The sequence below is a fragment of the Pelagibacterium sp. genome (assembly GCF_048264985.1).
Taxonomy (GTDB): Bacteria; Pseudomonadota; Alphaproteobacteria; order Rhizobiales; family Devosiaceae; genus Pelagibacterium.
The window spans coordinates 1-57,671 of the sequence record NZ_JBLXCL010000007.1 but is presented as its reverse complement, the minus strand read 5'-3'; the positions used below and the strand labels follow the sequence as shown (position 1 = coordinate 57,671).

General features: G+C 58.1%; 51 protein-coding genes, 1 tRNA gene and 1 riboswitch (1 of these 53 running past the window's edge). Of the genes, 23 read left to right on the top strand and 29 right to left on the bottom strand.

Annotation, left to right across the window (positions count from 1 at the left end):
• From ACN0TA_RS15360 to serA, 4 genes are all read left to right on the top strand, one after another.
• On the top strand, positions 1-979 hold the 3' portion of the coding sequence (locus tag ACN0TA_RS15360) for a sensor histidine kinase (RefSeq protein WP_417584503.1). Its footprint begins 110 nt before the window's first position; only the last 979 of its 1,089 coding nucleotides appear in the window; its start codon lies off the left edge, out of view; the stop codon is at positions 977-979.
• Between the two features lie 423 nt (positions 980-1,402).
• A complete protein-coding gene (locus ACN0TA_RS15355) occupies positions 1,403-2,593 on the top strand; it encodes a phosphoserine transaminase (RefSeq protein ID WP_417584501.1) in 1,191 nt (396 codons plus the stop codon).
• A gap of 25 nt (positions 2,594-2,618) precedes the next feature.
• A complete protein-coding gene (gene alaE / locus ACN0TA_RS15350) occupies positions 2,619-3,068 on the top strand; it encodes an L-alanine exporter AlaE (protein ID WP_417584499.1) in 450 nt (149 codons plus the stop codon).
• An 82-nt stretch (positions 3,069-3,150) separates the two neighbouring features.
• Positions 3,151-4,740, top strand: coding sequence for a phosphoglycerate dehydrogenase (gene serA, locus ACN0TA_RS15345; protein ID WP_417584497.1), 1,590 nt, complete (start codon positions 3,151-3,153; stop codon positions 4,738-4,740).
• A gap of 50 nt (positions 4,741-4,790) precedes the next feature.
• Here the strand turns inward: serA and ACN0TA_RS15340 are convergent, their stop codons facing one another.
• Entirely contained in the window at positions 4,791-5,765 is a 975-nt protein-coding gene (locus tag ACN0TA_RS15340; RefSeq protein ID WP_417584495.1) for a DMT family transporter, read from the bottom strand.
• Positions 5,766-5,895: 130 nt separating this feature from the next.
• Between ACN0TA_RS15340 and ACN0TA_RS15335 the strand changes: the two genes are divergently transcribed.
• Positions 5,896-7,185: an adenylosuccinate synthase gene (locus tag ACN0TA_RS15335; protein WP_417584493.1), complete on the top strand. Its 1,290-nt coding sequence runs from the start codon at positions 5,896-5,898 to the stop codon at positions 7,183-7,185.
• 58 nt (positions 7,186-7,243) lie between these two features.
• Positions 7,244-9,358 (top strand): hypothetical protein, encoded by a 2,115-nt coding sequence (locus ACN0TA_RS15330; RefSeq protein ID WP_417584491.1) that lies wholly within the window; start codon positions 7,244-7,246, stop codon positions 9,356-9,358.
• Positions 9,359-9,450: 92 nt separating this feature from the next.
• Here ACN0TA_RS15330 and ACN0TA_RS15325 read toward each other — a convergent pair whose 3' ends face one another.
• From ACN0TA_RS15325 to thiB, 3 genes are read right to left on the bottom strand one after another with little or no spacing between them, the layout of a single operon-like run.
• Positions 9,451-10,086, bottom strand: coding sequence for an ATP-binding cassette domain-containing protein (locus ACN0TA_RS15325; protein ID WP_417584489.1), 636 nt, complete (start codon positions 10,084-10,086; stop codon positions 9,451-9,453).
• Positions 10,073-11,671 carry a hypothetical protein gene (locus tag ACN0TA_RS15320; RefSeq protein ID WP_417584487.1) on the bottom strand — a complete coding sequence of 533 codons (1,599 nt, stop codon included), beginning with the start codon at positions 11,669-11,671 and terminating at the stop codon, positions 10,073-10,075. The genes ACN0TA_RS15325 and ACN0TA_RS15320 overlap by 14 nt, the downstream gene beginning before the upstream one ends.
• 6 nt (positions 11,672-11,677) lie before the next feature.
• On the bottom strand, positions 11,678-12,697 hold the full coding sequence (gene thiB, locus ACN0TA_RS15315; protein WP_417584485.1) for a thiamine ABC transporter substrate binding subunit: 1,020 nt from the start codon (positions 12,695-12,697) through the stop codon (positions 11,678-11,680).
• Positions 12,698-12,793: 96 nt separating this feature from the next.
• Positions 12,794-12,892, bottom strand: a riboswitch (TPP riboswitch).
• Between the two features lie 59 nt (positions 12,893-12,951).
• On the opposite strand from thiB, the gene ACN0TA_RS15310 reads away from it, so the two are divergent.
• Positions 12,952-13,596: a thiamine diphosphokinase gene (locus tag ACN0TA_RS15310; RefSeq protein ID WP_417584483.1), complete on the top strand. Its 645-nt coding sequence runs from the start codon at positions 12,952-12,954 to the stop codon at positions 13,594-13,596.
• An 8-nt stretch (positions 13,597-13,604) separates the two neighbouring features.
• On the opposite strand, the gene rpoH is transcribed toward ACN0TA_RS15310, so the two are convergent.
• Positions 13,605-14,477 (bottom strand): RNA polymerase sigma factor RpoH, encoded by an 873-nt coding sequence (gene rpoH / locus ACN0TA_RS15305; protein ID WP_417584481.1) that lies wholly within the window; start codon positions 14,475-14,477, stop codon positions 13,605-13,607.
• A gap of 176 nt (positions 14,478-14,653) precedes the next feature.
• A complete protein-coding gene (locus ACN0TA_RS15300; RefSeq protein ID WP_417584479.1) occupies positions 14,654-15,670 on the bottom strand; it encodes an RluA family pseudouridine synthase in 1,017 nt (338 codons plus the stop codon).
• Here ACN0TA_RS15300 and ACN0TA_RS15295 point away from each other — a divergent pair.
• The gene (locus ACN0TA_RS15295; RefSeq protein WP_417584477.1) at positions 15,669-16,019 is read left to right on the top strand and encodes a DUF6476 family protein; all 351 of its coding nucleotides are present in this window, start codon (positions 15,669-15,671) and stop codon (positions 16,017-16,019) included. The two genes, ACN0TA_RS15300 and ACN0TA_RS15295, sit on opposite strands and share 2 nt — an antisense overlap.
• Before the next feature lie 37 nt (positions 16,020-16,056).
• Here the strand turns inward: ACN0TA_RS15295 and ACN0TA_RS15290 are convergent, their stop codons facing one another.
• The 4 genes from ACN0TA_RS15290 to fliI all read right to left on the bottom strand — a co-directional run bounded on the left by ACN0TA_RS15290 (position 16,057) and on the right by fliI (position 19,752).
• Positions 16,057-17,436, bottom strand: a complete 1,380-nt coding sequence (locus ACN0TA_RS15290) for an L-serine ammonia-lyase (RefSeq protein WP_417584475.1) — start codon at positions 17,434-17,436, stop codon at positions 16,057-16,059.
• 312 nt (positions 17,437-17,748) lie between these two features.
• The gene (locus ACN0TA_RS15285) at positions 17,749-17,883 is read right to left on the bottom strand and encodes a hypothetical protein (protein WP_417584473.1); all 135 of its coding nucleotides are present in this window, start codon (positions 17,881-17,883) and stop codon (positions 17,749-17,751) included.
• A 104-nt stretch (positions 17,884-17,987) separates the two neighbouring features.
• Positions 17,988-18,398: a flagellar export protein FliJ gene (gene fliJ / locus ACN0TA_RS15280; protein WP_417584471.1), complete on the bottom strand. Its 411-nt coding sequence runs from the start codon at positions 18,396-18,398 to the stop codon at positions 17,988-17,990.
• A gap of 19 nt (positions 18,399-18,417) precedes the next feature.
• Complete coding sequence (gene fliI, locus ACN0TA_RS15275) at positions 18,418-19,752, bottom strand: flagellar protein export ATPase FliI (protein ID WP_417584469.1); 1,335 nt, start codon at positions 19,750-19,752, stop codon at positions 18,418-18,420.
• A 402-nt stretch (positions 19,753-20,154) separates the two neighbouring features.
• Between fliI and ctrA the strand changes: the two genes are divergently transcribed.
• Complete coding sequence (gene ctrA / locus ACN0TA_RS15270) at positions 20,155-20,856, top strand: response regulator transcription factor CtrA (protein WP_014131573.1); 702 nt, start codon at positions 20,155-20,157, stop codon at positions 20,854-20,856.
• 309 nt (positions 20,857-21,165) lie between these two features.
• Here the strand turns inward: ctrA and ACN0TA_RS15265 are convergent, their stop codons facing one another.
• The 4 genes from ACN0TA_RS15265 to ACN0TA_RS15250 form a co-directional block, all read right to left on the bottom strand.
• On the bottom strand, positions 21,166-21,957 hold the full coding sequence (locus tag ACN0TA_RS15265) for a DUF2189 domain-containing protein (RefSeq protein WP_417584467.1): 792 nt from the start codon (positions 21,955-21,957) through the stop codon (positions 21,166-21,168).
• 171 nt (positions 21,958-22,128) lie between these two features.
• On the bottom strand, positions 22,129-22,488 hold the full coding sequence (locus ACN0TA_RS15260) for a response regulator (RefSeq protein ID WP_417584465.1): 360 nt from the start codon (positions 22,486-22,488) through the stop codon (positions 22,129-22,131).
• Between the two features lie 92 nt (positions 22,489-22,580).
• The gene (gene chpT, locus ACN0TA_RS15255) at positions 22,581-23,240 is read right to left on the bottom strand and encodes a histidine phosphotransferase ChpT (RefSeq protein WP_417584463.1); all 660 of its coding nucleotides are present in this window, start codon (positions 23,238-23,240) and stop codon (positions 22,581-22,583) included.
• Positions 23,241-23,339: 99 nt separating this feature from the next.
• Complete coding sequence (locus tag ACN0TA_RS15250; RefSeq protein ID WP_417584461.1) at positions 23,340-23,843, bottom strand: YHS domain-containing (seleno)protein; 504 nt, start codon at positions 23,841-23,843, stop codon at positions 23,340-23,342.
• Positions 23,844-23,967: 124 nt separating this feature from the next.
• On the opposite strand from ACN0TA_RS15250, the gene ACN0TA_RS15245 reads away from it, so the two are divergent.
• The 4 genes from ACN0TA_RS15245 (at position 23,968) to ACN0TA_RS15230 (ending at position 28,460) form a co-directional block, all read left to right on the top strand.
• The gene (locus ACN0TA_RS15245; protein ID WP_417584459.1) at positions 23,968-24,543 is read left to right on the top strand and encodes a DUF1134 domain-containing protein; all 576 of its coding nucleotides are present in this window, start codon (positions 23,968-23,970) and stop codon (positions 24,541-24,543) included.
• Between the two features lie 153 nt (positions 24,544-24,696).
• Positions 24,697-25,833, top strand: coding sequence for a hypothetical protein (locus ACN0TA_RS15240; RefSeq protein WP_417584457.1), 1,137 nt, complete (start codon positions 24,697-24,699; stop codon positions 25,831-25,833).
• Between the two features lie 157 nt (positions 25,834-25,990).
• Positions 25,991-27,367 (top strand): dicarboxylate/amino acid:cation symporter, encoded by a 1,377-nt coding sequence (locus ACN0TA_RS15235; protein ID WP_417584455.1) that lies wholly within the window; start codon positions 25,991-25,993, stop codon positions 27,365-27,367.
• A gap of 106 nt (positions 27,368-27,473) precedes the next feature.
• Positions 27,474-28,460 carry an iron-siderophore ABC transporter substrate-binding protein gene (locus tag ACN0TA_RS15230; RefSeq protein WP_417584453.1) on the top strand — a complete coding sequence of 329 codons (987 nt, stop codon included), beginning with the start codon at positions 27,474-27,476 and terminating at the stop codon, positions 28,458-28,460.
• 59 nt (positions 28,461-28,519) lie between these two features.
• On the opposite strand, the gene ACN0TA_RS15225 is transcribed toward ACN0TA_RS15230, so the two are convergent.
• From ACN0TA_RS15225 to ACN0TA_RS15180, 10 genes are all read right to left on the bottom strand, one after another.
• Positions 28,520-29,527, bottom strand: coding sequence for a zinc-binding metallopeptidase family protein (locus tag ACN0TA_RS15225; RefSeq protein WP_417584451.1), 1,008 nt, complete (start codon positions 29,525-29,527; stop codon positions 28,520-28,522).
• Positions 29,528-29,595: 68 nt separating this feature from the next.
• Positions 29,596-31,719: a flagellar biosynthesis protein FlhA gene (flhA, locus tag ACN0TA_RS15220; RefSeq protein ID WP_417584449.1), complete on the bottom strand. Its 2,124-nt coding sequence runs from the start codon at positions 31,717-31,719 to the stop codon at positions 29,596-29,598.
• A 113-nt stretch (positions 31,720-31,832) separates the two neighbouring features.
• Positions 31,833-33,266 (bottom strand): sigma-54-dependent transcriptional regulator, encoded by a 1,434-nt coding sequence (locus ACN0TA_RS15215; protein WP_417584447.1) that lies wholly within the window; start codon positions 33,264-33,266, stop codon positions 31,833-31,835.
• Between the two features lie 32 nt (positions 33,267-33,298).
• The gene (gene fliN, locus ACN0TA_RS15210) at positions 33,299-33,586 is read right to left on the bottom strand and encodes a flagellar motor switch protein FliN (protein WP_417584617.1); all 288 of its coding nucleotides are present in this window, start codon (positions 33,584-33,586) and stop codon (positions 33,299-33,301) included.
• Positions 33,587-33,646: 60 nt separating this feature from the next.
• Positions 33,647-34,273 carry a hypothetical protein gene (locus ACN0TA_RS15205; RefSeq protein WP_417584445.1) on the bottom strand — a complete coding sequence of 209 codons (627 nt, stop codon included), beginning with the start codon at positions 34,271-34,273 and terminating at the stop codon, positions 33,647-33,649.
• Positions 34,270-35,343 carry a flagellar motor switch protein FliG gene (gene fliG, locus ACN0TA_RS15200; RefSeq protein ID WP_417584443.1) on the bottom strand — a complete coding sequence of 358 codons (1,074 nt, stop codon included), beginning with the start codon at positions 35,341-35,343 and terminating at the stop codon, positions 34,270-34,272. The genes ACN0TA_RS15205 and fliG overlap by 4 nt, the downstream gene beginning before the upstream one ends.
• 7 nt (positions 35,344-35,350) lie before the next feature.
• Positions 35,351-36,976: a flagellar basal-body MS-ring/collar protein FliF gene (gene fliF, locus ACN0TA_RS15195; RefSeq protein ID WP_417584441.1), complete on the bottom strand. Its 1,626-nt coding sequence runs from the start codon at positions 36,974-36,976 to the stop codon at positions 35,351-35,353.
• A 270-nt stretch (positions 36,977-37,246) separates the two neighbouring features.
• A complete protein-coding gene (locus ACN0TA_RS15190; RefSeq protein ID WP_014131558.1) occupies positions 37,247-37,525 on the bottom strand; it encodes a DUF1153 domain-containing protein in 279 nt (92 codons plus the stop codon).
• A gap of 171 nt (positions 37,526-37,696) precedes the next feature.
• On the bottom strand, positions 37,697-38,404 hold the full coding sequence (locus tag ACN0TA_RS15185; protein WP_417584439.1) for a flagellar hook assembly protein FlgD: 708 nt from the start codon (positions 38,402-38,404) through the stop codon (positions 37,697-37,699).
• 12 nt (positions 38,405-38,416) lie between these two features.
• On the bottom strand, positions 38,417-39,808 hold the full coding sequence (locus ACN0TA_RS15180) for a flagellar hook-length control protein FliK (protein WP_417584437.1): 1,392 nt from the start codon (positions 39,806-39,808) through the stop codon (positions 38,417-38,419).
• Between the two features lie 280 nt (positions 39,809-40,088).
• On the opposite strand from ACN0TA_RS15180, the gene mnmA reads away from it, so the two are divergent.
• Complete coding sequence (gene mnmA, locus ACN0TA_RS15175; protein ID WP_417584435.1) at positions 40,089-41,237, top strand: tRNA 2-thiouridine(34) synthase MnmA; 1,149 nt, start codon at positions 40,089-40,091, stop codon at positions 41,235-41,237.
• 11 nt (positions 41,238-41,248) lie between these two features.
• Here the strand turns inward: mnmA and ACN0TA_RS15170 are convergent, their stop codons facing one another.
• A complete protein-coding gene (locus ACN0TA_RS15170; RefSeq protein ID WP_417584433.1) occupies positions 41,249-41,467 on the bottom strand; it encodes a hypothetical protein in 219 nt (72 codons plus the stop codon).
• Positions 41,468-41,580: 113 nt separating this feature from the next.
• Between ACN0TA_RS15170 and ACN0TA_RS15165 the strand changes: the two genes are divergently transcribed.
• Both ACN0TA_RS15165 and ACN0TA_RS15160 read left to right on the top strand, forming a co-directional pair.
• Positions 41,581-42,126: an RNA polymerase sigma factor gene (locus ACN0TA_RS15165; RefSeq protein WP_417584431.1), complete on the top strand. Its 546-nt coding sequence runs from the start codon at positions 41,581-41,583 to the stop codon at positions 42,124-42,126.
• 2 nt (positions 42,127-42,128) lie between these two features.
• Entirely contained in the window at positions 42,129-44,051 is a 1,923-nt protein-coding gene (locus tag ACN0TA_RS15160) for a vWA domain-containing protein (protein ID WP_417584429.1), read from the top strand.
• Between the two features lie 36 nt (positions 44,052-44,087).
• On the opposite strand, the gene ACN0TA_RS15155 is transcribed toward ACN0TA_RS15160, so the two are convergent.
• Positions 44,088-45,041: a ring-cleaving dioxygenase gene (locus ACN0TA_RS15155; protein WP_417584427.1), complete on the bottom strand. Its 954-nt coding sequence runs from the start codon at positions 45,039-45,041 to the stop codon at positions 44,088-44,090.
• 765 nt (positions 45,042-45,806) lie between these two features.
• Between ACN0TA_RS15155 and ACN0TA_RS15150 the strand changes: the two genes are divergently transcribed.
• The 4 genes from ACN0TA_RS15150 (at position 45,807) to ACN0TA_RS15135 (ending at position 51,134) form a co-directional block, all read left to right on the top strand.
• Positions 45,807-45,883: transfer RNA gene (locus ACN0TA_RS15150), tRNA-Met, on the top strand.
• 264 nt (positions 45,884-46,147) lie between these two features.
• Positions 46,148-47,734: a tyrosine-type recombinase/integrase gene (locus ACN0TA_RS15145; protein WP_417584425.1), complete on the top strand. Its 1,587-nt coding sequence runs from the start codon at positions 46,148-46,150 to the stop codon at positions 47,732-47,734.
• An 884-nt stretch (positions 47,735-48,618) separates the two neighbouring features.
• On the top strand, positions 48,619-49,746 hold the full coding sequence (locus ACN0TA_RS15140) for a DUF3800 domain-containing protein (protein WP_417584423.1): 1,128 nt from the start codon (positions 48,619-48,621) through the stop codon (positions 49,744-49,746).
• Positions 49,743-51,134: a hypothetical protein gene (locus ACN0TA_RS15135; protein ID WP_417584421.1), complete on the top strand. Its 1,392-nt coding sequence runs from the start codon at positions 49,743-49,745 to the stop codon at positions 51,132-51,134. The genes ACN0TA_RS15140 and ACN0TA_RS15135 overlap by 4 nt, the downstream gene beginning before the upstream one ends.
• Positions 51,135-51,417: 283 nt before the next feature.
• Here ACN0TA_RS15135 and ACN0TA_RS15130 read toward each other — a convergent pair whose 3' ends face one another.
• Both ACN0TA_RS15130 and ACN0TA_RS15125 read right to left on the bottom strand, forming a co-directional pair.
• Positions 51,418-51,867 carry a hypothetical protein gene (locus ACN0TA_RS15130; protein WP_417584419.1) on the bottom strand — a complete coding sequence of 150 codons (450 nt, stop codon included), beginning with the start codon at positions 51,865-51,867 and terminating at the stop codon, positions 51,418-51,420.
• A 5-nt stretch (positions 51,868-51,872) separates the two neighbouring features.
• Positions 51,873-53,801: an ATP-dependent helicase gene (locus tag ACN0TA_RS15125; RefSeq protein WP_417584417.1), complete on the bottom strand. Its 1,929-nt coding sequence runs from the start codon at positions 53,799-53,801 to the stop codon at positions 51,873-51,875.
• 302 nt (positions 53,802-54,103) lie between these two features.
• Between ACN0TA_RS15125 and ACN0TA_RS15120 the strand changes: the two genes are divergently transcribed.
• Complete coding sequence (locus ACN0TA_RS15120; protein WP_417584415.1) at positions 54,104-54,709, top strand: hypothetical protein; 606 nt, start codon at positions 54,104-54,106, stop codon at positions 54,707-54,709.
• On the top strand, positions 54,706-55,503 hold the full coding sequence (locus ACN0TA_RS15115) for a TIGR02391 family protein (protein WP_417584413.1): 798 nt from the start codon (positions 54,706-54,708) through the stop codon (positions 55,501-55,503). The genes ACN0TA_RS15120 and ACN0TA_RS15115 overlap by 4 nt, the downstream gene beginning before the upstream one ends.
• A 200-nt stretch (positions 55,504-55,703) precedes the next feature.
• On the opposite strand, the gene ACN0TA_RS15110 is transcribed toward ACN0TA_RS15115, so the two are convergent.
• On the bottom strand, positions 55,704-56,483 hold the full coding sequence (locus ACN0TA_RS15110) for a hypothetical protein (protein ID WP_417584411.1): 780 nt from the start codon (positions 56,481-56,483) through the stop codon (positions 55,704-55,706).
• 377 nt (positions 56,484-56,860) lie between these two features.
• Between ACN0TA_RS15110 and ACN0TA_RS15105 the strand changes: the two genes are divergently transcribed.
• Positions 56,861-57,454, top strand: coding sequence for a hypothetical protein (locus tag ACN0TA_RS15105; RefSeq protein ID WP_417584409.1), 594 nt, complete (start codon positions 56,861-56,863; stop codon positions 57,452-57,454).
• Positions 57,455-57,671: the final 217 nt, after the last annotated feature.

Below are 57,671 nucleotides of genomic sequence, written 5' to 3'. Positions count from 1 at the left end.
GTCGGCTGTTTGCGGTACGGCGATATCGGTGGTCAATCTGATCGATGTCGATCGGCAATGGTTTAAGGCCGAGGCCGGCCTGGGCGTGCGTGAAACCCCGCTGGCCACCTCGATCTGCTCACACGCCATTTTGGAAAACGAGTTCGTCGAAATCCACGATACGCTGGCTGATCCACGGATGCAGGACAATCCGTTGTGTACAGGCGAGCAAGGACTGCGGTTTTATGCCGGTGCATTGCTTATGACCCAGGATGGACTGCCACTGGGGACATTGTGCGTGCTCGATTACCGGCCAAAGAGCCTGACCTCGTTGCAACGGGACACCTTGCGGGTCCTGGCGCGGCAGGTCATGGCGCAGCTCGAAATGCGCAAAGCGCTCAAGGCGACAACGCTTTTGCGCCAGGAGGTCGATCATCGGGTTAAAAATTCTCTGCAATCGCTTTCGTCCTATGTCAGGCTGCTATCGCGCGCTGCGCGAAGTGAGGAGACACGCGACGCTCTGACGGCGACCGGCAACCGGATTTCCGCAGTGGCTACGCTACACGAGCAGCTCTATCTTGCCGATGCAGGGCCGACGGTGGCGCTGGACCGTTATGTTGTCAGCCTTTGCGACCATCTTTCTACCGGTGCAGCCGAAGGAATCGTTTTGGACGTCGCCGTCATGCCAGTGACCGTGGGGTCGCGTCAGGCGGTGGCTGTCGGGACGCTGATCAACGAATTCGTCGCCAATTCCTACAAGCACGCCTTTCCTGGTGGCAGAAAGGGCATCGTTTCGATTGGCATGCGAGCGGAAGCAGACGGGCTGGTGCATGTCACCTGCCGTGACAACGGGGTTGGGTTGGTCGATGATGTCGAAACCCGACCGGGCGGATTGGGTATGCAGATCGCAAAGGTGATCTGTGCCGAGTTGCAATGCGATCTGGTGTTCGAGCCAGCCAAACAGGGCGTGGCGCTCAAAATCGCGTTTGCGGCTGAATAGTTCCACGGCACCTGAGGGCATAAGGGTTTGCCCGGCGGCGATATCGTCTCGGTTTGCTGACTTTTAGGGTGGTGCTTCCGAACCGGAGAACCGGTTCTCATTTTCTGGAGGCGCTCCAGAGAGACGGCGTGTGGCGATGAACGCTTCACCAGGGCCTGCCGGATTGATTAGGGCGCTCATTGGGCTCAACGTTTTGACGATGGCGTTATGGGCGTCCTGGTCATTTGTGCTCGCCATCCCCTCCGTGCTCTACCTTTGGAATGCATAGCAAACCCAGCCGCCGCCTGACTGCACGCGTCGTCTGGATTCATGAAATCGGGTCCGTCGTTCTCAGCCCCTTGCCAACCGCCCCCATCATCCTCTATACGGGCTGCGGGCCATCCCTCCCCAACGAGGGACGCCCATCTGTAAGGATGGAGCAACATGACAGATATTTCTGCCGCCACCGAAGTGGCGAAGCCGGCAGTGCGTCCGGACAATCCCAATTTTTCGTCAGGTCCTTGTGCCAAGCGTCCCGGGTGGACGGTTGAGGCGCTTGCCGGTGCGCTGGTGGGGCGATCTCACCGGGCCAAGCCGGCCAAAGCGCGGATCAAGCGCGCCATCGACCTGACGCGCGAGCTTTTGGAAGTCCCTGAAGACTATCTGATCGGCATCGTGCCGGCATCCGATACCGGTGCCGTCGAAATGGCGCTGTGGGGCATGCTGGGCGCGCGCGGCGTCGACATGCTGACCTGGGAATCGTTTGGGGCCGGCTGGGTCACCGACGTTCAAAAGCAACTCAAGCTCGACGATGTGCGGGTTCTCAAGGCCGAATATGGCGAATTGCCCGAGCTGTCCGAAGTCGATTTTTCCCGTGACGTTGTGTTCACCTGGAACGGGACGACTTCTGGCGTGCGCGTTCCTAACGGGGACTGGATCCCGGCGGACCGTGAAGGGCTGACAATTTGCGATGCCACCTCGGCGGCGTTTGCCCAAAACCTCGATTTCTCCAAGCTCGATGTCGTGACGTTTTCCTGGCAGAAGGCGCTGGGCGGGGAAGCGGCGCACGGGATCTTGATCCTTTCGCCGCGCGCCGTTGAGCGGCTGGAGACCTTTACACCGGCCAACCGGCCGATGCCCAAAATCTTTCGGCTGACCAAGGGCGGCAAGCTGATGGGCGACGTCTTTGAAGGCGCAACCATCAACACTGTATCGATGATCTGCATCGAGGACGCTGTGGACGCCATGGAATGGGGCCTCAAGGAAGGCGGGCTCAAAGCTTTACAGGCCCGTGCCGACGCCAATGAAAAGGCGATTGCCGACTGGGTCGCAAAAACCGACTGGGTTGATTTCCTCGCTACCGACCCCAAGGTGCGCTCGAACACGTCCGTGTGCCTGAAAATCGTCGATCCTGAGGTAACGGCGCTGTCCGACGACGCGCAGGCCAAACTCGCCAAGGCGGTTGTCTCCCGGCTCGACAAGGAAGCCGTCGCCTACGACATCGGTGGCTATCGCGATGCGCCTACCGGGTTCCGCATCTGGTGCGGATCGACTGTGGAAACCAGCGACCTTGCGCAACTCACCCCATGGCTCGATTGGGCATTCGCCGAGGAAAAGAAGGCGGCCCTGGCTTAAGGGCGGATCGGACGGGGGCGGCGACATGGCAGGCGAGAAACTCCGCAGCTTTGTCGCCGATACGCTGGCCTTGGTGATGTTCTTCACCATCGTCAGTGGGCTCAACGAACGGTTCATTGCCGGCATGAGTTGGTCCGAGGTTGCGCTGTCGCGCTCGATCGGTGCGCCGCTCATGGTGATTACGGCCCGGCCCTATGGCTATTGGCGGGACTGGTTTTTGAAACGAACCGGTCCCGGCTCGCACGGCCTCACCCTGATCATGGATTCAATTGCGTTGCTGGCGTTCCAGGTGCCGATCTACGTGATCATCATATTTGCAAGCGGGGCCAGGGGTATGGGGGTCGTCACCGGAACCCTTGGGTTCGCAGGCCTGATGCTGATCCTGGGGAGGCCGTATGGGCTGTGGCTCGAATTCGTCCGTGGACGCTTCGGGCTGGCCGGACCGGGGCAAAAGCCAATGTCGCTGGGCAGCTGAACAGAACATTCCGGACGCTGGACGGCCGGACTTCATTACATTTTTTGGACCCCGCGGGGCCGGACACATAAGGACAAACAATATGGCCAAAGTACTCGTTTCCGACAAGATCAGCCCGGCGGCGATCGAGATTTTCAAAGCCAACGGGGTGGAAGTCGACTATCTTCCCGATGTCGGCAAGGACAAGGAAAAGCTGGCCGAAATCATCGGGCAGTATGACGGTCTTGCCATCCGTTCGGCGACCAAGGTGACCGACAAGATCCTGGCCAATGCCACAAATCTCAAGGTTATCGGACGCGCCGGGATCGGCGTGGACAATGTCGATATTCCTGCTGCTACCGGCAAGGGTGTTATCGTCATGAACACCCCGTTCGGCAATTCGATCACCACTGCCGAGCATGCGATTTCCATGATGCTGGCGCTGGCGCGTCAGATCCCGGAAGCAGATGCGTCGACACGGGCGTCGAAGTGGGAAAAGAACCGCTTCATGGGCGTCGAAGTGACCAACAAGGTGCTGGGTCTGATCGGGGCGGGCAATATCGGCTCGATCGTTGCCGACCGCGCCCAGGGGCTGAAAATGAAGGTTATCGCTTTCGATCCGTTTCTCACCCCAGAGCGCGCAGTGGATCTGGGTGTTGAAAAGGTCGAGCTGGACGATCTGCTGGCACGGGCCGATTTCATCACGCTCCATACCCCGTTGATCGATGCGACACGCAACATTATTTCAGCGGAAGCCATCGCCAAGATGAAGGACGGCGTGCGGATCATCAACTGCGCGCGTGGCGGGCTGATCGATGAAGCGGCGCTCAAAGACGCGCTCGAAGCTGGAAAAGTTGCCGGCGCGGCGCTCGACGTGTTTCTCGAAGAGCCGGCCAAGGAAAACCCGCTGTTTGGCGTCGCCAATGTGATCTGCACTCCACATCTTGGCGCTTCGACGTCCGAGGCGCAGGAAAATGTTGCGCTTCAGGTGGCCGAGCAGATTTCCGCATATCTCAATACCGGCGAAGTCATCAACGCGCTGAATTTCCCATCGATTTCGGCCGAAGAAGCGCCAAAGTTGACGCCGTTCGTGAAACTGGCGGAACTGTTGGGATCGTTTGCCGGGCAATTGACCGAAACAGGCATCAAGGCGATCCGCGTTGAATTCGAAGGCGACGTCTCCGCCCTCAACACAAAGCCGATGGTGGCTGCGCTGCTTAACGGTGTGCTCAAGCCGCTGCTGGGCGAAGTGAACATGGTCTCTGCGCCTGCGCTGGCCAGGGATCGTGGCATTGCAGTTGAAACAGTCAATCGCGAACAGGTTGGCGCTTACGACAACCTCATCCGCCTTACTGTGGTGACCGAGCGCCAGGAACGTAGCGTTGCCGGTACTGTATACGGCACCAAGGCGCCGCGGATTGTCGAGATCAAAGGCATCACGCTCGAAGCCGAAGTGACCCCGCACATGCTCTACATCACCAATGAAGACAAGCCTGGCTTTATCGGGCGGCTTGGCACGCTTTTGGGTCAGCTGGCAATCAACATCGCCAACTTCAACCTCGGCCGGGTCGAGCAGGGCAAGGATGCAATCGCGCTTCTGGCCATCGACAGCGAATTGACCGATGCCCAGCTTGGCGAAATCTCGAACCTCGAGGGCGTTGTGCAGGCCAAGCGGCTTGTGTTCGCCGTCTGAGGCTCGTGCTTTGAAAATTACGAAGGGGCGGCAGTGATGCCGCCCCTTTTTTATTGCGGTTTCAAGATGTCGCGCAGATTGCGACGGGCTGCATATTCGGCAAGCGCGATGCCGGCGACAATTAAGACAGCTGCGATCATATGGTAGACATCAAGGCTCTCGCCGAGCACCAGCAGCGCAAGCAGCGCTCCAAAGACGGGGATTAGATTGATGAACAGACTCGCTCTATTGGGGCCGATCAACTCGACGCCGCGGGCATAGGTCATTTGCGCGACGATGGATGGCAGGATGGCCACATAGATGACAATGGCCCAGCCGCGCCAGCTCATTGCTGCAACCTCGCTGACCAAGCCGACAGGACCCGAGCCGAACAGCGACTGATACAACAGGGCGGCCAGCGCTGCGAAAAAACTTGTGGCCGCGATAAAGCTCAACCATCCGATGCGCGGCTTGTAGCGCAGCATCAGAGAATGCACTGCGTAGAATATTGCAGCGAGCAACATCATGGCATCGCCGATGTTTACGTCCAGCCCGACAAGGCGGAGCACATTGCCGTGGGTCGCGACGTGCATGACGCCATAAATGGTGAGTACGACACCGGCAATGTGGAGCGCCGAGGCGCGGACGCGGAAGATTGCAAAATTGCCGATCATCACAAGCACGGGGATGGCGGCCTGGATCATGGCAACGTTGACTGCCGCCGTGTGGGTCGTGGCCGCGTAGAGCAGTACGTTAAAGCTGGTGAAGCCCAAGGCGCCATAAAGCGCCAGCCAGCCCCATCCACGCCGGATTTCGCGCCACTCGCGCAGCAACCCGTTCCAGGCGAAGGGCAAGACGATGAGAAAGGCAACCAGCCAGCGCATCACCGAGAGGGCGTAGGGATCGAGTTCGCCAATTGCCAGTTTTCCTGCAATGATGTTGGCGCCCCAGAACAGGGCGGACAAGATCAAAAGCAGGTAAGGTTGGCTCATCAGTCGCGCGAGTGGATTGGCCGGGTGCGCTGGCGTTGGTGGGGACTTTGTCATAACGGGCCTTGTACTTTATAGAACCCGGACTTATCAGCGTTTTGACTTGCGGTGAAACAGAGATTTTTCACTTGCGGTTCCCGGTCAGGATGACAGGGGCGTGGCGCTCACGAAAAGGAATATGGCGTAAATGGCGAATGTTGTGGTGGTCGGCTCGCAATGGGGCGACGAAGGCAAGGGCAAGATTGTTGACTGGCTTTCCGAGCGCGCTGACGTTGTTGTGCGCTATCAGGGTGGACACAATGCCGGTCATACACTCGTCATCGACGGCGTCAGCTACAAGCTGTCGCTTCTGCCATCGGGCCTTGTGAGGGGTAAGTTTTCGGTTATCGGCAATGGTGTCGTGGTCGATCCGCATCATTTCGTTGCCGAGGTTGAAAAGATTGCGGCCCAAGGCATATCGGTGACCCCCGAGGTCCTGCGCATCGCCGAAAACGCGCCGCTGATCCTTTCGCTGCACCGCGAACTCGATGCACTGCGCGAGGATTCCAATTCCGGCCTCAAGATCGGTACTACGCGCCGCGGCATCGGGCCGGCTTATGAAGACAAGGTTGGCCGCCGGGCCATCCGCGTTTGCGACCTGGCCGAACCTGAGACGCTGATGGACAAGATCGAGCGCCTTCTGACCCATCACAATGCGTTACGGCGCGGTATCGGGGCCGCAGAGGTTTCCGCCCGGGCCATTCACGACGAGTTGATGGCGGTGGCTGACAAGATCCTGCCGTTCATGGACCGCGTCTGGGATCTGCTCGACGAACGCCGCAAGCGCGGAGAGCGCATTTTGTTCGAGGGTGCTCAGGGCGCGTTGCTTGACAATGACCACGGCACCTATCCGTTCGTTACCTCCTCAAACACTGTTGCCGGACAGGCGGCGCCGGGCTCAGGGTTGGGGCCGGCAGCCATCGACTATGTGCTGGGCATTACCAAGGCCTACACCACACGTGTGGGCGAGGGGCCATTCCCGACCGAGCAGGATAACGAGATTGGCCAGTTCCTTGGAGAGAAGGGACATGAGTTCGGCGTCGTCACCGGGCGCAAGCGCCGGTGTGGCTGGTTCGATGCCGTTATTGTACGCCAGACTGTTCGCACTTCGGGCATTCACGGCATTGCGCTGACCAAACTTGACGTACTGGACGGAATGGATGAAATCCGGGTCTGCGTTGGATATGAGCTTGATGGGCAGAAAATTGATTATCTGCCTGCCTCAATGGGGGCACAAAGTCGAGTCAAGCCAATTTATGAATCTATGGATGGCTGGAAAGAAACGACGGCTGGGGCCCGGAGCTGGGCCGAATTGCCCGCTCAGGCTATCAAATATGTGCGCCGTATCGAGGAGCTGATCGGCGCAAGTGTGGCCATGCTTTCGACAAGTCCTGAACGTGAAGACACGATTTTGGTTCAGGACCCGTTTCAAGATTGAACTTTCTTGTTTAGAAACAACGTTGACTAATGCCGGCAACAAGTGATGTTGAGTAGATATGGCCGACTATCGTGAACTCCTGCGCAAGGCGATTGATGCCCTGCCCGACAATACCGGGGCAAATCGCCGGGCGGTTTACGAAAAGGCGCGCAGTGCTTTGGTGGCCCAGTTGCGCGCCATCGATCCGCCTCTTCCAGCGCGAGAGATCACCACTCATCGGCTAAATCTCGAAGACTGTATCCGCGAAGTTGAGCACGAAGCGACCGAACGGCTTTTGGGACGGTTCAAGGCTGTTGAAGAAACAGCACCCGAGCCGGAGCCGGACAATGCGGCGGTTGTTGACGAATCCGTTGATGAACCGGTCGCAGCTTATGACGCGATCGATGATGGTCCTTACGTCGATGAACCCGAACCTCTTGCGGAGCCTGGTCCTGTCGAAGACGAGGCGTTCGTTTCTCAACCCGACGGTGATTTCGCACCGGAGCCTGCGACTCCGGAAGCCGCTGAGCCCGAAGTGGAGGCGACCGAGCGTGAGCGGTCCAGCGACGAGCAGAATGAAGCAAGCGATGACGATGAACTTTCGCATCCGCCGTCTTCGGTGTTTGTGTCGTCTGACGATCATGCGCCCGCGCAACAAGATGACATCAGCGCTGCCAATTTCGAGCCGGACGCCGCCTCCGAACCTGAAACTGATAAGCGGCGGCTAGGCTCGATCGAGGATATAATTGCTTCGGCAGAGCAGGCAGCGAGCGTCTCTGACGCTTATGAGACTGCACCGGAAGTCGAGCCGGATGACGAAGTTGTTGTTCCGTTTGTGGCTGAGCCTGAGAACGATAAATCCTCCGAACCCGAGGAAAAACACTTCATAGTCTCCGAGGTCGACGGGCAACCCCGCAGCGGCATGCCGTTGGTCGATATCCACGGTCGTCCGTTGAGCGAGGCGCACAATGCGCCGGTCGCATCCGAACCCGCCATGTCGAGTGTTCGTGAAGTTGAACTTGAGCCCGGTATTCTGGCAGGGCCCGAGGTGTCGGACGCGCAGGTAGCAATCGACAGGGCCATTGCTGCTCTTGATCGGGAAGCCCGCGGCGAAGCGACAGGTGGCGATGAGCCGGAACAATCAGCTGCAGTCGAAGACCAGCCCACCGCTGCGACCGAAGGTGAAGGCAAAACCCGGCGCGGGTTTGGCGCCTTCACGATTTTCCTTCTGATTTCCGTGCTGCTGCTTGGCGGTGGTGGACTGGCCGGCTATTTCGCCTGGCGCGAGGGTTTCATCGATCTCAACGCAGTCTTTGCGCAGAACCAGACGGCTGAAACGACTGAAGTTGCAGAGACCGAAATACCCGAGGATCTCTCTGCTACCGTACCGTCTTCGGAGGTGCCTGAAGCCGTCAATACGACACCTGACGTGCCAGGCACCGATGGTGAGGTTAACGGCGCGACGATGCCGGGCGAAGAGCTTCCGTTTACCGAAACCGAGACCCCTTCGACCATCCCTGGAGAGCCTGAGGCGACGTTCGAAGACCGACTGCCAGCCGAGGCAGGTACGCCGGCCAGCCCCGATGGGGACAACGAGGACCAACCCGGCATAACCATTACTACCGATGGTCCGCAATCGCTGCTGCTTGAAGAGCAGGCTGGCGGTGCTGCAGGCGCGGTGCCCTATACGGGCAGCGTAGAGTGGTCACGCGGGACCGACGAGCTTGGTAACCCCACGATCAATGCCGAAGTATCTATCCCCGCTCGCAATCTGGACGTCGATGTTCTTTTGCGTCGCAACGCTGATGGCAATTTGCCAGCCAGCCACCTCATGGAAGTCAACTTCACAGTTGCCGAGAGTTTTGTCGGCGGCTCTATTGCCAACCTTCCCGGTGTGCTGCTCAAGAATGAAGAGCTTGTGCAGGGGCAGCCTCTGACCGGCGCGTCGGCGAGGATTGTGGGCAATTCGTTCCTGTTCGCGCTGTCGAGTGCAAGTGATCTCGATGTCGAAAACAATCTCAATCTACTCGAGAACCGCGACTGGATCGATCTAGCCATGGTCTATGGCACCGGCCGGCGCGCCATTCTCACGCTTGAAAAGGGTGAAGACGGCGCAGCTATTTTCGATGAGGTTCTGGCCGCTTGGGCAGAGCTTGACGCCGCGGCGGCGGACGAGGCTGCTGCCGGCGTTTAAGTGCCATGACCGGTCCGATAAATTCGGGCCGGCTCTTTGTCCGTTCTCAAGCACCGGAGAATTGGTTGTCTGTCAGCCGGTTCCGGCGCATTTCAGCGCTTGAGCACAGTGCGTCCACCATCGATCACGTAAGTGCGATCGGCCAGCGCCTCAATGTCCTCGGCTTGATGGGAAACGACGATGGCGTGCCAGTGATTGGTGCGGACCATTTTGCCAACAAGTTCGCGGATAGGCTTCGCTGTTTGGCTGTCCAGGCCGGTGAAAGGTTCGTCCAAAAGCAGAACCGGCCGATTGCGAAGCAGAGTACGAGCCAAAGCGACACGCTGCTTCTGGCCCCCCGACAGCTGAGCGGCGCGCCGTGTCGCCATTTGGGCCAGGCCCATGTCTTGGAGAGCCTTGTCTACCCTTTCGTCGCTGGGCTTGGTCGCGCTGCCAAGCCCAAGAGCGACATTGGCGCCGGTGGACAGATGATCGAACAGATTGTCGGACTGGAAAAGGATCGAGACCGGGCGGTCTTCGGGCGGCATGCCCAGCACCGTGCGGCCGTTGAGCTGTATTTCGCCGGACGTGGGGATAAGGAAGCCGGCTACAAGGTCAAAGAGGGTCGACTTTCCGGCCCCGGATGGCCCCACAAGCCCGGCGATTTCTCCTGGCTTTATGCTCATGTCAAAGACAAAGCCGCTTTGAGCGCCCGGGTATTTGAACGCAAGACTGTCAATTTCGAGCATCGGTCAGCTTTTCAAACAATTTGGGGATGAGGATGAACGCGGCAATGCTCACTATTAGGAGTATAGCCGCAATGGCTTGGGCATCATTGGTTCGATAGGCGCCAAGCGCGCGATACATCAGCCATGGCAGTGTTGAGAACTCAGACGTGCCGAATAGCGATATGACGGCAAGATCGCCGAGCGAAAAGACAAAAGCGACCGCCAACGCATAACCGATCGGGCGTCCAAGCAGCGGCCATTCGATCCGGCTCCATTGCCTGAACGATGTGATCCCGAGTGCGCGGATCACGCGATGATGGCGCAGCGTCAGGGCCTCTAGCGGAGGGGCAAGGGTGGCAAAGACGAAGGGTAGGGCCAAAAGTGCGTTGGCCAGGACCAGAACGACTGGTGCGACCAAACTTGGTGCCAGCCCTGTCTGGCGTGCCAGTAGGAAAAAACCAAGCGAGAGGACGACGGCTGGCACGGCGAGATAGGCAAAGACCGGCAGACCGAGTAGGCCGCGCCATAGCGAGCCCTTTTCCTGCAATGCACGTGACATGCCCAGCGCAAGCCCCAGAGAGACGGCGAGAAGGGCGCTGAGCGTGCCGATGACCAGACTGGTTATCGCAGCGCGCCAGAAGACTGTTTGAGCAAGAACGTTTGAAATCGCATAAAACCCTTCGCCCAATACCGCGATCAAGGGGGCAAGAAATCCTGCAAGCAGGACCGTGAGCACGATTTGCTGGATGGCTCTCAGCCATGGCCGTTCCGGCCAATGGATATGGTTTGGCGAGCCAAACAGACCCGCTGCCGGGGAAAGCGTTGAGGCGGGGATGATAATTGCCGCACAGACGACAAGTTGCACGATGGCGAGGTTTACGGCTGCCCCCAGGTCAAAATCGAGCCGTACAGCCTGATAGATCGCGACCTCAAGAGTTTGGTTGGCGGGACCGCCGCCAAGGGTCAGAACTATGGGAAAACTTGTGAAGCACAAAAGAAAGATCGTGGCCGATATCCCCGGGATAGATGCAGCAAGCGCGGGGAAATCGATGATCGTGAACCGCCGCAAAGGACCAAGCCCAAGGCTGCGTCCGAGCTTGAGCTTTTCGGCGGGTATGGCGGCGAGTCTATCGATGAATATCCGTGCCGAAAACGCTCCGTTGAGGACCACATGTGCAGCAATGATGCCACCGAGCCCGAAGATCGATGACCCGGTTTCCAACCCGAATGGGGCGAGCAGGAAATTGACCCAGCCATTGCGACCCCAGATGGAGAGCAAGCCGGATACGACAACGAGCGAGGGCATGACCAGCGCTGTCGATAACAATCCGATCACGACGCCGCGCCCTGTAAACCGCAGTCTGTCGAGCGTCCATGCCAAAGCCATGCCGGCAAGGATCGACAGAACCGTCGAAAGCGCAGCCTGTCTGGCTGAGGACACCAGGAGAAACCAGATGTCGGTACGCGACGATCCAGTGGTCGGAAAGCGCTGCCCCGCGATCCATAGCGAGAACAAGAGGGTAGCGATCAAAATGGCGACAATTGCAGCGACCGATGCCCCGACATAACGGCGGCCGGGACGCCAGGTGGAGGGTATCCCGGCCAATTTTTCTTACCTCAGCGTGGAGAACGCTTCTTCGATCCAGGCCCGAGTGTTGGCGGTCACCTCGTCGGCGTCAAGCAGAAGCGCTGGCTGGGGATCGATCATTTCGCCAAAGCCGGGGTTGAGCCCGCCCTGAGGTTCGAGAACCGGATACATCCAGTTGGTTTCTGGCAGTGGAGCCTGCCCTTCGGGCGTCACGAGATAAGCAAGAAAATCGCGCGCCAGATCCTGGTTGGGGCTGGATGCGAGAATCCCGGCAACTTCGATCTGGGTGTAGTGGCCGGCATCGAATTTGGCAGCCTGGTATCGATCCTCATCCTCGGCAATGAGATGATAGGCGGGCGACGTTGTGTAAGAGAGGACCATGTCGGCCTCACCCGAAAGGAACAAATCGTAAGACTCCGACCAGCCGGTCGTGACCGTCAGGACATGGGGGGAAAGGCCATCCCAGATTTCGATTGCGTCATCGCCATAGAGCGCCTTGATCCACAGGATCAGGCCGAGCCCCGGTGTGGATGAGCGCGGGTCCTGGATGACGATCTTGAAGTCCTCGGGCAGCGCGATCAGTTCTTCGAAGCTGACGGGGGGCCTTGCAAGCGACTGCGTGTCATACACAAAAGCGAAATAGCCGTAATCGAAGGGGACGAAGACCTTGTCGGTCCATTCAAGCGGAATTTCGAACGTGGGCAGATCAAGCTGATGCTCGGTGAAAAGCCCAGTGGCCATGCCTTCGCCGATTGTTGCGGTATCAAGTCCGAGAATGATGTCGGCCTGGGTCGTATCGCCTTCGAGCTGGGCGCGGCGTAAGGCAGATATTGAATCGTCGGCGGAAATGAAATTGAGCGTGCAGCCGCACTGGGCCTCAAAGCCCTCCTTGAGCGCAGGGCCAGGGCCCCAATCGGCGGCAAACGCATCGTAGGTGTAGACTGTGAGGGTGGAAGTGTCCTGGGCGATGGCCGGGAGCGAAAGCGCTCCGAGCACAACCGCGCACAGGCTCGTCCTTACGGAAGCGATCATGAGTTTCCTCATTTTTTGGGCGTGCAAAATTTACGGTTTTGCTGGCGCCGAGCCAAGATTGCGGTCATGGATGAGGGGAAAGGCTTCAAATGGCAGGGGGATTTCTGGCCCTTGCCATCTCGAACTTCCTCCGCCAGCATGACCTGGTTCAGGTTCAATGGGTTTTTCTCAGCCTATCCTTTCGGACAGACACCCCAGCGAGACGAGGCGACAGTATAGGCGTGCTAGATTCAGTGCAAGGCGGCGCAAGTAGAATCGGGCTGCCGATGGTGTTCGACGGGCCGCTGCTGATCGTGGGCGGTGGCGATGTCGATCCCGAAATGCTTGCCGCACTGGCGGACATGGCTGTTGCACTGGTGGGCGCCGACAGCGGCGGCGATGTTCTCGTTGCGGCGGGGTTGGTGCCGGACGCCGTGATCGGAGATATGGATTCGGTCACCGACACTGCGCGGTTTCCATCAACAACCAGGGTTTTGGACCTGCCCGAGCAGGATACCACCGACTTTGAAAAATGCCTGTACTCAACTCTGGCGCCCGTAACGTTGGCGCTGGGAATGACGGGCGGTCGGTTCGACCATACGCTGGCGGCGCTGCATGCCGTGACAGTGCATGCAAGTGAGCGACGGATCGTTTTGGTCGATGGACATGATCTGGCTGTTGGGGTCGCCGGGTCGATCCGGATCAAGGTCGGTGCAGGGGAAAGAGTGTCGATCTATCCGCTTGGCCGGACCTCGTTTTCCGGCTCCAAGGGACTGCTTTATCGTCTCGACGGGCTTGAGATGGTTCAGGGGCAAACGATTGGCACCTCGAATCGGGCGGTCGAAGATATTGTCGAGATCGAAGTGGCACCAGGGGCGCAAGACCCCTGGCTACTAATTTTGGACAAACGGCTGTTGGACGCTGTGGTCTAGCCGGGTGGCTAGTGCGTTGCAGCAGCGGCGTCCTTGACGGCGTCCTGAACCTTTTCAAAGGCCCGAACTTCGATCTGGCGGATCCGTTCGCGCGAGACGTCGTATTCCTGGGCAAGTTCCTCAAGTGTCGAGGGGCTTTCTTGCAGCCGACGCGCCTTAAAGATCGCCTTCTCGCGATCGTTGAGGACTTCCATGGCACCTTCGAGAAGGCCCATGCGTTCATCATATTCCTGGCTTTGGCCAAGAATTTCTTCTTGATCGGGCACATCGTCGATCAGCCAGTCCTGCCATTGGCTGGTGCCCTCGTCGGCGCGCATAGGCGCATTGAGCGAGGCATCGCCGGTCAGGCGCTGGTTCATCGACACCACATCATCCTCGGTCACCTTGAGGGTGGTTGCGATCTGTTTGATCTGGTCGGGGTGAAGATTGCCGTCATCGAGCGCTGCAATCTGGCCTTTGAGACGGCGCAGGTTGAAGAACAAGCGCTTCTGGGCGGCAGTCGTGCCGATCTTGACCAAAGACCAGGAGCGCAAAACATACTCCTGAATTGATGCTCTGATCCACCACATGGCGTAGGTTGCCAGACGGAATCCTTTATCGGGCTCGAAGCGTTTTACAGCCTGCATGAGACCGACATTGCCTTCCGAGATGACTTCGGAAATCGGCAACCCATAGCCGCGATAACCCATGGCAATCTTGGCCACGAGGCGCAGGTGAGACGTGATGAGCTTTTGGGCCGCCTGGGGATCTGAATGCTCCTTGTAACGCTTGGCGAGCATAAATTCCTCGTCAGGGTGGAGCATTGGAAACTTGCGGATTTCCTGCAAATAGCGATTTAGCCCGCTTTCGGAGCTAAGAACAGGAAGATTGGACTGGGCCATTTCTAGCACCCCTCTCGTAAACCCCCGGATAGCTCCGGCGGGTTGCTCTCGGCATCGACGCCCGTTGCGGCACGTTTGCCGAGATAATCTTTGTGAATATAGGTCTGAATTGGGCGATTACACCCCTGTTCCACGAAAACAAGGTATTCGCGGACTGCATAGTTCTCGACGCGGTTTCATGCAGTCAACGAATAGACGGCAAGTTTTGTTGCGAGGTTGGCAAGCTCTTGGGGCAACGGGCTCTCGAACTGGAGGGTTTGGCCGGTAACGGGATGGGCAAAACCCAGAGTGGATGCATGGAGGGCCTGCCGATCAAGGCTGTTGATAGCAACTTTGACGGCCTCGGGCATCTTGTTGATCTTTGTCGAGAACGCTGATCCGTACACGCCATCCCCAATCAGGGGGTGGCCAACATGTGTCATGTGGACGCGGATTTGATGTGTGCGACCGGTTTCGAGTTTGCATCTGACCTGGGCGACAGACCATTTTTCGTCACTGAACCGGCCTTCCACACGGAAATGTGTAATCGCATCACGTCCCTCCCGCGGCTGAACCGATTGCTTTAGCCGATTGTGAGGATCGCGCCCGATCATCGTTTCGATTGTGCCGACCAGCGGGTTTGGTATGCCCCAAACGAATGCCGTGTAAGCCCGCTCCAATGGCCCAGTGCGGCCATGGTCGGCGAACTGGGCGGCAAGCCCGTTATGGGTTTGCTCGGTCTTGGCGACAACCATGACCCCTGACGTGTCCTTGTCGAGCCTGTGAACAATGCCCGGACGTTTGACTCCGCCAATGCCGCGCAGACTGTCGCCGCAATGGTGGATGAGTGCATTGACCAGCGTTCCATCCTCATTGCCCGGCGCAGGGTGGACGACCAAGCCTGCGGGCTTGTCGATGACGATAAGGTAATCGTCCTCGAACAGGATGTTGAGCGCTATGTCCTGAGGCTGTGGTTCGGCATCAACGGGCTCGGGGGCCGCGAGAGTTATGGACTCGCCGGTCCGGACGCGATACTTGGGCACATCGCTGGTCGTCCCATCCACACTGACCGCGCCCGCAAGAATCAAGTCCTTGATGCGGTTGCGCGAAAACAGAGGAAAACGGGCCGCCAGAAATGCATCGAGCCGCGTCCCGGCCTCGCTCTCGAGGACGATGGCGTTGTGCCTATCCTGTTGGAGCTCATTCGCTGTCATGACCGATCCTCAAGCCAATTTCGTCAAGGACGAGCCCCTTAGCCCTGAGGCCGAGGCGGTAATGGCAAAAGCCCGCCGGCGCGCCGGACTGTCCATGCTCGTCATGATGGTTGGGTTTATGGCCGTTGTGTTGGTCGTTGTCTATCGTCTGGCCACCATGGGTGGCGGTGTCGCCGAGCAATACGCGCTTGAAGCGATTGCTTTACCCGAGGGCGCACAGGTCATATCCACCCAGGTTCAGGATGGTTTGGTGACTGTCTCCTATGACGCCCAGACCGGTCAGGCGATCCGCATTTTCGATGGCGCGAGCGGCCAATTGATGCGGGAAATCGCAGTGACTGCCGAGTAAACCCGTTTCTATGGACGGTTCGGCAATTGTAAAATTGTCAGCAATCTGGCACGGCGACACTTAGCCCGCCAAGAGAGGTTTCCTTGTAGCGCTCGTCCATGTCCTTGCCAGTCTGGCGCATGGTTTCGATACAGGCATCGAGCGGCACGATATGGCTGCCATCGCCCTGCATGGCCAAGGAGGCTGCCGCGACTGCCTTGACCGCACCGAGGCCGTTGCGCTCGATGCAGGGCACCTGAACCAACCCCCTTATGGGATCGCAGGTCATGCCCAGATGATGCTCGAGCGCGATTTCGGCAGCGTTTTCGATCTGGGCGTTGGTTCCGCCAAGTGCCGAACATAGCGCGGCTGCGGCCATGGCCGAAGCCGAGCCAACTTCGCCCTGGCAGCCAACCTCGGCGCCCGAGATTGACGCGTTGTATTTGATGAGCCCGCCAATGGCCGCGCCGACAAGCAGCATTTCAGGGATTTTTTCGCGCGTGGAGCCGGGGACGTGGGCCAGGTAATAGCGCAGAACAGCAGGAAAGACCCCAGCGGCGCCGTTGGTGGGAGCCGTTACCACCTGACCACCTGCCGCGTTCTCTTCATTGACCGCCATGGCGTATGCCGAGAGCCAATCGATTGCCGAATGAAGCGGCATGTCGTTGGCACCGGCCTTGCCGGAAAGATTCTCGAAAATGGCGCGTGCGCGGCGTTTGACCTTGAGGCCGCCTGGTAACTCGCCGGTGGCGGCCAGACCGCGGGTAATGCAAGCATCCATGACATCCCAGATGCCGATGAGACGCTGAGAAAACGCTTTGCCGTCAAGACGCGCGCATTCATTGAGGCGCTTCATTTCGGCAATCGAAAGATTTGCGGCCCTGCCCATAGAAAGCATCTGGTCGGCATTGGCGAACGGGAAGGGGACATCGTCAGCAGGGGTCGCCGGCATGTCTCCAGCTTCGATCTCGGCGAGTGTTTTGACAAAACCGCCACCAATCGAGAAATAGGTTTCTTCAGCAAGAACCGCGTCGTTTGCACCGACAAGCCGGAAACGCATGCCGTTGGGGTGCGTGTCGAGACGGGTCTTGCGATCGATGATAAGGTCGGCTTCAGGATCGAGGCCCACTATCAGCCCGTCGGTGGGTTCAATAGTCTTGCGAACCGCCAGGTCGGCGAGCGCCCTTTCGACCGCAGCGCGATCATAGGTTTCAGGTTCAAATCCCAGGCATCCAGCGAGAACAGCGGCGTTTGTACCATGGCCGACACCTGTGAAGGCCAATGAGCCATAGAGTGTGATTTGGAGGCGCACGCTGCCGTGGGGTTCTGCGGCGCGAACGGTGTCGAGAAACCGTGCAGCGGCCAGCATTGGGCCCATAGTATGGGATGATGATGGGCCGACACTGATTTTGAACACGTCAAATACAGAGACGAACATGCTTGGCCATTCCTCCAAGAGCAGCTTCGCTTTTCCCGAGGCGCTCAAATAGCTTTCAGTGCAAAGTCTTGTCACCATTTGCGAACCGGGAAATTACTTTCCTCTTGTCCGACGGATGCGTCAGATCGAGCGGCTCATTGTTGATTGAGGGAATAGAAAAATATTGCGTTCGTCAAGCTGATCGGGCCCGGTTGTTGCGCCGCTTCTAGCTATGATAGGTCGAATCTAGCGATTTTGACGCCTTCTGGCGCCAAATCGTTTCAAATAGCGAACGAAAATTATCGCCTGATAATTTGTCGAGCCTGACAAGGACTAAGGATGGTCGCGGTAATGATCGGTGACGAAAAACAGTTCAGGGTCGAATTCGATCAGGACGTCGCGCTCATCGATCGAGGGCGGCTGTAGCGCTAGGATGCTGGGCTTGCATTCGCGCAGCAGGAATTTCACGCCGACCTTGTCGAAGGCCGTGCCATAGCTTGTGGATCGAACGAACCCGGGGAAGGTGGACGCAATTGCGAAGACGTCATTGAAATCTATGACGTCAACGCTGGTTAGCGGCGGTAGCGCAGGCGTCCGATTTCATCAAATTCGGCCTGTTCGCGCTTCTGTTGCTCATCTTTTTCGCGCTGATGTTCGCGTGCGTCGAGCAGCTCGACCTTTTTCAGGTCTTCGATCGCTTCAGCCAAATCGTCTTGGGCGGCTTCGAGCTTGCCCTTCATATCGCCAGCCGATGTCAGAAGATTGTCCCGGCGGGTGATGGCGGCCTTGGCGAAGGTCGAATATGCAAAATGGGCAATATCGGAGATGCCGGTCTTTTTGTGCTCGATATCGATCTGTTGGTCGAGCTCGGCAGCCATGCGCTCGAAATCGGCGACCATGGTCTCGATCTGGAGGACCTGGCGACGCTTGTCGTCGACCTGAAACTTCTTGAGTCGGATCAGACTCGCGCTCTTGGACTTCATGACTTGTACTCCTTACTCATCAAGCCGAGTCGCCCGCAACCGCCGTTCCCAGAATCGTTGCCAGCAAATTGTAGCCGTCAGCGATATTGGTCCGCTCTTCCGAACGCTGGCTCAAAAACGCCTCCAGCGCCGGGTTGAGCGCGATGGCGCGGTCAACCTTGGGATCCGATCCTTTCCGGTAAGCCCCCAGCCGGATCAGTTCCTCCATGTCGGCGAAAACCGACATCAATTCGCGCGCCCTGGTCAGAGTCGGCCGGAAATCTTCCGGCACGCATCCTGGCATGGTGCGCGAGACTGAGCGAAGAACATTGACGGCAGGATAGCGTCCCCGTTCGGCAATGGATCGCTCCATCACAATGTGACCATCAAGAATGCCGCGAACGGCGTCCGCAATGGGCTCATTGTGATCGTCACCTTCCACCAAAACGGTAAATAGACCGGTAACAGAGCCCGAATTAACCAGTCCGGGGCCGGCTCTTTCGAGCAAGCGCGGCAACTCGGTGAAGACTGTGGGTGGATACCCCTTTGCCGTGGGTGGTTCGCCCGTTGCCAGGCCGATCTCGCGCTGTGCCATGGCAAAGCGTGTCAGGCTGTCCATCATGCACAGGACGCGTTTGCCCTGATCGCGGAAATATTCGGCAAGAGTGACTGTCAGGTATGCCGCCTGGCGACGCATGAGCGCCGATTCATCGGAGGTGGCAACCACGACGATGGCTTTCTTCATGCCTTCTTCGCCAAGCTGCTCGGTGATGAACTCCTGAACCTCACGGCCACGCTCGCCGATCAGCCCGATGATTGAAATGTCCACATCGGTATTGCGGGCGAGCATGCTCATGAGTACCGACTTGCCGACGCCCGAGCCGGCAAAGATGCCCATGCGCTGACCGTCGCAACATGTGGTAAATGTATTGAGACAGCGAACACCAAGGTCGATGGGCCCGCCGACGCGCGCGCGCTCGTGGGCGGGTAGTGGAAGATTGCGGAGTGGATAGGGAGCAGTGCCGCGCATCAGCGGCTTGCCGCCGTCAATCGGTTTGGCCTCGGCGTTGATAACACGGCCGAGCCAGCCGTGATCAGGGTATACGGCGCCGTCGTGGCCGGCAAAGACCGCCTTGCAGCCCAACCTCACCCCTTCGACGGGGCCAAAGGGGAGGCAAAGCGCAAGGCCATCGCGAAAACCGATGATCTCGCAGGCGAGACTGGAGCCATTCTGGGTCTCGATGGTCACCCGGCCGCCAACCCGCAGTTCACGCACGGGACCTACGACTTCGATCAAAAGCCCCTGAACGGTTTTGACCCGCCCGAAAACTTCAATCTCATCTATAGCTTCAATGTCGGAGATCAGTGACTGCACTGTGGCGTCTCCAGTGGCTATGATTCGCACCCAGAATTGGCCACATTGGTAACTCATCCTTAATGTTATGGCGATATTGGCGAAAGTTGAGCAAATTTTTTCGCGACGCCTCTGCGCGCGACTGCTTTCCCCATTCAGACCCGGTTCAATGAGTCCCAAGAGTCGCTTGAAGGGCTTTCTTAACGTTGTGCATTAAGAAAAATTTCTCTAATTTTTCTTTGAATTTCAACGAGTTAACACCTTGTTCAGTTAATGTAACTCGCATATTGCCCGACTGAATTAAACTTTGTTAACTAATTACCGGTAGCTTCGAGTCGTACCCAGTAGGGTTTGGTTAAGGGCGTCGGGATCGAGCTAGACGCCGGTCCCAGCAGGGACTTTGTTGGATTTAAGGGGATTGGCATGCGTGTGCTCTTGATAGAGGACGACAGCGCGACAGCGCAGAGCATCGAACTGATGCTCAAATCCGAGAGTTTCAATGCGTACACCACCGACCTCGGTGAGGAAGGTGTCGATCTTGGCAAGCTTTATGATTACGACATCATTTTGCTTGACCTCAATCTGCCGGATATGAGCGGGTATGAAGTGCTGCGCACGCTGCGCGTTGCGAAGGTTCAGACCCCCATTCTCATCCTTTCGGGGCTGGCAGGGATCGAAGACAAGGTACGTGGTCTGGGCTTCGGCGCCGACGACTACATGACCAAGCCGTTCCACAAGGACGAGCTGGTTGCCCGAATTCACGCCATCGTACGCCGGTCCAAGGGCCATGCGCAGTCGGTCATCAACACAGGCGATCTCAGTGTCAACCTCGACACCAAGACAGTCGAAGTGGGTGGTCAGCGCGTTCACCTGACGGGCAAGGAATATCAGATGCTCGAGTTGCTCTCGCTTCGCAAGGGCACGACGCTCACCAAGGAAATGTTTCTCAACCATCTCTATGGCGGGATGGATGAGCCTGAACTGAAAATCATCGACGTTTTCATCTGCAAGCTGCGCAAAAAGCTTTCGGTGGCCACTGCAGGCAAGAATTACATTGAAACCGTTTGGGGCCGCGGCTACGTGCTGCGCGAGCCCGATGAAAACGAGCTTGCCGAGAGCGCGTAACCGGCGCTCCAACTCCCCCTTGATCAAGTTTTGGGCCCGTGCGATCCCCTCGCGCGGGTCTTTTATTAGGTGTCGCCGGAGGATTTGATGTTCAAATCGATTGTTGTGGCGGCAGCTTTGGTTGCAGGGACTTGCAGTGTCGGGTTGGCGTAAGAGCCGCGTTGGGCGGAAGGCTTTCCGGCCGCGATGATGGAATACTAAACGCATGTCCAGAACCGCATATCGGCCACAGTCGAAGACGACGTGTTCGTAGGATTTGCTATCTTCGAACTAGCCCAATAGCCCCGCGCAGAGCGCGGGGCGCCGATCCTAAACCACCAGCTTTCGATAAAGGTGCCAAGTTGCGTGTCCCAGCATTGGAAGCGCAATGGCCAAGCCAACGAATAGTGGCAGTGACGCAATAAACAGCACGAAAGCGACGCCGAGTCCGAAGATAGTCATTTGAACCGGGTTTTTGGCAAAAGCCCGTATCGAGATGGCGACTGCATCGCCGGCGCTGCCGCCGCGATCGACAAGCAGCGGGAAGGCAATGGCGGTGGTGGCCAGTACGAAAAACGCAAAGGCCAGTCCCACGAGATTGCCCCAGATCAACAGGCTCCAGCCGCGTGACGTCGTAAATACTTCGCTGAACAGCGCCGTCAGCGTTGCTGGCTGGTTTGTGGCGAAATGGGCTTCATATATGGCGTTGGCGGCGGTCAGCCAGAGTGTGAAGACGACAGCGAGCATTAGGCCCAGTAGGATTATTGCGCCAATGGCCCGATGCTTGAGGATGCCCAATGCGTGACGCGGGCTGTCATCTTCGCCTTGTTCGCGACGACGGCTGAGTTCGTAAAGACCGATGGCTGCAAGAGGGCCGACAAGCGCAAAGCCGGTGGCGAGTGGATAGAGCAGCGGAAACGTGGCACCGCCAGCGCTCCACGCAGCCAGTAGAATGCCGACGGCCGGGTAGATGAGCGCGAGAAACAGATAGTGGGACGGATGGCGCCAGAAATCGGAAACGCCGCGCCCAAGGGCGTCGAAAATGTCTGCCGTCGAGATATTGCGAACTGCAGGTTCGGTGGTGTCGGACTGGGCAAGGGCAGGATTGGAATACACGGGCATGCTTATCTCCTCGGTCCACAAGGAGCGCGGTGCCACACATATCCCCCATTACGCGGGCACGCCGCGCTGTGCAGAGCGCACCCGGTATCGGACGCGCAACACTACTGATCATACAGCAATCAAGGCGATATGGGATTCCCCGTCACACAGTTGTGTGTGGCGGGGCGCCGGCTAGACGAAAGGCTGGAATTTTGATTCCAGCATCTGCTGGTCGAAGGGCTTGAGCATGTGGTCATTGGCGCCTGCCTTGCGCGCCATTGCGATCTGGCCGATGTCGCGTTCGGCAAGGCAATAGACGACCTTGGGCTTGTCGCCGCCATTGTAGCCGCGCAATGTCTTGAGGAACTCAAGCCCGTTCATGATCGGCATCTGCCAATCGAGAAAAATGACGTCGGGCATTTCCCTTGCGCATTTTTCGTAGGCTTCCTGTCCGTCCTCGGCCTCGTCGACAATGAAATCCATGTCTTCGAGAATACGCCGCGCGACTTTGCGGATGACGCTGGAATCGTCAACGATCAGACACGATTTCATGTGGCCAGTCCCTCGCTTTCCCGAACAAATCGCGCCCAGGATCGCGAGGAGTTTACCGCTGCAATGGTTATCGAATGGAAAAAACTACCAAACTAATCGATGTCGTGCGGCAGCGGATCTGCCGTAAAACGTAGGATATCGCCGTCGAGCGCGAGATTGAGCCCCATATGCGAGAGGCGGGCAAGAACCCCTGTGTAAAAGGGCTGAATGCCACGCGCATCGACACTACCTTCTTCGGGTGTTCCGGCCAGAAGACCCTGAACCGCGTTCGGGATAAGTGTTTTGGGGCCGGTTGCGGTTATCGTGAAATTCTCGCTGCCGGCGTCACCTTCGACTTCGACCGTGATCGTACCCCCGCGCGGCACGCCAGCGGCGACGATGAGCAACATGTTAAGCAGCAACTTGGCCTTGTTTTTAGGCAGAAGCATTGGCGTGACCTTCCACTCAAGGTCTGCCTTTTCCCCAGCCATAAAAAGCGATGCAACGCGATCGGCCTCACGGGTGTCGATATCGGTGCCTGCAGTTGAGGAGGCGCCAAAGGCGAGGCGGGCGAATTCAAGCTTCGCACGGGCCTGCCGGGTCGAATTCTCGATCAGCTCTTTTGCGAAGGTCTGCATATCGACCTGGGTGGGGTCGGCAAGGACTTCAAGGCCGTTGCCGATGGCACCTACAGGATTGATGAGATCGTGACAGACACGCGAGCACAGCAATGCGGCAAGGTCCGGCGCGCTCAGTTCGACAATGCTCGTCATGGCCAAATTCTCGCTTTTCGTTGTTCGAATCAATTTCGACAGCACTTTACTGTGCAAGTGGGGCAGGGCAACGCCAAGTTTAGTGGATAAATCCCTGCATTATTCGGTTTGGCCGGCGCGCCGGTCGGGGAGCGCGTCCCAATTGGTAGCCGCGCTTGCCAGTGCTGTGCCAGGCGCCATGTCAAACGCTGCACGGTTTCCTATGGAATAAAACAGCATCAGCCGGCCACCGACCATCCGGAAAATTTGCGGATTGCCGTCCGAAAGATGGCCGCGTGCCATGGCCATCGCGCAATGTCCACCGAAAAGCGGCGCATAGACCTCAGGGTTATTGGCGAAGATATCGCGATTGGCGGCTGAGACAAAATACCAGGTAACACCGTTCCACTCGAGTTCATTGACCGGCGAACCCTGCGTCGCAGTATTTTCCGTAAAATAAGCTACCGGATCAAAGCCCGACAGTGCGACCCCCGTCAGTGCGTTGGTGATAATGGACTTTTCCTGCGCGGGCACCGCCTGGGCGAAGCCGAGCGCGAGAAACAGCAGGCACAAAGTCGCGTAAGACTTTGTAAGGGTTAAGATTTGTTTACCTATTTGCCGCATTATCGCTCTATGAACCGCTATGCTGTTGGGGGCGGGCCGGTCAATCCTAGCGCAGGGCTGTTTGGCCTTGGTTAACCGGTACGCATATCGCGAAATTTTTACGCGCGAAGTGGGAGCACATGCTTTGATTATCAATCGCTTCTTGGCGGCACTGGCCCTTTGTATTGGCCTGGTATTTGGCGCCACGCCGGCCAATGCGCAGCAGGGTTCGTTGTCCGACACCTATTCCAGCGACGAGATTCTCTCCGCCGGCCACCAGTTTTTCGGCTCGGTCGCACAAGGTCTTGCATCGGTCATCGAGCAGGCCTTCGAGCAATACGGCCAGCCAAATGCCTACATTCTGGGGCAGGAAGGCGGCGGTGCGCTCTTTATCGGCGCCAAGTATGGCGACGGGACAATGTATACCCGCAATGCAGGCACGCATCAGGTGTTCTGGCAGGGACCGAGCCTTGGACTTAATATTGGCGCTGACGGCAGCCGGGTCATGATGCTCGTCTATAATCTGCCTTCGGTAGAAGCGATCTATGATCGTTATCCAGGTGTGGAAGGCTCTATTTTCGCCGTGGGCGGGATTGGCATGACCGCGCTCAAGCTCAATGATGTCTACGTCGCCCCGATAAGCTCGGGTGTAGGGCTGCGGGCAGGGGTGGCCGTTGGATATCTCAACTTTACGCGTGAACCGACCTGGAACCCTTTCTGACCTGAAGTGGTTCTGACGCGGCGGGCGCCTTATCCCATAGCTGTGAGATGACGCCTTGGCTTTGATCGGGTAAGGTTACCCGCAATGCAGTGTGGCGCCGGGCTCTGATCGGCGACATACTTACGGGCAGGGCTTCCCGCAGGGGAGAGGCGTATGGTCATAGAGAATGCTATGTATTTCACGCTCGGGTTTCTGGCGGCGGCCTTGTTTGCCATCGCCATTGGCCCAGCGTTCTGGCGTCGTGCGGTCCGGCTGACCAAGCGTCGGATCGAAGCTGCAACCCCGGTTACGCTCGCCGAATTCCGAGCCGACAAGGACAAGCTGCGAGCCGAGTTTGCCATTACCCTGCGCAAGCACCAGCTCAAGATCGACGCTCTGCGTAGTCAGATTTCAGGAAATGTAGTGGCTCTTGATGCAGCCAGGAGCGAGCTTGCCGCGTTGCGTACCGAGCGCGACGATCAGTTTGCTGCCATCGAGTCTCTTCAAACCCGTGAACAGGAGCTGGTGGCGCATATCCGCGATATAGAGCGCGACTCTGCCGCTCTTGCAGCGCGACTGCGTCAGGCCGATGTGGATTATTCCGATATCGACCCGGACCTTATGCCCGATGCCGGCGAGGCGATTACTGGCGAGCAGTTGACCGGAGACTACAGGTCTGACGTCGAAGATTTGCTGACAGCGCTCAATATCGAGCGGCAGCGCAACGGCTACCTTGAGGACCAGACGCGCATGCTCCTGGTGCGGCTCGAAAAGAAAAAGAAGAGCGGGCTCAAGGACGAAGCTATAGCAATGTTGCGCGATACGCTGTCCCAGAACGATCCCGAGAGCGAGGCGCGTTTGGGGCTTCGGCGCGCTGAGGCAAGGATCTCGGGTGCAGAGAACCGTCTCAATGCATTGCTCACGGAATCCAGTGATGAGGAGCAGAATGCAGAGGGCGACGGCTCGCGGCGGCTTTTGGCGGAAGATTTTTCTCAAGCCGAACGGAGCGAATTGCTCAGAACGGCAGTGACCGGGCTTGAGGGGGCCATAATGACTGATTGGGATACCGAACGGTTCGACGCTGCAACATTGCGTGCGCGTCTGGAAGCCATTGCCACCGACGTTTCCGCCCTGGTTTACGCCGGTGATGCCGAAGACGATCAGGCTATGACTGAAAGCCTGTTTGACACCGTTCGCAAGTTTGCCGCCGACAGCCTGGAAATCGAAGAACTCGATTCTCGTGACACCGGATCGTCAGGTGGCGCGGTGTCCGACCGGATGGCTGCAATGCGCGACCGCGCCGCGCAGTAATTATCTTTCCACTGCCCGCCCGAATGTCAGCACGATATTTCAACTTTGGCACACTGACAGCATTTCCAGACCTTGGCGTTCACAGTTGGTGGGCGTAGCTTTTGCCTAATTCTTATGCATCGCGTTTATTTCGCGGTCACTGACGACGAGGCAAGACATGTCATCCGCAACGACTCATGCGGTAGCGCGCAAGCCAAAGGGCCCGCTCTATACCAATTTCGGATTCCAGGTACTTCTGGCTCTGGCGATCGGCCTGCTTCTGGGCCTTATCGCCCGGCAGATGGGACCGACAGAGGGCGGGCCGAACTGGCTGGTCCAGACTCTTTCGACTGTCGGATCGAGCTTTGTTCAGCTCCTGCGCACAATCGTTCCCGTTCTTATCTTTACGGCCATCGTCGCATCCATTGCCAATCTGCGTGAGCTAAACAACGCCGCCAGGTTGGTTTGGCAGACATTGCTTTGGTTTGCGATTACGGCGCTAATCGCCGTGGTCATCGGTATTGCGCTGGGGCTGATCATTCAGCCTGGGCTGAACACGCAGGTAGCGGCGGAAGCTGCGCGCGCGCCGTCGCGTTCGGGTTCATGGCTCGATTTCCTGACCGGACTAATTCCCTCCAACATTATGGGGCTGCAGGCCTCGACCCGCTTGAACGATGGCGGGGCGACGACGAGTTTGAGCTTTAATGTGCTGCAGATTCTGGTGATCTCCATCGCCGTGGGCGTCGCTGCACTCAAGGTTGGCGATGCCGCCAAGCCGTTCCTCGAGTTCAACCGCGCATTTCTAAAGGTCATCCACAAGCTGTTGTGGTGGATCATCAGGTTGACGCCGATCGCTACCGTCGGCCTGTTAGGCAATGCCGTGGCCGTCTATGGCTGGGACACGCTGGCGCAATTGGGCTGGTATGCTGCTGCCATCTATATCGGGTTGGCAATCGTCATGTTCATTGTCTACCCCTCGCTGTTGACGGCCAATGGCCTTAACCCGATCCGGTATTTTCAGGGTGCATGGCCCGCGATCCAGTTTGCCTTCGTTTCGCGCTCGTCGGTTGGCACGTTGCCAATTACCGAGCGGGTAACCGAAAAAAATCTCGGCGTTCCGCGTGAATATGCAAGCTTCGCCGTGCCGTTGGGTGCGACAACCAAGATGGACGGTTGCGCATCGATCTATCCAGCAATCTCGGCGATCTTTGTTGCGCAGTTCTTTGGAATTCAGCTCGGCATACAGGAATATCTGCTGATCGTTTTCGTCTCGGTCATCGGCTCTGCCGCCACGGCTGGACTGACAGGCGCGACCGTCATGTTGACGCTCACATTGTCGACGCTGGGACTGCCGCTCGAAGGCGTGGGACTGTTACTGGCCATCGATCCGATCCTCGATATGGGCCGGACTGCGGTTAACGTGGCGGGGCAGGCATTGGTGCCCACCATAGTTGCCAAGCGGCAGGGCATTCTCGATCAAGGGGTTTATGACGCAGTCGAGGAAATCGAGGCGCTCGATACTGGGCCCACCCCGGCCGCCGTTCCGGCGGAGTAATGAAAAAGGGAGGCTTTGGCCTCCCTTTTTTATGATCTGAGCATCTTGCCTTGCAGTTTTAAAGTGGACTAGAAAAGTCATAATTTACTTTGCAATGAGGAAGATTATGATTTTGCGTGGGATTGGAAGGTTGGCTACAGCGCTGGCCGCAATGGTTTTGTCGGTCTTGGTGTCGGGAAGTCTGCTTGCCCAGGAGGCGTTTCCCGTCTCGATTGATCATGCGTTTGGCGAAACGACCATAGAGGACGAGCCGGAACGCATTGTGACAATCGGCTGGATGAGCCAGGACACAGTGCTGGCGTTGGGCGTTCTGCCCGTCGGTATTCCCTATACGAGCTGGGGCGGGAATACCGAAGGGTATTACCCTTGGGTCAAGGAGGCTGTCGAGGAGTTAGGGCTTGGCGCGCCGGCGCAGCTCAACTTCGACAACGGCATTCCGTTCGAAGAGATCCTTTCGCTCGAACCTGATGTCATCATCGCGCGCTATAGCGGTTTGACCGACGAGGAATACGCTCGGCTGTCAACGATCGCGCCAACCATCGCCTATGCCGATCAGCCATGGTCCGGCAACTGGCGCGATATTACGCGGGTTGTTGGTACGGCGTTGGGGCAGTCGGACCGGGCCGAAAGCCTTGTGGCGGAAACTGAAGCTTATATCGCGCAGCAACGCTCCGCTCATCCCGAATTTGAAGGCAACACCTTCCTGTTTGCGGGCAGTGTCAGCGAAGGTATCGGCCAATTGGCTGTTTATGTCTCTACCGATCCGCGCGTCCAACTGATCGAGGATCTGGGGCTGACATTGGCCGAGGGTGTAAAAGCGCTGCCGATTGACCAGGGGTTCAACATTGCTGTCAGCCTGGAAAATCTAGGCTCTGTGGAAGCCGATATCCTGTTTGCCTGGCACCCGGATGCTGCTGGCGAAACCTATGTGCGAACCCATGATCTGCTGTCGCGGTTCCGCCCGGTTGCTGAAGGGCGCTATGTCCCAATCATCGACCGCAGCTTTGTTATGGCAACCTCCGCACCCTCGCCCCTGTCGATTCCTTGGTCGCTGGAGACTTTGGTGCCGGAAATTGCTGCGGTCCTGCAATAGGGGTGATCGGTTTCAACCGCGCATTTTATTGGGCTGCGCGGTTGAACTCCACATTGGCCTTATTGTTGCTGTGTGCGGTGCGTGAGGGCCGCAATGAAATCGATCTTTTCCACTATCGAATCGGACAGTACGAAGGGATAGGCGTCGGGAAGGCCCATGGAGCGATTGAGTTCATTGAGCATGACGCTAACACCGATCCAGGCTTCGGTTAGCCGATGGGTGTCGGTCGTGCGATAAGGGCCAAAATCGACATCTGCTGACAACTCTCCCGATCCGTCGCGCGCTGGCTCGGTGGTAACGCCAAGGCTTCGCGCCGTTTCGAGAGTATCGGTGATGTGCAAGTAATGCGCCCAGGTTTCGGCGAAATCCTCCCAAGGGTGTGCGCTGGCATAAGACGAGACGAAATGCTGGGCCCAATCGGTCGGCGCGCCATTTGCATAGTGCGCTTTTAGCGCCTGGGCATACTCGGCGGTATCGTCACCGAATACCGCGCGACAGCGCTTGAGCCAGCCTGTGTCGCGCACGAGAATATCCCAGTAGTAATGGGCAGTTTCGTGCCGGAAATGACCCAGCAGTGTACGATAGGGTTCGCCCATCTCCGCCCTGCGTCTTTCGCGCTCGGCGTCGTCGGCTTCAGCCAGGGCAATTGTGATAATGCCATTGGCGTGACCGGTCATGACTGTTTCGCCGCCCGTATCGGCGAGAAAATTGAAGGCTAGCCCGCGTTGGTGGTCTTCGCCCTTGGTGATTAGAGGCAGGTCGAGGCGGATGAGGCTGTAGAACAGCCTTTTTTTTGCGCGCTCAAGCGTCTGCCATTCGGTTAAATTGCGGGTGTTCGAGATGTCGGGGACTGTCTCATTGTGCTGGCAAGCCATGCAGAAACCAGGCTGTTGGGCAATCCAATTGCAGGCCCCATGCTCGGCGTTGGCGCAATAGGGCGTAGCGTCGGACACTGCGATCATACGGTTGGCGGTCGGATCGTAGCCGATTGAGGTCCCGCATTGGCCGCATGCGCTGTTGTCGAAGTAAACGATCTGGCGGCAATTAGGGCAGGTGAACAAGCGCATTGCAGCCTCCGGTGGCGTTTGCTGCTGCAACGCTCATGATTGCGCCCGGTTCCCTTTGCTCCCGATCACTAGATGCTGCCAACTGTGCGCAAACGAATGCGAGGGTGGACTTCGTTCTGGCTCATGACAACGGTTTGCGGACGGAAGCGTTCGATGATTGCCCGCACGTGGGGTCGGATATGTGGCGAGGTGATCAGCACGGGGATTTCGCCCATCTGGGCTGCGTTTTCAAATCCGGTCTGGATGCCGGCAATAAACTGCTGGAGCTTTGAAGGGGCCATTGCCAGGTGACGCTCGTCGCCCTCACCCATCATTGCTTCGGCAAAATCTCGCTCCCAGTTGGGCGAGAGTGTGAGGAGTGGCAGATTGCCATCCATACCGAGATTGGCAGCGCAGATCTGACGGGCCAGACGTGAGCGGACATGCTCGATTATCTGACCTGTGCTGCGCGCCGAACCGGCGATTTCCGCAACGCCTTCGAGTATCGTGGGCAGATCGCGGATGGACACGCGTTCGGCGAGTAGCCCTTGGAGTACCCGCTGGATGCCCGATACCGAGATGAGCGAGGGTACGATATCTTCGACAAGTTTCTGCTGGTCCTTATCAAGACCCGAGAGCAGCGACTGCACATTGGCATAGCTCAGCAAATCTGCAGTGTTGGCCTTGAGGACTTCGGTAAGATGGGTCGAGATCACAGTCGAGGGATCGACAATGGTCAGACCCTGGACTTCGGCCTCGTCGCGCAGGGCGGCATCGATCCATGCTGCGGGCAAGCCAAAAGTCGGCTCAACCGTGTGCTGGCCGGGCAGGGTAATCTTATTGCCATAAGGATCCATGACCATCAGTTGATTGGCATAAACCTCGCCATGGCCAGCTTCGACTTCCTTGATCTTGATCTTGTAGAGGTTCGGTTCGAGCTGCATGTTGTCAAGGATGCGCACTGCGGGCATAACAAAGCCCAACTCGGTGGCAAGCTGGCGGCGAAGGGCCTTTATCTGCTCGGTCAGCCGGTCGGTGCCCGAATCGTCCTCTTTGACGAGGCTGAGCAGCCCATAGCCGAGTTCGAGCTTGAGTTCGTCGATCTTGAGGCTATCGGTGATCGGAGCTTCGGTTGGTGCCGCTGCCGACTGGCGGGCCTGCTCAACGACTTGCTCCTGCTCGGCCACAGACTTTTGGGCCTTGAGTTTCTTGGCCGAGGTCCAGGCAAGGTATCCGACAGCGCTGCCAAGGGTCACGAACGGGATGAGCGGCATGCCCGGAACAAGCGCCATTGCAAACATCACGCCGGCGCTCATGCCCAGCGCCACGGGATAGGATGTGAACTGTGTGCTTAGCGCCTGGTTGGCTGACCCTGAGATGCCGGCTTTTGAGACAAGGATACCGGCCGCAGTGGAAACGATAAGCGCTGGAATCTGACTGACCAGGCCGTCGCCAATGGTCAGCAGGGAATAGTTGGAACTGGCTTCCTGTATGGTCAGCCCCATCTGCATCATGCCGATGATGATACCGGCGATAACGTTGATGAAAGTGATGAGCAGACCAGCGATGGCATCGCCGCGCACGAATTTGGAGGCGCCGTCCATGGCACCAAAGAACGAGCTTTCGTCCTCGAGTGTCTTGCGCCGGTTCTTGGCATCGACCTCATCGATAAGACCGGCGGACAAATCGGCATCAATGGCCATCTGCTTGCCGGGCATAGCGTCGAGATTGAAGCGCGCTGCAACTTCGGCAATACGACCGGAACCCTTGGTGATCACGATGAAATTGACGATCAGCAGGATCGCAAAGACGATGACACCAATAATGAAATTGCCGCGGGTAACGAAATTGCCGAAGGCTTCGATGACATTACCGGCGGCGGCTGTGCCCTCGTGCCCGTCGGCGAGAATAAGACGGGTGGACGCCAGGTTGAGTGCCAACCTGAACATTGCCGAGACCAGAAGAACTGTCGGGAACGCTGAAAATTCAAGCGGGGTCTGAATGAACAACGCAGTCATGAGGATCATGACCGAGAAGACCATCGAGAAGGCCAGAAGAATGTCGAGCAGCACTGCCGGCATGGGCAGAATGAGCACGGCAAGGATAATGACGACGCCAACCGCCAACCCGGCATTGGACTGGCGAACGATCTCGACGATTTCGTTGAGGCGCCCCAGGGGGCCGGCTGAAGCTGTGGCGGGCGTTTGAGTCATCGTCTGGCGGGCAGTTCCCGAAGGGATCGGTGGGTGGGTTGTTGCGGCTGCCCCCACGCTGCGACCCTGCCCATGATGGGGCGGAGCGGCCGGCGAGAGGGGCGCCGCGATCGTCATGCGGCGCTATAGCGTCTATTGGGGACGGCCCGTTCGCCGTCGGGCGCCAGTAGCTGATTGCCGCCGGCTCCGGAGCGTGCGTCGCCAGGCGCAGGGATATCCACGCCTTCATCGGCATATTGATTGAGCTTGTTGCGCAGCGTGCGGATCGAAATGCCCAAAATGTTGGCCGCGTGGGTCCGGTTGCCAAGGCAATGGCCCAGGGTGTCGATAATGAGGTCACGTTCGACGTCGGCGACGGTTCGTCCGACCATTGTACGCGAAGCCGCGTCAGCGGCTTGGGCGGCTTGGGTTGCCAGCGAATGTCCTGCAACAGCCTCTGACAGGCCGGAGCCGTCGGGCATGCGGATTGCATCTGGCTCGATGACATCGCCCGAGGAGAGCAAGACTGCGCGATGGAGCGTGTTCTCCAGCTCGCGGACGTTGCCCTGCCATGGCGCGCGCAGCAATTCATCGCGGGCTGCCTGTGACAGGATGCGCTGAGGCAGGCCGTTAGCCGCCGAATAGCGAGCTACGAAATGTTCGGACAGTGCAACGATATCACCGGGGCGCTGGCGAAGCGGGGGCAGCTTGAGGTTGACCACGTTGAGCCGGAACAGCAAATCCTCGCGGAAACGCCCCTCTTTGACCTCGGTGAGAAGGTCGCGGTTCGATGTGGCCAGGATGCGAATATCGACCGATACGGGCTTGTTGCCACCGACCCTGTCGATAACGCGCTCCTGGATGGCCCGGAGCAGCTTGGCCTGTAGTCGGAAATCCATTTCCGAAATTTCATCGAGCAGCAATGTGCCGCCATTTGCTTCTTCGAACTTGCCGATGCGGCGGGCGACAGCGCCGGTGAAGGCCCCTTTTTCGTGGCCGAACAATTCAGATTCGAGAAGATGCTCCGGGATTGCGGCGCAGTTGATGGAAATGAAGGGCCGGTTGGCGCGCTTTGACCGGGCGTGGAGATATTTGGCCATGATCTCCTTGCCGGTGCCGCTTTCGCCCGTAATCAGAACCGAAGCGTCGGACCCTGCGATCTGGTCGGCCAGTTTGACGACTTTTGCCATGGCGGGGTCGCGATAAAGGAAATCGGAGCTTTCCCGCGCAACGGCGGCGATGACCGCGGCGATGAGCTCGGCATCGGGGGGCAGGGGAATGTATTCCTTGGCGCCTGCCCGGATGGCATTGACGGCAGCAGCGGCATTGGTCTCGGTACCGCATGCGACGACCGGGATCGCGATGCGCTCGGCTTCAAGCGCGGCAATCAGCGCCGGAATATCGATCATCACGTCGACAAGAAGCAGGTCGGCGCCTTTGCCCGCCCGCAACGATGCAAGGGCGATATCGATGGTCCCTGCATGGGCGACCTTGGCACCGCCATCCATTGCCATCTTGGAGGCTTGGCTGAGCTGTCCTTCGAGGGCGCCGATAATCAGTAAGCGCATGGGTTTGGTCTCCTTGCCGGCGGACTAACTGTTTAGCCGGCCTTGATAATTTCTGTCATGGTGACGCCAAGGCGTCCTTCAACGAGCACGATTTCGCCGCGTGCGACGAGACGGTCGTTGACATAGATGTCGATGGCTTCGCCGACCTGTCGGTCAAGCTCGACCACTGTGCCGATGTCCATTTTCAAGAGCTTGGCCACCGGCATTCGGGTTCTGCCCAGTACAACCGAGAGCCGTACGGGCACGTCAAATACTGCCTCGAGGTCAGCGGCAGTCTTTTCGCCATTGCCCGTGTCTTCACTGTCGACCTCGGCCAGCATTTCCTCAAACGAGATGCCGTCGGATACGGTCTGGATGTCGTCGTCGCCATCGGCCATGGATCAGTCTCCCTGCTCGGCGCCGCGCGCCGCCAGGTAGGCGGAGATGCGGGTGTTGATTTCACTGGAAATGGAATTGATGTCGCGTACCAGACCGCCATCGGCCCATTCGAGCCTACCGTCGCCCATGCTGATCTCAGGGTCGCCCATGACGATGAGGCGACCGGCAAAGCCAGACATCTTCATTCGCTCTTCGGCGATTGCCTTGATCGCATCGCAAAGTCCGGGATGGCAGCGGATGACAAGGTGCGGCGCCGCTTCGAGCGATGCCATGCACTCCGAGAGCAGCGCTGCCAGCTCGGTCTGGGGCTCGCGCGCGATAAGGTGCGCGGCGAGCTTGCGACCGACCGACCCTGCCAGCCCAACCGATTGCTCAAGGTGGCGCTTTTCGTAATCCTGGATGGTCTCGACCATCGCTGCGACTTGACCGGCCAACTTTTCGGCGGATTTTGCGAGAGCTGCTGCTGATTGGGATTCGACACTCGACTGTCCGGCTGCGAGCCCCTGGCGGTAGCCTTCTTCGCGCGCCGCGGCGACCATCTGCTCGAACTCATGTTCTGCCATGACCTTATTGGCGGGCGGCTTGTGAGCCAGATCGAGATCGAAAGTAAATTTGTGGGCGACGCTCACAGGATCATCTCCTCATCGGCCTTGCCCTTGTTGATGACGATTTCGCCGCGTGCCGCCAGATCCTTTGCCGTGTTGACCAGGCGCGATTGGGCTTCGTCGACGTCCTTGAGCCGGACAGCGCCCATGGCCTCCATGTCGTCGCGCATCATGCCGGCGGCGCGGGTGGACATGTTGGCAAAGAAGAATTCCCGCGCTGCGTCGGAGGCGCCCTTGAGTGCCAGCGCCATTTCCTTTTTGTCGAAGTTTTGCAGCAAGGTCTGGATGGCAGCGGATTCGAGGCGCGCAAGATCATCGAACGTGAACATGAGCGCCTTGATGCGCTCGGAGCTATCGCGATTGACCTCTTCAAGCGCCGTCATGAAGCGCGCTTCGGTCTGACGGTCGAAGGCGTTGAAGATGTCGGCCATCTGCTCGTGGCTGTCGCGCCGCTGTGTATGGGACAGGGTCGACATGAATTCGGTGCGCAGCGTGGATTCAATTTTTTCGAGGATTTCTTTTTGAACCGGGTCGATCGAGAGCATGCGCTGGACGACGTCGAGCGCCAGTTCCTCGGGCAGAACCGAGAGCACGCGCGAGGCGTGATCGGGAGAAATCTTGGTCAGGACTACGGCGATGGTCTGCGGATATTCGTTCTTGAGATAACTGGCGAGGATGTCTTCCTGAACGTTTGAGAGTTTTTCCCAGATATTGCGGCCGGCAGGACCACGGATCTCTTCCATGATCTGCTCGACGCGATCTTGTGGAAGAAAGGACAGTAGCAGGCGTTCGGTGGTGTCGGAATTGCCCGACATGGTGCCGGTCGAAGACACACCCATGATGAACTCTGCAAGCAGCTCGTCGAGCATTTGCTGCGTGATCGGCCCAAGGCGCACCATGGTCCGCGAAAGCGTCCGGATTTCGATTTCATCGAGTTCTTCTAGGATCGGGCGGCCGAAATCCGGGCCGAGCGCCAAAAGCAGCGCAGCGGCTTTTTCGTCACCGCGCATCTGGCGCTGGGTGGCGTCATCTCCGACCTGAAGTCCCTTTGAGGGCGCGACATTCGGGGTTGCGTTGGGTTCAGTTAGCGCCATGAGTAGTTTACGCCGCCTCGCTCAGCCAGTCGCGAATAATCAACGAGGCCTGTTTGGGGTTTCCTTCGACGAGTTCGCCGACCATTTTAAGCGCCTTGACCTGAGACTCGCCAAGCGATTTGGCGGTTTCCATCCAGGCTTCCGTCGCCGCTTCACGCGCACGAACTTCGGACATGGGGTCTTCTTCGGGCTCCTGATATTCGGCAGGAACGCTTGATGCCTCGGGTAGGGCAAGCGGCTTGGGCTCGGGCGCCAGCACCTTTTTGACCAGAGGACGCATGACGAACAGCATCAGGGCCAAGGCGATCAGAAGGGTGACGGCCATCTCGGCGAACTTCATGAGATCGTCGCGGGTGAATTCGAACAGGCCGGGCTCTTCGGTTCCCGCTTCGATGCCGGGGCGTTCGGCGAACTGCATATTGACGACTTCGATCTGATCGCCACGGTCGGCGTCAAAGCCCATCGCTGTCCGCACCAATGCCGTGATCTGGTCGAGTTCGGCCTGGTCACGGGGTTCGTAGATTGCATTGCCCGCTGCATCGTAAGTGTACACGCCATCGACAACCACGGCGACGGACATGCGCTTGATCGAGCCTGCCTCGGTGACCTGGGTTTCGGTGGTCGAGGAGATTTCGTAGTTGAGCGTTTCCTCAAGCGTATTGGAAGAACTTTGGGCGCCGCCCTGGCCGCCCTGCTCGGATGCGCCTGGAAGTTCGTTTGCGACCGTAACCTGACCGGTGTTTCCCGGCCCATTGGTCTGGTCGCCGGTTTCCACCATCTGAGTGGAGCGCACGACCTGGCCATCGGGATCGAAGGTCTCGGAGGTGCGGGTAGCGCGGTTGAGATCGAGTTCGGCAGATACCTGAACACGGGCTCGGCCCAGACCGACCACCGATGCGAGCAACTCTTCAAGGCGCGAGCGCATACGTGTTTCAACACCCAGTGTCCGCTCTTCCATGGCTTGAGCGGTGATCGAGAGTTCTCCTTCGCCCGACCCCGATGCCAGCAGCGAGCCTGAGCTGTCCACTATCGAAACCGCATTGGGCGAGAGGCCCTCGATGGCAGAAGCCACAAGGTGCTGGACGGCACGGATCTCACCTGACGAGAGCTGACCGCGCACGGTAAGGACGATTGATGCGGACGCTTCCTGAATGTCGCGGCGGAACAGTTCTCGCTCGGGCAGAACCAAATGGACGCGTGCGCTTTGAACCCGGCTCAACCCTCCGATGGTGCGGGCCAGTTCACCTTCCAGGGCGCGAATGTGGTTGATGTTCTGGACAAAGCTTGTTGCACCAAGCGTGGATTGGTTGTCGAAGATTTCGTAACCGACCTGACCACGTGCCGGGAGGCCGTCCTGGGCAAGCGACATGCGGATTGTGGTGATTTCGTCGCGCGGCACGAGGAGCGTGGCGCCTTCATTGCGGATCTCGTAGGGGATGCCCATGCCACCGAGTTCGGCAATGATAGCTGCGGAATCATCGAATTCGAGATTGGTATAGAGGGGCGCCAGCTGGGGGGTGGTGGAGCGCACCATGATGAAGGCAAAAAAGCCCAGTAACATGACGGCGACGACGCCCATGGCGGCGATGCGTGCCACGCCGAGCTTGCCAAGCAGTTCCCCCAATTGATTCACGCAGCACCCTCAGCCTAGTCGTTTTGGTGTTCTTGACGCTCAAACCGAAGCGTCCAGGACGAAGGCGCAATCAAATCACCGAGCCCACTGGGCAAAATATGCCTAGCGTATGGTAAACAAGGTATTAACTATCTCTCGCACAATGCAAAAACGGCAATTTTTGCCGCATTCGTATGTGGGAAAACTTGGGGCAACGCACAAAACCCGCCACGATGATCGTGGCGGGTTTTGATTTTGAAGGCGTGAAAGCCGTGTGCTGAACGCCGGTGTTCAGCCTTCCCGATAATGCTGGATCCAGGTAGTCCGCAGCCCGGCAAGACCATGCTTGTCGATTGCGGCCTGCCAGTTAAGGAATTCGTCGACGCTCAAGGTGTAGCGCTCGCAAGCCTCTTCGAGACTCAAGAGCCCACCACGAACGGCAGCGACGACCTCAGCCTTACGGCGGATGACCCAACGCTTCGTATTCGGAGGCGGCAGGTCGGCAATGGTCAGCGGACTGCCATCGGGACCTATCACGTACTTTACGCGCGGACGCATTTGGACGGTCATTTTACTCTCTACTCAACCTGACCATAACCAGCGCTTACACTAGCGCGCGTGGCTTAAAATTTGGCTAAGCGGAAACTTACAACCGGTTAAGATCGCATGCAGAATGCGATAGCAAAACGCACGCTCTTTGAGGGCGCCATGAATAAATTCAATGGGATAGATCTAAGGGCCTCAGGCCGCTTCCTGCTCGGGGTCCGGTGTCTCTGGATCGGGCGCTGGATTGGAAGTAGTTGCATGGACTGCGGAAATCGACGAGAGCGGAATGCGCAGGTTGCCGATCAGGATGTAAGGTTCGGCGCCGCTGACATCCACGCCATCGACAACACCTTGCATTTCGGTGGTGACAGGAACGTATTTGCCATTCCCGTCGCGTGCGTCGATCGTGATAGTGAAGCGTCCAGATGTGACTTTGGTGCCCGAGGACGTGGTTCCGTCCCAGACAATCTGGTCGGTGCCGGCAGCGAGCGAGAGGTTCTCGGTATAAACGACGTTGCCTTTGGCGTCCTTGATCGTAATGTTTGTGTTTTCCGCCGCAGCGTCGACACGGTAGATCCAGTTTGCCCGCCCATCAATCAGATCGGTGGTCGCGCCTGAAGCACTGACCGTCTTGCCGACATAGCCCACCGCTTGCGCGTTAGTCGAATTCTGTGACGACTGCATCATCGTCTCGAGAAACTCGTTGGTCTTGAGCTGCTGTTCGACCGATGTGAATTGCACCAGTTGCTGGGTGAACTGGTTGGTATCGAGCGGTTCGAGCGGGTTTTGATTTTTCAACTGCGTGGTCAGAAGCTGCAGGAAAGTGTCGAAATTGTCGGCGATGGTCTTGCGGCTGTTGCCAAGACCGGAGGATGACGATGTGCCTGAAACTGCATCAACCATGACGTGCGGTCCTTATACCCAGAGATTGACGGCATCGAGCCGTGCGTAGCCATAAGCTGAGGACGCCCGTTCGGGCAGTCCGTCAGTGGCTGCTGAAGATTGCGCCGATGTGTCGGCAATGCTCATGCGCCAAGGCGTTTGCTCGGTGTCGTTGCCGTCCCTGCCGCCGCTCTGCTGGCCCAGCGAGAATTCCAGCTCTGTCTTGCTGGGATCAAGACCGGCCTCCGACAGGGCGCGCTCAAGGGCGCGCTGGTCACGCTGTAAAAGATCGAGCGTTTCGCTGCGCTCCACGGCCAAGCGTGCGACGACATTGCCCGAATTGTCCATTTCCATGCGCACATCAATACGCCCAAGTTCTGCAGGGTTGAGCCGGATTTCGAACCGACTGACGCCATTCTGGACATGCCGGGAAATCTCGGCAGCCACATGGGGGAGATTGATCTGTGCGTCGGGCCGCTGATAAACCGCGGCTTCTGGACGAGCGAGGGCGGAGGAGCCGGCGGTGACGTTCTGAGGTTGCCCTGCCTGAATGGTCAAGCCGTCAGGCGTTTCAATATTATCCTGCGGCGATGTCGCAGCAGCGCCGCCAGCGGCGCCATTTTGCTGTGGCGCGGACTTGCTGTCATTGCCCGATGCAGGCTTGTCGGCCTGACCCCCTTGCACCAGGGAGCGCTCAGCGCCCGCCTCAGTATCGGTTTGTCGAGCGTTTGCAGCCGTGTTTTCCGCTGTTCCGAGTTTTCCGGTTTCGCCTTCCTGCGCTGCAATCGCGGCTACAGGGTTGAGGCGGGTCTCGCTTTCGGCGTGCTTGACGGCGAGATTGGCTTGCGATTGCTCGTCGGCCAATGCGCTCTGGATCGCTGCTGCGTGACTGTCGAGGTTCCGTGTCAGCGTCGTCAGGCGTGCAGCAAGTTCTGGGGCGTCGTCGCGTAATTTGTCGGCCATGTGCGAGGACAGAGCTGCCAGTGTATCGAGAGCGCCGGCATCTTGGCCAGAATCGACCCCAAGTTCTGCCGCCAGATCTGAAAGGGCAGCCAGCGCAGGTGATCCTTGCGGCGGCAGGGCTGTGCCCTGATCAAGCAAGCCTTCAATTCCGGCGAGTAGTTCATGGAGTTGGTCGAGATCGGTCGCGTCGATCGTCTCGCCGTCCTTTAGCTTTTCGGAAAGCGCAGTCAGCTGCTCTAGCAGTGCTGCCAATTGGTTGCCCAACTCAGCTTCCGCCAAAGGCTCGCCAGTCGGGATAACGGGGGAAGCCGCAGGACCGATCTGGTTGCCGGTGCCGTTTTTTGCTGTCTCATCGCGCGTAATCAGGCTCGAAAAATCGATTGCCGAGCCGGCATCGCTTCCCGGTTTGGCCGGTACGATGGTGGGGGCGAGCTTGTTTCCGATGCTGATCGCGTTGGTCACTGGTCTTGAACTCTTATGCGCACAATTGGTCATTGGGAGCTTTGCAAAAGCAATGCCAGTCTTGTGTTTTTTGATTATCAAATAAATATCAATGACTTAAGTTCTTGACTCGTGCGGTTCGTCTTTTTTCGGGCGGCAGGATTGACCGGGGGAGCGGCAAAAAATGCCGCCCCGCGTTGCGGAGTGCGCCGCAAGGGCGTAAAAGCCGCGATCACTGCCGGATCGATGTGCGATCCGGTTTGTCCGCTGGCCCTTGACCCCAACCGGATGAGAGAAAGAAATGGTAAACTCCCTTGGTTTCGACCGGCCTCCCGGCGAAACGCGCGTCGTCGTCGCAATGTCGGGCGGCGTGGATTCTTCAGTCGTTGCCGGACTTCTTGCCCGTGAGGGCTATGAGGTGATCGGTGTAACCCTGCAGCTTTACGATCATGGTGAAGCCACGTTCCGGAAGGGATCGTGCTGCGCAGGGCAAGATATTCACGATGCACGCCGCGTGTCGGCAACCCTTGGCATCCCCCACTACGTCCTCGACTACGAAGAGCGGTTCCGAAAGGCCGTTATCGAGCCGTTTGCCGAAAGCTATGCGCTTGGTGAAACGCCAATCCCGTGTGTTTCGTGTAACCAGTCGGTCAAATTCGTCGACCTGATGGAGGTGGCTCGTGATCTGGGAGCTGATTGTCTGGCGACTGGTCATTATGTCCGCTCGCGGATGGTGGACGGCAAGCGCCAGCTGTTGCGGCCGCTTGATGGCGATAAAGACCAGACATATTTTCTGTTCGCGACAACATCCGGTCAGCTCGATTTTCTGCGCTTTCCCCTTGGCAACATGACCAAGGACGAAACACGCGATTTAGCGCGGGACATGGGGCTTGTGGTGGCCGAAAAGAGCGACAGCCAGGACATCTGTTTCGTGCCCAAGGGCTCGTATTCCGATGTTATCAAAAAACTGATGCCCGAAGCTGAAAAGCCCGGCGATATCGTCGATGCAAACGGCCGCTTGCTCGGCCAGCACAAGGGCATCATCCACTATACGGTCGGGCAGCGTCGCGGGCTGGGTATTGCTTCGGGGGAGCCGCTGTATGTGCTGCGACTTGATGCAAGGACTCAGCAGGTCGTGGTGGGCCCCAAGTCGGCGCTTACAGCGCGTACTGTGCGCTTGCGCGATATCAATTGGCTCGGGCCACGCCCGCTCGCCGAGATGGCTGACGGCAACGGGCTGGCGCTCGAGGCCAAGGTGCGATCGACGCGTGCGCCCCAAGAGGCGGTGATCAATATTCGTGACGGCGAGGTCTATGTTACATTGATTGCTGGAGAGAGCGGTATTGCCCCCGGACAAGCCTGCGTCCTTTACTCCGACGATGGCGCCGATGCACAGGTGCTTGGCGGCGGGTTCATAGCCGAGGCGGTTCCGGCGACGCTCGTCGCCTGAACCATCGCTGCTTACTGAGCCTGTTCAACTTCATCGGGCGTTTCAGCGGTCTGCTCATCGCCGGGTTCGATCGTGGAAAGATCCTCAACGGCGCTTGCGCCAGCCACATTGCCTTCACCCCACTCATTCATCGTGGCGATGATGGTTGCGCCAATTGTGATAACGGCGAGCGCACCGAAGATCAAAAGGATGATGCGATTGCCCCAATTGGTTTTTTCGGTTTCAGCCATTGTCATCTCCTAGGTGCAGGCGGTGCGTTATCCCTGACATAAGGGCGCGTAAGAAAAAATTCCAAGGATTTTGCCGCGCCAATCGTCACACATGCAATTAGACTTTGCGCACGATGGCTGAAAGGGCAGGGGTGGATCAGGTATTGGGCATCGACGATACCATAACGCGCGCGGCGAAGGGAGATCGCTCGGCCTTTGCCGCGCTGATCGCACAGCACTATGATTTCCTTTATCGCACCGCATACAAATGGTGTGGCAATCGCGAGGATGCCGAAGATGTGGCTCAGGATGTCTGTGTCAAGCTGGCGACTGCGATAGCGGGCTTTGACGGGCGCTCGGCATTTACAAGCTGGCTTTACCGCATTGTGCTCAATGCAGTCCGCGACCGTCAGCGCCAGGGCGCGCGGCGCAGCCGACAGGTCGAGGCACTTGCCCATGTGAGTGACGCACAGATGGCGCCCGAACAGGAGAGCGCGACAACGCAATCGCAAGTCTGGGAGGCAGTCCGCATGCTGCCCGAAAGACAGCGCGACGCCGTGCTGCTTGTCTATGGTGAAGATATGTCTCATGCAGCTGCGGCCGTCATCATGGGCGTCAGGGAAGCTACAGTGTCCTGGTATGTTCATGAGGCCAAGAAGGCCCTGAAAGGGTTGGTTTAGCTATGGACGACAAACTCAAATCCGCATTTGGTGGCACTACGCCGCCACCGTCCAGCCACGCGCGGGAGCAGGCCATAGCCGCTGCCATGTCGGCCTTCGATGCTGCTGAGGAACAGAAAAAAGCACATGCCGTCCAAGGATTCTCCCTGGGGCAGCGTCTCAGGTCCATCGTTTCCAAGATCAAAGGGACATGGACAATGGATATGCGTATACCGCTCGGAGCCACATTTGCCGCGCTTCTGGTATTGCCACTTGGCGTCGCCATGATGAACCAAACTGCGCTTAGCCCTCTCGATAGTTTACGTGGGCAGCCCCAAAACAGTCCGGCCGACCGCGAAATGGCCCAAGCCGAAGCGCCCGAGCCGGCGGCGTCGCTCGAAAGCGCCTCTGAAATGGATTTGAGCGACACATATGTTGCCGAACCAATGCCTTCTCCCGCGCCTGCACCCGTGATGGCCCAGCGTCAGTTCGATAGCGTGGCGCCGAGCGCGCAAGGGAGTGGAATTTCGACGCTGAACGCTGCCGGGGACCAGTTTACAGCGTTCGATGAAGGCGGCGTTCAAATTGTTGCCGATACCCCGGTTTCGACATTTTCGGTCGACGTCGACACTGCAGCTTATGCCTATATGCGTGGATCGCTCGAGTTGGGGCAAATTCCGCCAGCAGATGCGGTTCGTGTCGAAGAGCTGATCAATTATTTCGATTACAGCTATCCCGCGCCGACCGGCGATATCCCATTTGAAACTTCGGTCGCGGTGACGGCATCGCCCTGGAATTCGGAGAGCCGGTTGGTTCATATCGGAATTCAGGGGCAAGCTGTCGACATAACGTCTGTGCCGCCAGCCAATCTGGTTTTGCTGATCGACACGTCGGGTTCGATGGATGAGCCGAACAAGCTGCCGCTGCTCAAGCGTGCGTTCGCCCTGCTGATCAATGAAATGGGACCAGATGACACGATCTCGATCGTTACATACGCAGGTCGTGCGGGCATTGTACTCGAGCCCACGCAGGCGAGTGAAAAAGCGGCAATCCTTCAGGCGCTTGACGGTTTGATGCCAGGCGGCTCCACAGCAGGTGAGCAGGGCATAGAAGCCGCCTATGGCCTGGCTGAAAGAGCATTTATTGAAAACGGGACCAACCGCGTGCTGCTGGCGACAGATGGCGATTTCAACGTCGGCCTGTCCGATCCGGACGGATTGGAGCGCTTCATTGAAACCAAGCGCGACGACGGGGTGTTCCTCTCGGTTCTTGGATTTGGAACCGGCAATTACAACGACGCGATCATGCAATCGCTTGCGCAGGCCGGAAACGGCAATGCAGCCTATGTCGACAGCTATTCAGAAGCGCGCAAGGTTCTGGTCGAGGAGCTGGGGGGCACTCTGATGGCCATTGCCAAGGATGTTAAAATCCAGGTGGAATTCAATCCCGAGACGGTCTCGGAATATCGGCTGATCGGTTATGAAACGCGGGCTCTGGCGCGCGAGGATTTTAACGATGATGCAGTGGATGCAGGCGATATCGGGGCAGGGCATACGGTGACAGCGATTTACGAGGTCACCCCGGTCGGCGCACGCGGGTCCGTTGATCCGTTGCGCTATGGCAACAATGAGTCCGCATCTTCATCGGACGCTGAGAGTAACGAACTTGGCTTTCTCAAGCTGCGCTACAAGGCGCCCGATAGCGATGTGTCCCAGCTGCTTGAATCCCCGATCCTGCCCAATCAGGTCGGCGCAATCGAACAGACAGATATCGACTTCGCGGCTGCGGTGGCGGCATTCGGGCAAAAGCTCAAGGGGTCGACGCATTTGCTCTCAATGAGTTGGGCCGATATCAGAGCGCTCGCCGTCTCGGGGGTTGGAGATGACCCCTTGGGACGGCGGGCCGAATTTGTAAGGCTGGTCGATATTGCAGCGGGCCTTGAGTGAACAACGAAGGGCCCGGATGCGTCCCGGGCCCTTTTTTTAATCGATGACCTTTAGGCCGGCCTCGATCTGGGCTCGTTTAGGCTCCAGAAAGGGAGGCAGCGCGAGGCTCTCCCCTAGTGTCTCAATCGGTTCGTCGACGTCAAAGCCAGGGCCGTCCGTAGCGATTTCGAACAGAATGCCGTTGGGCTCACGAAAGTAGAGCGAGGTAAAATAGTAGCGCTCAACTTCGCCCGAACTGCGTAAGCCGGCCTGTGTGGCGCGTGCGACCCAGTGATCGAACTGGTTTTTGTCCGGGGTGCGGAAGGCAACGTGGTGGACACCTCCGGCCCCGGGGCGGGCAAAAGGCAAATCAGGTTCGACAGCCACGTGAAGCTCAGCTGAGGCACCGCCATCTCCCATGGCAAAGACATGGATTTCGCCTTGGCCCTCGGTTGCAGGATGGGTGCGGATCTTGCGCATGTTCATCACTGTGGTCAGAACCGGCTCAGACCGTTTGAGATCCGGCACGCTCATGGTGATCGGGCCCAGACCTTTGATCTGGCGCTCCAACGGCACCGGGCTCTTGTCCCAAGGGTGCGCGCCACCCGCCCGCGTGTCATTGACAAGACGAAGGCGCTGGCCCTCGCTATCCTCGAAATCGAGCGACATGTGGCCAGCGCGTTCAGCGATGACGGACGTTTTAACACCATTGGCGTCAAGATGGTCTTTCCACCAGGATAGCGCAGCTTCGCCCTCCACGCGGAACGCTGTGCGCACTATAGAGTGCGTACCGCGATGCTCGGGCGCGGTGGGCCAGTCGAAAAATGTGATGTCGGAACCAGGCGAGGCTTTGCCGTCGCCGTAAAACAGATGATACGCACTTGTATCGTCCTGATTGACAGTGCGCTTGACCAGCCGTAGCCCCAAAACCTTCGTGTAAAAGCGCAGGTTTTCGCGTGCATTCGCAGTTACGGCTGTCAAATGATGCAGTCCGGTGAGTTCGAGTGTCATTACTGTCTCCAAAAGCCAGTGATCGTTGCACCTAACATAGAGCGGGACCGGGTTCGTCAAAACGTGCCTAAACTGAATTCATTATTCGCAGGCGCTGAACGATAACTTCTCGGCAGAGTGGGATTGCACCTCATGAACCGAGAACATAGCATGAATAAACGGTTCGGCTCTCATTTACCCGCAAGCTGGCGATCCTCTCGGATGCCGCCAAATATGATGCCTCCTGCGCTTCGAGCGGGATCAAAAAGCGCTCTGCGACCAAGGGCGGTGACATTGGCTCAACCGAGCCGGCGCGAAGCGTTGGGCTCCGGCAAAAAGTGTATGTGACCAGCGCTGTGAAGCACTTTAGATTCGTGCCGCGGGGCAAAAAATGTATGCATCATCACCCCAATAGTTGTGAAGTTTCATCCTGCCGATTCTGGCTCGATCACGATCGGCATCGGTTGGGCCGAAGAATATCGTGGCGCTCGGCGCGACGGGGCGCAACCCTCTCGCGTTTGCGCGGCGCACCAAGCAGGCTCGAAGATTGAACAGTGGTTTTCATCACTGCTTGCCCCGCCTATCTGCTGCGACTTCCCGACAGGGAAAGGGCTTGGAACGAGCGGGAGACGTTCGTGCGCGATCTCGATGCGATCGGTCAATTTATGGAAAGCGTCAAACCAGGCAGCGTGACGCTTGACAGCACGAACGCGCGTCCCTAATAAGCCCCGTGCCGTCAGCCCTTCATGTCGTCGGCAGGCCATCCATACGGCCATGCCCTACTGGGGCGGAGTAGCTCAGCTGGTTAGAGCAGCGGAATCATAATCCGCGTGTCGGGGGTTCAAGTCCCTCCTCCGCTACCACTTTGTATCACCCTCGAAATGGCCCGGAAATCTTGGGGTTTGCCCAAAAGTGGTAGGCGCCGCGCCGGATACGTGACACCGCGATGTGTCACCGTCCAGACGCAAGGTTTTCGTCTTATGGCACGGGCCGCTTACATCATCCGAAAATCCGGTCGATACTGGTTTCAGAAACGATTCTTTCTGAGAAACTATATTGCCCCGAACCTCCCTACCCACTTCCGGATATCGCTCAGGACAGCTGACTATCACATCGCAGTGTGTCGCATGCTGAAAGTGGCCAATATGATGCAGAATTACGAATTTCGCGAAGATATCAACACCCTTGCCAATGCCTTGCTCGCCGACATGCAGCGCTTCAATGCAAGAAACGGAGGTCTTGACGAGGCCGATCTGGTCGAGCGTCGAGCTTTGGAAACATTGGTCGTGCGCCTGATCAGCGAGGCCCGGATTGCAGAACACCCCCTTACGACTTCGCCTCAAGGCTTTTGGCCCACCTGGATGGGTTTCGTGAACAACACTGCGATGATGGAGCAGTTGCAGTCAAAAAGATCCCCGTTTCCGGTCCGGAGCACGTCGCACACAAGGTGGATTACGGAAGATCCTTTTGCTTCAGAAGGACCCGACACCGCCACCGGACCCAATTTGGATGTCGTCCAAACGCAAAACTCCGCAGCTCACGCCGGCGTCATAGACGCCAGTTCGACGATTTCTCAGGTCCGCCGTGCCTTCCTTCAACAGCGCCTTATTACCGATGGCGATGGTCGAGCCGAAGAGAGCATTGGGCTGATCCTTCAGTTTCTCGTTGATTTTCTAGGCGACAGACCGCTCGGAAGCTTAACCGCGAGCGACTTTTTACGCGTTGAAAATGCCCTCCCCGAAATTCCTCATCCTCGCGGTGTTCCGAAGGAGTATCAGGCCTCTCTTCATACCCGGTGGTTGTACGCACAAAGCGCAGGGTGGGAGGGGCTGACGCCCATTTCCAAGGTGAGGCTGCGTAATGCGTGGCACGGGGGTCTGCACGCATTTTTCAAGTGGGCGAGAGCAAAGGCGGCCTATGACGGCCCGAATTACGAATTCCGTCTTGTATCTCGAAAAAATCGTGCGGAAATTCCGCGCGATGCATGGAAGCCCGAAGAAATACTCAAGCTATTCTCTTTGCCGTTGTTCGTCGGCTGCAAGTCTGCCGCACATTTCTGGCAGCCCGGAACCGTCTTCGTGCAAAATCACATTTACTGGGCGTATCTGCTGATTTTCTTCACTGGAATGCGCCCCTCCGAGATTGGAAAGCTCCGCTTGGATCAAGTGATCGAGATCGAGGGTGTCTGGTATCTGGACTTTAGAAATGAAAGCGGACAGACAGCTGCGACGACGGTCAAGTCAGTAGCCGGCAAGCGTCTTATTCCGATACCTGCACTTATCATCGATCTGGGCTTTCTGGACCGAGTTGAAGTGCTTAGGAAAAAAGGGGAAACGAAAGTATTTCCCGAATGGAAATTGTATACTCACAAGGTCTCTGGAAGAGAAATGTGGGGACATGATTTTTCTAAATCGTGGCAGTATGTAAAGGTAAAATTCAGTTTCGAGCGGCCGCAACTCACTTTATATGGCGGTCGACATACGCGCGCGACATGGTACGATCAGGCTAGTATTCCCCAGCGTGTAAGAAACAGACTTCTCGGGCACGCATCAACGAACATTGCTGATGGATATGGTGCCATTCACATTACACCTGAAGAAGCCAAGCTCGTACTTTCCAAGATAAATTCTGTGGAAATTGCCGTAGCTGAAATTTTGATAGAAGCGAAGCTGAGGGCGGATTACGGATTGTTGGAGACTTCAAGTATTGTGTAATTGCTGTCCACACCTAGGCGTGACTTGAGTGGAAGGCAGTCGATCACATTCTGACGTGCCCAAAAATTCATCAGGTTATTTCTACCAAGACCGATTTTAGGCAACTGGTGTCAAAGAGGGCCTCGTCGGAAATTTCGATAACCTCGGCATCGTGGATGCCGAAAGCAAAGCCTCTGTGCGGCAAACGGGATCGGCATCACCACCCAAGATTCTGGCCCGCGAGAGCGGAAGTGTTCCTCCAAGTGAAATACCTGCGAGGTGCAGATATGCGGTGGATCCAGAACGCGCCCGCGTCGTGGAGGTTGACCGGTCGCTCGTCCAAACATCCGCGTAAAAGCAACGGCGAGCTACGATCCTTGGAAGAAACAACTCGTTTCACAACGCACTCGTGATATCAGCGGGATTCAGACGCTGTTGAGAAAGACGTTAAAAAAAACGTTTTCAGAGCCCCCCTGTACACCCCCGTTACCTCATGACGCCGAGACACATTTCGCGTCCCAAGAGTCACTTTATGGACAAGTTCAATTTCCGCCATGGCCTGTCCATAATGTGATTCATAGGGCACGGTTAATGTCTCAAAGTGCGCAATAGGTGTTTCCGGTTTTAGCTCACCTAGTCCAGTTCCCCCATTTCGGCCATTCGGCGAGACATCCCATCACCGCGGCAACGGCGCGATCGGGGCCGGTGGCAGTCTGTCCGCTTTTGGTGATCGTCGATAGAAAGCAGACCTCCTCCGAGTCCGACGGCAACTAGGAGCCAAGATTATAGCAGGTGCAAACAAGGAAGCCGCCCGATAGGCGGCTCCTTTTGTCGGCGGCGGACATTCTGGTCGTTGTCGCGCCACCGCCCCGTGACGGCCTCCATACCTATCGGTATGGTGGAGCGTGATCCAAGAACCTGCCAAAACGGAAACCTACTACCTCGACGAGAGTGGCAGCAGCGGCGACCTCGCCGATGCAGGGCCGAGCCTTGGTTTCGGTTCCCAGCCCGTGTTCGTGCTGGCCTGTCTTGGGGTGGACGACCCAGTGGCCCTGCAAGAGGAGCTGTCGCGACTAAGTCGCCTGCACCGCCTCCGGTCAGGCGAGCTCAAATCCAAACATATTCGAACGAAACCTCGATTCATTGCCGACCTCGCCACCTACCTGTCGATAAGAAGATTGCCGTTGTTCGTTGAGGTGGTGGAGAAGCGTTTCCAGCTTTGCGCCATGATGGTCGATAACCTCGTCATGCCGCCCGTTGGGCCGATGGACCTTGAGCCGGGAGCCCTCTGGGTCAAAAAAATGATGGCCGAGTACATGCGGCAGTACATGCCCGAGGCCGTGATGTTGGCCTACATCCACGCCTGTAATGCGCGGACACAGGAAGCCACGGAGGCAGTATACAAAGCCTTGCTCGATTGGGTGGAGCCGCTCGCGCAGAGCAACGAATTTGCCTGGGGTATCCATGATGCCGCCGCCGATACCCTCGGTGATTTTAGAGAACTCGACGCTTCAGACCCCGAGCGCTGGCGGCGCGGACTGCCGATTCCTGATGATAGCAAAAACGGCAAGCCGTTCTGGATGCTTCCCAACCTCAGTTCATTCACCAACATCTATGCCCGCCTGAACCACAGACACGGACGCCGCGTGAAGGACCTCGTTCTGATCCACGACGAGCAATTGCAGTTCGACCAAATTCTGCACAAGTCCAAAGTGGCAGCGGAGTCTATGGCTCGACAGAAGGCGGTGCCGTCGCTGCGATTTGCCAACTATGACTTTGCCGAGCAGGCCCAATTGACCTTTGCCCGATCCGATGAGAGTGCGGGCATACAGGCTGCAGACCTGCTAGCAGGTTTCACAATGCGCTACGCGCAGGATGTGCTCTTTGCCGAGAAGACCGTACACCCGTCCGCCACCGAGGCCTTCCACTCCCTCCTGGAACTGTCCGTTCCGCGGTTGGCCATCGGGTTCAACTTCATGACCTCGACGCCGCATGCGGGGAAAATCCAATTGTTCGGGGTGTCGCCAAGATGACCGCAGGCACACTGAAGGCGGCCGAGATGGGTACGAAACTGGCGAGAGACCTTCCCCTCATAGCTCCGATTTTTTCACATGACGGACCGGGGACGTCAATCCATCTAGCCGAAGGACAGGTGACGCTGGAGACGAAGGGCAAAACGTACACCGGAAAGGGACAAGCCCGTCTCGAAACCGCCCCAGACGAGCGACTGAAGGTGACGTGGGTAGCGGACACGGCGGCAAGTGCCGACTGGTGGCGCGTCGATGACCGGGACGACCTCATCATGAGGTTCGGGCCGCGGGGCAAGCCCATCAACATGCTGGTCACGCGTACCGCCTATACCTCTGAGGGCGCGGTGACGCTCGACATGATCCCCAAGTCCGGTGCCCCGTCCCAATTTCGGGACCGGCGGGTCAAACTGGCGCAGCTTGTCGTCCATATACTGAACTTTCCGCTTTTCATCGGGCCTGACGACATCCTGCACAACGAGGCAGTGGGGGGATCTCGGCGGTTAGGCCGTGTTGTTTTCGCCAATGCCGACTGGTCCGTCGAAATGCAGGAGCTACCCACTGCCAAGAAGACCGTGGAGCAGCTGAAAACCTTGGGCGGCAATGCCATGACGCACATTGCCGAGATTCGCAGGGCCAATGGTCGCATGTTTTCTATTGGCGACGCGGAAAGGGTGGTCTATGGCCTGCACCAGTTCCTGTCCTTTGCGCGCGGTCACGCTACCTCAGTGTTCGGAGCCGTCGGTTTTGACCGAGAGGGCGGCAGGGCCTACGAGCAGTGGGGAACGTTTCCATCGACCTCTTGGGTAGCCCGAACAAGTTGGTTCGACGTCCATCATGCCGAAGCGCTCACCGCACTCTTTCCGGGTTTCATGAAGGTACGCGATCATCCGCAGACCGCCGGAGCAGTTTCCAAAGCCCTCTATTGGTACCTGCGGAGCAATCGCGGCGGTTCCGGAATGGGAACGGACGGCGCGCTGATCTTGTCACAGGCGGCTCTGGAAGGGCTCTCCACTACCGCGCTCACGGTCGCGGGCATCCCTCTGCCGAACACTGCCGCCGACAAGATACGGGGTGCATGCATCGGTTGGGGTATTCCGACAGCCATACCCGCTGAACTGAAAAAGCTGCGCAGCGGTAGGCGAAAGGGCGCTTGGGCCGATGGACCCGAGGCGTTGACGCGTGTGAGAAATGACCTCGTGCATAGCGGTCGTCGTTCGTCCACGCCGCTCGGTCCCGTAGTTCCTGAGACGTGGCGACTTGCGCAGTGGTACCTTGAGTTGGCCATCCTGAGGATGTGCGGCTATGCCGGCAACCACTCGAGCAGGCTGACGGCGCGTTGGGTCGGCGAGGTCTCGCCGGTTCCCTGGGCGCCAAGAACCCGTTCGCGCTGATTGCGGCAGTGGACAGTATTTCCGGCTTGTCTATGTTGCTGCATGGCGATTTTCGATGCCGGTCCGCTTCTGGCACTTCGCTGCCCGCTCCTGAACGTCCGGAATGGCGCGCGTTGCTGCTGGCCCCTTCAGGCTGGAAGCTGCTGAAGAGCGTCGGGGGCCGCAAGCGGATAGGCAGCTTTAAGGACCGGCGACAGCGTTAGCTGCCACTAGAGTACGTTCTCCACGCTTGCCCGGGCCTGGGCGGCACCACTTCGGTCCTGTCTCGATCAAACGGTCTGAGCTACGGCGTTCGGCCCGCATCTTCACGCATGATTTCCGACACCAGCGACGTCATCGCGCTCGCGATCCGCCATGCCTGGAACAATTCTTCGTGGAGAGCTTCCAGATCGGCGATAATCGCTTCGCGCCCTTCATTGGTCTGGATCTTGAAATTATGCCGTTCGTAGAAGCCGTGATTCAGTCGGTTCCTCGCCTTGAGAGCTGACGCAAATCTATCCTCCAGGCCGCTATCGAGAGCGACACGGCCCTTGAGGGCCGTTAGGAGGCGTCCGAGCGTGCTCCTGTCAATCTCGTCGAGGGCGGCGCGCGCCTTCTCACCGTCCGGCGCGAGGTGCCAGCCGTGCTCGAGCGCCTGAGAGCATAGTATCAATGTGCCGAGCTCAGTTTCGAACAGCTGCGCGGCCTCGGCCGTAATCCCGAATTTCGCGTAGAGCTCCTCTCGTGTCGCCACCGTCCTCACTTCGCCCCAGCGATGGGTTTGGGCGCCGCAGCGCCGAGTTCCCCCAGGAACCGGCTCGGTAGGAGGTTCGCCATGACGCCGGACTTGGTCTTAAACGCCACGTTGGCGCCGTAGGCATCCTTAATCGTCATCTGCTGCGGATAGCTGATGAAGAGACTGCCTGGTCGACCTTGCGCCAAGTCGGACTTCACGCGCGTGATCCCGACATAAAAGAGCCTCCGCGCTTCCTCTAGGACGGCATCCTTCACCTGCTTGGGCCAGTCCGGATCGGGCGCCGCCGGCAGAATACCCTCGACGCAGCCTGCAATGAATACGAAGGGTGAGCTTAGGCCCTTGCTCTTGTGAAGGCTCATGAGCCTTACTTCCTCAACGGTGGGAGGAATGTCGGGCTGGGTGATTTCCTCCATCATGCCGCCAAGCAGTTCTCCCGGATCCCCGGCCGTCTCCTGTTGTGCCAGGGCCAGGTCACGCAACTCCAACAAGTTCTCGTCCCCAGCTGGGAAAAGTGCGTCAACGAAGGCGGGCAGGTCCGCCTTCAGGTCGTCCAGAGCAGCCAGCTCCGACCGGATCGCCTTGAACCGCTCCACGAGCGGCTTCGTATAGGGAAGCGTTAGCACATCGTCCGCGAGCTTCTGCATCGCGGTCCATGGGCTGTCTCCGCTGGCCTCGCAATGCGCCCGCACTCGCGTATACGCGTTCCGTCGAAAATCACCTTCGCCGGCGCCCAGCAGATATCGGAGCGCCACCCGGTCCTCATTGTTGAGGAGGAGCTTGAAAGTCGCGAAGCGCTCCTGCGCCGAGCCGGAGTCGAGCTGGCTTTCCTCGTAGTACGACTTGGCGGGAACACCCGCCTGTTTCAGCGCCTCGAGAATGGGGCGGCCCGCGACGGCGCGCTGGACGAGAATGATGATTTCGCTCGGGTGCACGCCGTTCGCGAGCAGGTCCGCCACCTTGTTGGTGATCCACTTCGCCTCGCTGGAAAGGTAGGGCACCTGGACGATAGCCACCTCTCCCGGGCCTTTGTCCTGCAGCGCGTTGAGGGCGCGTGGTTGGCGGTTCTTGTTCACGGCGATCAGCGCGTTCGCCATGTCGACCACCGTTGTCGGGCATCGGTGGCAGTCAGCCATCTCGAGGTCCGCGCACTCGGGGTGGAGATCCTTCCATTCTCGGATGCCATCAGGGTGCGCGTTCTTGAAGCTGTAGATGGACTGGTCGTCGTCACCGACGATGCAAATCTCCGCCGCCTCGCCGAGATAAGCGAGAGCAGTCTGCTCGGCTTTGTTGAGGTCCTGAAATTCGTCGATCAGAAGATGCCTGAATTCCTTCCGTTCGGCTGCGGCCGGGTTGTCTTTTAGGTAACGGACCAGGTACGGGATGAGCTCGCCGATCAGCATGCCCTGATGGAAATCCAGCCAATCAAGCAGATGGGCCTGGAACTGCTTTTCCTCGACCGTCTTCGCGAAACCCGGCTCATCTCCTTGGCTCTGAGCCCACGCGGCTGTATATCCCTGCATCATCCTCTTGACCGAGCGCTTCCCGCCGTTGTCGCCAGCAAGGTCGCAGATCATGGCCTTCGTTTCGAAGGTGTTCAGTGGCCGGGGAGCTCGACCGACTGCCTCGAGAACGTGCTTCCGCGAGAGGATGCGCATCGCGAGGCTGTGCAGCGTTTGCCCCTCAAGGTCCTCGCACCCCGGCGTGTCCAGCTTCTGCAGCTCGCGGTGCAAATCCTCCGCTGCCACGCGCGTGAAGGTAACCGCCAGAATCTCGTCCGGTGCGATCCCCGACTCGAGCAGCCGCGCCACGCGCCGCTTCATCGCGAATGATTTTCCCGTTCCTGGCCCCGCAATCACCCGCACCCGTGGTTCCGGCGCCGCCGCGATTCCGTAGGCAACGCCGCCCTGATCGAGTCCTGTATCCCAAGCCAATACTCGCCCCCCCAAATGTTCGTGTCTGGATATTAATCGCGTGGAATCTAACGGCATTCCGGCGCCCGTTCAAAGGGCAGTCTACATGGCACGCGTTTGCAACCTGCCGCCAATTCGTCGGTACGGCCTGCAGCCATTCATCGGCTCGGTGCTGGTGAGGCTAGCGGAGGGGATGCGCGAGATGCCCGGGCACCAATGCAAGCACCACGTCATGTATCCCTGAGTGCATCCGGTCGGCGGCCAACTTCCAAGGTCGCGGGCGGTAGATTATGCTATCGGAGCGTGTCCGGAGGGGAGAGCTGATGAAGAAACTAAGCCATCTCGACAAGTACGCCGCACTCTTTCACGAGAAGATGAAGCAGACCGATCCGCTCCTTCAGGCAGTCCTGACGGGACACCTGATCATCGAGACCGCGCTAGACAACATCCTGGCCGTGGTCTTCTTCCACCCCGAACACCTCTTCAAGGAAGCCCGCCTCAGCTTCTCGCAAAAGGCCCACGTCGTGCGCGCGTATGGTTTACGGAAAAATGACAACTCGATGTGGGACATAATCCTCACGGTGAACTCGGTGCGCAACGAAATCGCCCACAATCTCGCGGGCGAGGGACGTAACGCAAGGCTGCAGCAGCTCCGATCACTGTTTAGGGCCGAAGCCAGCGGCGAGATGCAAGCCATGCTCGAGCAGGATTGGGGGGAGCTGAAGGATGTGCCCGACCCGGTGATCGTGGTCTGGGCCTGCTCGCTGTGCACGGGCTTTCTTGGGGAGTTCGAGGCCGATGTCTCGTCCCTGAGGAACACAATTGACGCGCTCGATGACAGCATGAATCCTGACCGAGAGCGGGTCACAAGAAAGACGCCGGAGGAGGCGAAAGCCAAAGCAAAGAAGCCGGGGAAGGGGGACGCATGATGCGGTTCAGGCAGGAGCATCTGGAGGCGATCGCCGACGCGCTGGGCGATACCGACCAGGGCCTCAAGAACAGCGAAATCGATTTCCTGTTAGAGAGCGCGAAGCTGAAGAACCCCGGTCCCGGCACGAAGCGCGACAGGATCTACAATGCCTTCGTCGAGTACCAGAACCGGGAGCAGAAGAACCTGCACATCCTGGCCTTCATCCGGAAAGCGTTGAAGCCTGCACGGTTCGTCAGGTTTCCCGAGCGATATGAACCGATGCGCGCGAACGTGAACCGCGCACTGGCATTCACTGGCCTCTATGTCGACGATACCGGGAAGCTCGACAAGGGCGGGATGGCAACCACGCTGCCGGAAGCCGAGCGCCGGGCCTCTGAACTGAGGAAGGACCTCCTGTCCCGGGGTACCCATCCCGACGTGCTAGATTTCTGTCGGGCGGAACTCATAGCGGACAACTACTTTCACGCCGTCCAAGAGGCCGTGAAGAGCGTCATCGAGAAGCTGCGCAAACGGACTGGTCTCATCGATGACGGGAACGTGCTGTTCGACCGCGTCTTCGGGGGCGAAACCCCGATGCTTACAATCAATGCGTTCAGGTCGATGAGCGAGATGAGCGAGCAGAAGGGGTTCGTCAACCTGCTGAAGGGAACGTACGGCACCTTCAGAAATCCTACCGCGCATGCACCGCGGAAGGACTGGGAGATGAAGAAGGAGGATGCGGAGGACCTGCTTTCACTGCTCTCCTTCATTCACCGCAGGATCGACAAAGCGACGATGCCGCCGAGAATCTGAACGCTGCAGCCCTCGCTCCACGTAAGACCTGTCGTGCCCTCCATTCCGATGAGATGTCTGAGCGGCCTATCGCGCTGACAATGATCTGATTCGGGTTCTCGAGATCGCCCCGCAACCTTGAGCATGGTTGCTGTGACGTCCGCATTTTAGAAGCGGCGATGACCCTCGCAACGGCGGATCCAGCGCTTCGCCGACAGATATTATCCGGCGCTGAAGTACTGATCACAGAGTGCCTTCCATGTCTTAACCTTTTCCATTGGGACACCGTGGAAGATCAGAGTTTTCTCCATCCACTCGAAATGCTCTGCGAGTTGACTGCCGAGCACAGCTTTCACATCACTGTAACCTCGTCCATTGCCTGGGGCATTTTCGTCATGTCTTTGCCACCAGAGCCAGTGGGTCATTCTGAACGGCGAGCCTCCTTCAGGGGAAAAGCTACGTGCCGACTCGTGAATTGCAATGCCGTAAGGAGGAGCCGTTCCTTCGGCCTTATAGGCCTGGATGATGGGCGGACCGAATAGAACATTCTCCAGAAAGGCCGGCGACTGTTGCATCCTCTTGCTCATCCCGCCCGCCAGCTCTTGACCCCTGTAAACAGGGCCAAATGCGATTGCGCCTCGGATAAGGCATCTGTCGTGAGGTGCCTTGGTTGCAATGAACAATGAAGCCATCGTGACCATCACTGTCTGAACCATGGAGATTATTTCTGTCTTGCTCTCAGACACAAGATAGATACCATCGTTGATGGGTAGGCGTGTACCGGTGAACTTGTGTTCTTTAGCGGATCGTTCGACCGCCATATGTAGGCGCACCAAGAAATTGGCAGACTTCTGCACCGAAACAGACATAATGTGTCCGGCCCCCATCAAGTCCAGCCAAGCCACGTATACGGGAGCCGCAGGCGCAATGTTCTCGGAAGAGAACTTCAGCAGCTCCCTTTGAGTTTTCGCGTATTCGTACACTGCATGTTCGTCGGCCAATTGACATCCTCCGCCATCGGCCGATCAGTAACTGCTCGGTAGCTGCCTGCCAATGTCGTTATTTTTTCCCTGGAAGTTATTACGTGTCGGTACCCCCATCGGCCCTTCGCGACGCGCTTATCGGAAAGACATCAATATGATGCCGGTCCCCAGTCCAACCCGAAACGCCCTTCCGACTGCAACGCGAACGATGTCTGCTTTTGTGATCTGAAAGGTTCGCGCCGAATGGCGAGAATGAGGGCGCCTAGGCGACCTCCAGTGCATCGCGCGATCATGCCGATCGGGGTATATACGGCGGTCTCCATCTTCCAGTTAGCGGGCGTTTCTCCGGCAGAGTATATCGAAACCCGTCAACACCAACCCAATCGAGCTCGGCTGTGACAGTCAACGCGCACAAAGTTATCACAGCAATTGCCGTCCGCTATCTTGATGCGGCAAGGGTCCTACACAAGAACTCGACCACAGCGGATACCTTTTGGGAGCCACAGAATCACCTCTTCGCGATGGCGGCAGAGTTGGCGCTCAAAGCCTTCCTCGAGCGCGCCGGAGTATCGGAAAAGGAGCTTAAGCGCCAAGATGTCCGGCATTCACTAAACTCTCTCCTTCTTCTGGCGATCAGCAAGGGCCTTCGGACCAGTCACGAGGTTGCCGAGGTTCTCATAGAGATGGATGAAGCCCACTCCTCTCACGCCTACCGGTACGTCCCACGCCCGGAAGAAGGTGAGGTGGTTACGATATACTCCGCCCACCCAGCAAGGGCATATCAAGCGATCCAGCGGCTGATGGACCAATGTGCAGCCGATCCCGCGATCCACAGAACAAATACCAAGTTTCCGGAGGAGTGGCCGCCAGCCTCCCTGCCGGTGCATCCCGTGACCATTGTACAAATGCAGGAATGGATAGCGGAGAAGCAAAGCCTTCGAGAATTTGCGAGCACGATCCGTACATCGCGACCGAGCGTCAATGACTGATTTTCTACCCCATCTGGTCGTTAGGCGTGACGAACGACAATGTCCGCTTTCGAGAAATCACAATGGCAGGCGCAACGGCGGGAATGGTGAAGGTTTTCGGGTGCCGGCAGGCGTACGAAAGCCCCTCATGCAGGAACCCGCGGTCGGCATGCTTTGAGCTATGGGGTTTTATGTTTTGGGGCTGCCAGGGATTGAGCAGCTTGAGGAGCGTTTATTG

Coding starts and splice junctions, on each gene's coding strand:
- ACN0TA_RS15190 (WP_014131558.1), bottom strand. CDS start 37,525: ATGACCGTCCAAATGCGTCCGCGCGTAAAGTACGTGATAGGTCCCGAT.
- ACN0TA_RS15230 (WP_417584453.1), top strand. CDS start 27,474: ATGATTTTGCGTGGGATTGGAAGGTTGGCTACAGCGCTGGCCGCAATG.
- ACN0TA_RS15225 (WP_417584451.1), bottom strand. CDS start 29,527: ATGCGCTTGTTCACCTGCCCTAATTGCCGCCAGATCGTTTACTTCGAC.
- ACN0TA_RS15335 (WP_417584493.1), top strand. CDS start 5,896: ATGGCGAATGTTGTGGTGGTCGGCTCGCAATGGGGCGACGAAGGCAAG.
- ACN0TA_RS15330 (WP_417584491.1), top strand. CDS start 7,244: ATGGCCGACTATCGTGAACTCCTGCGCAAGGCGATTGATGCCCTGCCC.
- flhA (WP_417584449.1), bottom strand. CDS start 31,719: ATGACTCAAACGCCCGCCACAGCTTCAGCCGGCCCCCTGGGGCGCCTC.
- ACN0TA_RS15295 (WP_417584477.1), top strand. CDS start 15,669: ATGACCGATCCTCAAGCCAATTTCGTCAAGGACGAGCCCCTTAGCCCT.
- ACN0TA_RS15115 (WP_417584413.1), top strand. CDS start 54,706: ATGATGCGGTTCAGGCAGGAGCATCTGGAGGCGATCGCCGACGCGCTG.
- thiB (WP_417584485.1), bottom strand. CDS start 12,697: ATGAGGAAACTCATGATCGCTTCCGTAAGGACGAGCCTGTGCGCGGTT.
- ACN0TA_RS15250 (WP_417584461.1), bottom strand. CDS start 23,843: ATGCGGCAAATAGGTAAACAAATCTTAACCCTTACAAAGTCTTACGCG.
- rpoH (WP_417584481.1), bottom strand. CDS start 14,477: ATGGCCCAGTCCAATCTTCCTGTTCTTAGCTCCGAAAGCGGGCTAAAT.
- ACN0TA_RS15145 (WP_417584425.1), top strand. CDS start 46,148: ATGCTGAAAGTGGCCAATATGATGCAGAATTACGAATTTCGCGAAGAT.
- ACN0TA_RS15160 (WP_417584429.1), top strand. CDS start 42,129: ATGGACGACAAACTCAAATCCGCATTTGGTGGCACTACGCCGCCACCG.
- ACN0TA_RS15170 (WP_417584433.1), bottom strand. CDS start 41,467: ATGGCTGAAACCGAAAAAACCAATTGGGGCAATCGCATCATCCTTTTG.
- ACN0TA_RS15120 (WP_417584415.1), top strand. CDS start 54,104: ATGAAGAAACTAAGCCATCTCGACAAGTACGCCGCACTCTTTCACGAG.
- ACN0TA_RS15240 (WP_417584457.1), top strand. CDS start 24,697: ATGGTCATAGAGAATGCTATGTATTTCACGCTCGGGTTTCTGGCGGCG.
- fliG (WP_417584443.1), bottom strand. CDS start 35,343: ATGGCGCTAACTGAACCCAACGCAACCCCGAATGTCGCGCCCTCAAAG.
- fliN (WP_417584617.1), bottom strand. CDS start 33,586: ATGCTGGCCGAGGTCGACAGTGAAGACACGGGCAATGGCGAAAAGACT.
- ACN0TA_RS15265 (WP_417584467.1), bottom strand. CDS start 21,957: ATGCCCGTGTATTCCAATCCTGCCCTTGCCCAGTCCGACACCACCGAA.
- ACN0TA_RS15235 (WP_417584455.1), top strand. CDS start 25,991: ATGTCATCCGCAACGACTCATGCGGTAGCGCGCAAGCCAAAGGGCCCG.
- ACN0TA_RS15340 (WP_417584495.1), bottom strand. CDS start 5,765: ATGACAAAGTCCCCACCAACGCCAGCGCACCCGGCCAATCCACTCGCG.
- ACN0TA_RS15135 (WP_417584421.1), top strand. CDS start 49,743: ATGACCGCAGGCACACTGAAGGCGGCCGAGATGGGTACGAAACTGGCG.
- ACN0TA_RS15325 (WP_417584489.1), bottom strand. CDS start 10,086: ATGCTCGAAATTGACAGTCTTGCGTTCAAATACCCGGGCGCTCAAAGC.
- ACN0TA_RS15290 (WP_417584475.1), bottom strand. CDS start 17,436: ATGTTCGTCTCTGTATTTGACGTGTTCAAAATCAGTGTCGGCCCATCA.
- ACN0TA_RS15155 (WP_417584427.1), bottom strand. CDS start 45,041: ATGACACTCGAACTCACCGGACTGCATCATTTGACAGCCGTAACTGCG.
- serA (WP_417584497.1), top strand. CDS start 3,151: ATGGCCAAAGTACTCGTTTCCGACAAGATCAGCCCGGCGGCGATCGAG.
- chpT (WP_417584463.1), bottom strand. CDS start 23,240: ATGACGAGCATTGTCGAACTGAGCGCGCCGGACCTTGCCGCATTGCTG.
- ACN0TA_RS15165 (WP_417584431.1), top strand. CDS start 41,581: ATGGCTGAAAGGGCAGGGGTGGATCAGGTATTGGGCATCGACGATACC.
- ctrA (WP_014131573.1), top strand. CDS start 20,155: ATGCGTGTGCTCTTGATAGAGGACGACAGCGCGACAGCGCAGAGCATC.
- mnmA (WP_417584435.1), top strand. CDS start 40,089: ATGGTAAACTCCCTTGGTTTCGACCGGCCTCCCGGCGAAACGCGCGTC.
- fliJ (WP_417584471.1), bottom strand. CDS start 18,398: ATGAAGTCCAAGAGCGCGAGTCTGATCCGACTCAAGAAGTTTCAGGTC.
- ACN0TA_RS15310 (WP_417584483.1), top strand. CDS start 12,952: ATGGTGTTCGACGGGCCGCTGCTGATCGTGGGCGGTGGCGATGTCGAT.
- alaE (WP_417584499.1), top strand. CDS start 2,619: ATGGCAGGCGAGAAACTCCGCAGCTTTGTCGCCGATACGCTGGCCTTG.
- ACN0TA_RS15260 (WP_417584465.1), bottom strand. CDS start 22,488: ATGAAATCGTGTCTGATCGTTGACGATTCCAGCGTCATCCGCAAAGTC.
- ACN0TA_RS15215 (WP_417584447.1), bottom strand. CDS start 33,266: ATGCGCTTACTGATTATCGGCGCCCTCGAAGGACAGCTCAGCCAAGCC.
- ACN0TA_RS15300 (WP_417584479.1), bottom strand. CDS start 15,670: ATGACAGCGAATGAGCTCCAACAGGATAGGCACAACGCCATCGTCCTC.
- ACN0TA_RS15355 (WP_417584501.1), top strand. CDS start 1,403: ATGACAGATATTTCTGCCGCCACCGAAGTGGCGAAGCCGGCAGTGCGT.
- ACN0TA_RS15185 (WP_417584439.1), bottom strand. CDS start 38,404: ATGGTTGATGCAGTTTCAGGCACATCGTCATCCTCCGGTCTTGGCAAC.